Here is a 48,819-nt window from a genome sequence, read left to right as displayed (position 1 = left end):
CAGGCACTGGCAAAACCATACCTTGCAAATCCCGGGCCCATCAATCAGCAGAACCACGTTTCAGATCAAGGGATTGCGCATTGTTCAGGGCGGACTACATACCAATAACGGAGATATCCCATGCTTGCCAAGTTGATCCCTTCCGTCCGACTCGCGGCGTCGACCGCCGCCGCGGCCTTGTTGCTACTCGCTGCGGGGCCGGCCCGCGCCCAGCAAGCGCCGTGGCCGCAGAAGTTGGTGCGGATCCAGGTTGCGTTTGCGCCGGGCGCCTCGACCGACAATGTCACGCGCAAGCTTGCCGCCATCATGAGCAAGTCGCTGGGGCAGGCCGTGGCGGTCGAGAATCGGCAAGGGGCCATGGGCGCAATCGCCATGAGCTATGTGGCACGAGAGAGCCCGGATGGCTATACGCTGGCGGCCAACGACAGCAGCAGCGTCATCGTGCCCAATACCACCAGCAAGGTGCCGTATAACCTCCAGCGCGATTTCACGCCGATCGCCGCGGTGATGTTTTCTCCACTCGGCATAGCGGTCAAGGGAGACAGCCCCTTCAAAACGCTGCAGGACTTCATCCGGGCTGCCAAAGCTCATCCAGGTCGACTGACGTACGGCACCGGCGGTGCGGGAAGCAGCACGCATCTTGCCATGGCGGAGTTGGCCAATGAGGCGGGCATCGAATTGACCCACATTCCGTATAAAGGCGCGGGCGAAGCGCTGCTAGCGCTGATGGGTGGACAGATCGATGCCCAGTTCGCGTCCCCCTCGACGGTGATGGGCCACATCGAGACTGGCAAGCTGCGCATGCTGGCCATCAGCGGCGATGCCCCGCCTGCGGCCCTGCCTGGCGTCCCGACATTCGCGAAGGCCGGCTTGCCCAATTACAGCTTCTTTAACTGGATTGGCTATTGGGCCCCCAAGGGTACGCCCACGCCAGTCGTCGACCGCCTGCAAAGGGAGATTGTGGCAGCACTGGCAACGGATGAAATGAAGGCTTATGCGCAAGCCATCGGCGCGACGCCGCGCGTGGAATCCGGCGAGGCATTCGCACAACTGATCGAGCATGAGAATGCGCGTATTGCTGGGCTGGTGGCCAAGTTGAACATCGAAAAACAATGACGGTGTTCTTTGCTGGATGACGATACGAGCGACAGGCAGATGGCCCCCGGCGGGAGCCTTTCGCCGTCGGGCGGCGAAGGGCAGCATGCCACGGCTCGTGCGCCGTTGCGTCGCGCTGCGGCGCAACAGGCCTCCTTTTGCCCTTTGATCTTCACGCACCAAGAGCAGGCGGGCCGAACGAAATGCCCGCCTCGCCCGGTTCGAATTCACCGCGCCGCGCGGTGGGTCAATCGACATTCAGGTCCATTTCCTTCACCCGCGAGCCCAGGCGATCAACATCCTGCAGCCGCTGGTCGGCGAACTTCACAGGAAGGGTCCTGCGCCACATCCGGCGCGTCGTCCAGGATCTCGTATTCAAAGCTGATTCCGCACCCACCTGGCTGCTGCCTAACTCCCTCCGCTGCCCCGCCCGATCTCGCGCAGTAGCACCTGAATCGGCGCCAGCGACTCCATCATCTCAACGGGCGTAGTGCCCAGGTTGCCGGGGAGCTCAGCCCGGAAAAAAGCGGGCCGACGTGCATTGACGCCCTCGCCGGCGTTCACGAACTTGATTACCGCGAACCGCTTACCCCGGCATTCGTCGCACATGGTCATCGACGAATTGGGCAAGTCCGAGGCCCATACCCTATCTGGCAGCACGCCGGCCAGCGCCCTGACACAGCCCCCGGAAGCAGGTGGCCGATGGCGCTGCGCCCGCCGGATGCGGCCGCATGGCTAGGGTTGACCAGCGAGCCGGGCGGCGCGTCGGTCGTAACCGGCAAGACGGCGCCTCGTTGTTGGGAATGTCCGGGCACAGCAGCGCCTTCGGGCCACAGACCGCGCAGGCGAGCACGTAGATCGGCACCAGGTTCAGCGCTCGGCAGCTGCGGACCCGTGGACGCGACCGACCACGCGACCGACCAGCTATCGCCGGCACGAAAGCCGTCAATCAGAAGATGGGAGAGGGAAGGATACGTCCAATCTTCTCAAGAAATCAGCGACGAGCACGTTGAATGCTTTCGGATTGTCTAGGTTCGAAAAGTGCTTGGCCGCAGGAATCACGTGCAATTCGGAACCGGGAATCGCCGCCTGTAGCTCTTGCGCAGCCTCCACCGGTGTGCTGGTGTCTTCGGCGCCGACGATGATCAGCGTGGGCCGCGCGATGCGCCCAGCGCAGGAGCGTAGATCCTGGGCGACGATCGAGGCCAGTGTGCTGAGGTAGGCCCCCGGGGGCATCGCGCTCACCCATCGAGCGTACCGATCGCAAATCGCAGCGCTAGTTCCGAGTGCCGTGCGGCTGGTTACGTAGCTTTTCGCAAAAGCTTCCATTCCGTATTGATCCACCTCCCGACGTACAGCCGCCACCCGGGCTGGGCCGCCTGGCCGCCCGCCAAGCGAAGTGTCCGCTAGCACAAGCGCCGACACTGCCTGCGGACGCAGAAGAGCCATGTGCATCGCAGTTTGGCCACCCATCGAAATGCCTAGACAAACGGCGGATTCCACGCCGCAATGCGCAAGCAAGGCCAACCCCATTCTTGCAGACCGCTCGATGGAATACTCATTGCGGCACGTCGAGCTGCCATGGCCGATGGCGTCCCAGGCCAAGATCCGATGCGATCCCTCGAATGCGGCGATGGTCTCGTCCCACATAGAATGAGTACCACCCAGGCTATGTATCAAGACAAGCGTCGGGCCAGAACCTCGATCGATATAGGCGATGTCCTCTCCGTCGATATGGAGATGTTGAATGGCAGTGTTGTCGTCGCTTGCTCCGAGCGCGACATTGGCAGGGCGGTTCATTGCGAATCTCCAGTCGATGTAGTGACGAGGTGTTGCATAGGCAGGACGGGCGACCCGGCGAAAGACAATGAGTCGGGTCGGGCAATCGAGCTCGTCCTTGCAACAAGCTTAGAAGGCCACACGGTTCATACAAGGAGCGCGCAGCAGCTCGCTCAGCTTGTTGGCTCGGGTAACGATCAATTCGGCGAGGTGGCGCTCGTCCTTCGGGCTGAAGCGAAACTCTGGGACGGTAATGCACAGGTCGCCGAAAACTTGACCGCTTTCGCCAAATACGGGGGCGGCCAGACCGACGGCACCGGGCGTCTGTTCCCCCTTGCTGATTGCATAGCCACGCTCGCGAATCCTCCGAAGCTCTCTCATGATTACCGCAACAGACGGCGGCGCGAATCCCGTGGCCGGAGATGCCGTCACCCTATTTATCACGGACTCCACGACAGCGCCCGGCAACCAAGTAAGAATCGCCTTTCCGCTCGCACCCCATGCCAAGGAGCGAAGTTCGTACATACGGACGCGATATCTCAAGGGATGGCGCGAATCCACTTTTTCCACAAACGACATTTGACGCGATGCGGGCAAGTACAACCCGAGAAGACATGTTTCGTTGCACCCCTCCACCACGTCACGCATGATCGGGCGCGCCACCTCCAGCGAGGGTTGGCCCTGCATCGCAAGCGCGCCCAGTCTCGAAAATTCGCGTCCCACGCAGTACCGCCGCATGGGTGCGCGTTCTGCGAATCCAAGCTGCACCAATTGGTGGAGCAAACGATGTGTGGTACTCGTAGGAAGACCCAGTATTTCGGATAAGCGCTTCACCGAAATTTCTTGCTTACCTTCCACGAGAACGCGCAGTACGGCGAGAAGGCGGCTGGCTGTACCGGTGTCACCGTTCACGGTCATGCTCCACGCCCGCCGGCCCAATCGCCTTCACTGGTGTGCGAGAACCGGCTGGCGTGCCTGATCGGACCGAGTCCACGCTGCCAGAGCGCGCCGATACCGCGGATACCCCTTGATAACCGAGTATTTGCGACAGCTGGCCAGCGCCGACACGCAAAGAGTGGGCGTAATCGTTGAGTTGGCTTTGATCGAATCGCTGCTCGGGAATCGTGACGACCATGGAAGCGACAACATGGCCGCTCACGTTGAAGACCGGCGCACCGATTCCCACCGCGCCCGCAAGTCGCTCTCCGAAAGACGCGACCCACCCCTGGGTTCGTGTGGCTCGTAGTTCGGCATCAAGCTTGCGTCGACGCACCGTGGTATGCGGCGTCAATCGTGGTAGTCCGTTGATTTCCAGAATGCGTTCGCATTCCGCGTCCGGAAGAAAGGCGAGCAGCGCCTTCCCGCTAGCACCAGCGTGTAAGGGCTTGATCTCTCCAACCTCTAATGCGTACTGAAGCGGCTTATCGCATTCTTCGATTGCGACGCAGACGCCAGTTCCGTATTCCTTCGAGTAAGCGTTCAGCGTCACGGTTTCACCCAATTCGTCTGCAAGTTTGCGCATTATAGGGCCTGCTGAGCGCTCTACCGATACGTTTCTGCGGAGCGACGCGCCTAACGTTAGCGCGTTCAGGCCAAGCGAATAGGTGCCAGCAAGCCTGTCGTGAACCAGCAGTCCTTCGCCCACCAGCAATCCCAACAGTCGTCCAGCAACCCCTTGTGGCATGCCGAATGCGGCGGCAATGTCTGCCATGTCGGCTTGGCGATCAAGATCGCCCACGAACCTGAGCAGGGCGATGGCATTCGCAACACTCTGCATACTCATGATTATTCCCTTCCTCATTCAGGGCTCGTACGCCGGTTACGGATGTCGCCTCTCTCGGGCCGTTACCGGGACAGCGCATTGTCAAGCCGGCTGTCCGGACGCGCGCCATGTCATACCGGCCACGCACGTTCTGCCACGCTTCGGGGACCAATCATAAAGACCAGGCGTTGCCCGTCGCAACGCGGAAATCCCGGCAAACGGAATTATGGGGCAACCGTGTTGACCGGTCTTTCGCGAAGCTTCCAGAATCGCCTCATGCCAAAAGAGCCAATAGGAGACCGACCGTGCACAGATGCCTTCGAGTAGTTTCTTCTCTTGCGATGTGTGCGGTATGTGCGTCCGCGACGGCACAGGCGTCGGAGTCTGGTCCAGCGGGCTATCCAAGTCGCCCCATCCGCTGGATCATTCCCTATGGAACGGGCGGCGTGACGGATATTTTCGCGCGCGCGCTGGCGAGCGAACTGTATCCGTATCTGAAACAACCAATCGTAATCGACAATCAGCCGGGTGCCACCCAAGTCATTGGTGTAAAGAGTGCGCTTCGGGCACCGGACGATGGTCAGACCTTGCTGATGGGCAGCGTCACCAATCTTGCCATCAATGTGTGGACGCAAAAGCACCTGCCTTACGATCCAATCAAGGATCTCGCTCCGGTCGGCATGCTCTTCACATCGCCGCAATTCTTGGTCGTTCGCTCGTCGCTGCGGGTCGAGTCGGTGCGCGATCTGGTGGCACTTGCCAAGGCCAGGCCGGGGGAAATCACATATGCCTCGATCGGCGTGGGCTCTTCCGCCCATCTGGCGGGAGAGTTGTTCAAATCCCTCGCGGGAATTGATATCCGCCACATTCCCTACAAGGGCACCAGCCAAGCCATTACCGACATAGCGGCCGGGAGAGTGGACATGCTGTTTACCGGCGGCGGCCTCTCCTACGTGGAGGGGGACAGAGATCGGCTGCGCATCCTTGCGACGACGTCGACCACTAGGTCGGCTGCCGCGCCCGGGATTCCCACGATGCAAGAAGCCGGCGTTCCCGGATACGAGGCATCACTCTGGTTCTCACTCATGGCGCCCGCGGGCACGCCTGCGGCGATTGTCGAGAAAATCAATCACGCGGTCAATCTAGTCTTGGGGAGCCAATCTTTCAAACAGAAAACCGACACATTGGGGGTGGACGTCACGCCCAGCACACCAAACCAACTCGCCGAACGCATTCAGGCCGAAATTCCCAAGTGGGGAGCGGTCATTACCCGCTTGCCCGGCGGCGGGAACTGAGGCCATCGGACGAACGGGCGGATGACAGTAACAAACCATATGGAACGTGGCAGATGGCGGATCACACACTCAACATAGCAATCATCGGTGCAGGGATCGGCGGTTTGGCCGCAGCGTCCCTGCTGCGCAGCATCGGACACCAAGTGCGGGTCTTTGAACAGGCTGGACAGTTTGGACGAGTCGGCGCAGGCATTCAGATGACGCCCAACGCAATGCAGGTGCTTCGCCGCCTCGGGCTCGAGCCGGCATTGCGCGCCATTGCGTACGAGCCCGAGATCGCGCTTAGCCGCGAATTCGATAGCGGGAGGATTACCAATCAGTTCGCGATTGCAGCAGCAATGGAGCACAAGTACGGGGCGCCGTTCTTCGTCTTGCACCGGGCCGACCTGCACGGTTTATTGGCCGCCGATCACGCGCAGGACAGCATCAACTTCGGAAAGAAATTAGTCTCACTGGAGCAGGACAGTCGAGAAGTGAGACTACGATTTGCGGACGGGTCAGTAGCACACGCCGATCTGGTGGTGGCGGCCGACGGGGTTCATTCGCTGGTCAATACCATTCTTTTCGGACGCCAAGATGCAGTTTTCACCGGCAGAGTCGCCTACCGCACGACATTTCCCGCGGCGTTGCTCGGCAGCCGGCCGCTGGATCCCGCAAGGACGAAATGGTGGGGCCCGGACAGGCATATCGTGATGTATTACGTGACCGCAAAGCGCGACGAAATCTACTTCGTGACGAGCCAGCCCGAAGATGCGGCGTGGCTTACCCAAGAGTCCTGGTCGGCCAAGGGCAATCTGGACGAACTCAGATCGGCGTTCTCCGAATTCCATCCCGACGTACAGCACGTTCTGCAGTGCTGCCCCGACGTTCACAAATGGGGCCTGTTCATCCGCGATCCACTGGCTCGGTGGAGCAACGGAAGGGTCGTGCTTCTCGGCGATGCGTGCCATCCCATGCCGCCATATATGGCGCAGGGAGCCGCCTCCGCTTTGGAGGATGCCGCTGTGCTAAGTCGATGCGTCGCGACAATGGTCGATAACGGGCCGGCCGAGATGGCCAAGGCCTTCGACCTTTACGAGGGGACGCGCAAACCAAGAGCGTCCCGCATTCAAGCCGCCTCCGGCGCCAATAATTGGATGCGACACGCCTCGGAGGCCAATCCCGATTGGGTCTATGGCTACAACCCCTGGAAGGCACCGCTCGTCTCGATGGACCGGGCCATTTCAAGAGAATCATGATGACAAAAGACAACCCTCGCGAGAAATGGGCCTTGCCCCGAACCGTGGTCAAAGCGGGCGAAAATTGGGCACTGGTATGTGGACGATGCAATCGATGCGGGACTGTCGTTTTCCCGCGACCGCCAATTTGTCCGGTCTGCCTCGACGAATCGTTGGAGCCCGATCTTGTCTGCGATGGCGGGATTCTTTACAGCTATTCGATCGTGCACGCTGTCCGTGCAGGGTGGACCTCCCCTTACGGTCTGGCCTACGTCGACTTCCCGAACGGCGTGAGAATTTGTGGCCCCCTCGATATTCCCGCCGACGGGCACATTTCTTTGGACTCGCCCGTGTCCCTGACCGTCGGAGAGCTGCGAGTCGATGCCGAGGGCGTTTCATGGCTATCGCACAGGTTCAGCGCGTTGGGAAGCGGTGCGAAACATGGCAAGGAGAGTATGCGATGAGCAAGGTAGCGATTATTGGCGCCGCAATGTCCCGCTTTGCTAAACGACCGGACGCGAGCTTGCAGGACATCGGCTGGCCGGTCGTGCTTGCGGCCCTGAAGGATGCCCAGGTCGATCGCAGTGCCATCGATGCGGTATACGCTGGCGCTGCATATAGCGGCCGGCTGGTGGGTCAGCGTGTTTTGCGTACCCTTGGGATGACGTCGATTCCGGTCACGAATTGTGAGAACGCATGCTCGAGCGGAGCAACGGCATTTCGCGAGGCGTGCCTCGCCATCAAGCACGGCGAGATCGAAGTTGCGCTGGTTCTCGGAATCGACAAGCTCACTGCGCTTGGCGGAGGCGTATTACCCGGACAGCCCGACGACTGGGAAGTGGAAGTCGGATTGAGCATGCCTGCGCTCTATTCAATGCGCGCACGCAGATACATGCACGAACATCGACTTGATGCGAACGACTTAGCCATGGTTGCGGTAAAAGCCCATCGGCATGGGGCGCTCAATCCCTACGCGCAATTCAACAATGAAATCACCGTGGAGCAAGTCGCCGAGGCGCGTCCGGTGGCAGAACCGTTCACGTTGTTGCATTGCTGCCCGACAGGCGACGGCGCCGCTGCCGTGATCGTGTGCTCCGAGAACTATGTCCGGTCTGCTGCCCGCAAGCCGGTCTGGGTGGCGGCGACAGAACTCAACTCGGGACGGTATATGACCGGGTTCAGGGACTTGACCACACCTGAGATCACCGTTCGCGGCGCCAAGGAGGCCTATGAATTGGCAGGCATCGGCCCCGAGGACATCGATGTTGCGGAAGTGCATGACGCATTTACCGTCGCCGAACTGCTTTACTACGAGGCGTTCGGGTTTTGTGAGCGGGGCGGCGCATTGGACTTGCTTCGTTCGGGAGCGACATCGCTGGGTGGCCGGATACCCGTGAATGTCAGCGGAGGATTGCTGTGTAAAGGACATCCGGTCGGCGCCACTGGCATAGCGCAGATAGCCGAGGTGACTTGGCAGCTGCGCGGAGAAGCGGGAGCGCGACAGGTAGTCGGTGCACGCACCGCGCTGACCCATTGCACTGGCGGAGGCATCGCTGGTTTCGATCACGGGGCCTGCGCCATCAACATCTTCTCGACCTGACGCATCGAGCCGCCTGTCGGCCAATGACGCGGCGTGGGCCAGTTCAGTTATCCGCACGCAGGCGAGCCGCCATCGCCAAGTCTGCTCAGCAACACAAACAGAATCTGAGGCTTGAGGCATGATCACGAAGGATGAAGAGGAAGCTTTGTCTATGGACGCGCCGCTGCAAGGCATGCGGGTGCTCGATTTCACCCTGTTCCTATCCGGTCCGTTCGGCACGCAGATTCTGGGCGACATGGGAGCTGACGTCATCAAGGTCGAACCGGCAAACGGCGATCAAACCCGGTACTTGCCGCCGAATTTCGTCGCCGGAGACAGCGCGTATTTCCTCTCGGTAAACCGTAACAAGGAGAGCATCCAGATCGACTACAAGACCCCGGATGGGCTCGCACTGATCGAACGGCTGGCTCAAGAGAGCGATGTATTCGTGGAAAACCAAAAGCCCGGCAATCTAGCCAAGTATGGGATCACTTACGAGCGGCTGTCCGCGCTCAATCCGCGGCTGGTATGGTGCTCCATTAGCGGCTTTGGCCAACAGGGCCCGTATGCCGGCCGCCCTGCCTACGACATGATTGTGCAAGCCCTGTCCGGCGGGATGAGCATGACGGGGGAGAGCGATGGGAAGCCCGTTCGTTCGGCCATCCCTATCGGTGATATCGCTGCCGGCATGTATGCCGTCATGGGCGTGCTGGGCGCGCTGCATGCGCGCCATCGCACGGGCAAGGGGGCATACATCGACATCTCCATGCTCGACTGTCAAATCGCCATGCTGTCTTATCAAGCCGCCTACTATCTACATTCCGGACGCATACCGGCGCGCCAGGGTAGGGGCCACGAATCCATTCCGAGCTATCGCGCTTTCACTGCGGGCGACGGCGTTGACTTCGTGGTCTGCGCGAATACGGACCGTATGTGGCACGCCTTATGCGATGTTGCCGGAGTAGGAGCCTGGGGGCGGTCCGCCCATTTTCTCAGCCGACAAAATCGGTATGAACACCGACACGAGATATGGCGCGTCCTCGAAGACGCCCTACTAGCCCGCCCGGCAGCCGAATGGGTCGAACTCCTGCATAGTGCCGACGTTCCGGTCGCCATGGTCAACACGGTCGACCAGGCCCTAGCAGACGTACAAGTCCGGCAGCGCGGCATGGTGCTAACGCTCGAGAGCGAAGCAGGCCAGCGTGTTTCCGTTGCCGGCAACCCCGTGAAGATGACCGGCATCGACGAAAGCGCCTACCGTTATCCTCCCTCTCTCGGAGCTGATACCAAAAGCGTTCTCCAGCGCCTGCTGGGCATAACCGAGGAGGAAGCCCAGGACCTCGCTCGCAGGAAAATCATCAACATCAACGGCTGACGGACCCCGTTATCCGTCGTACGCGAGGCCGACGCCGCCAGACAGGACAATCCCATTTTCTTCAACGTCAACAACTCCGGCTGGCTTGCCAGCTACCAGGGAGGCAAGGGCGGCTGGGATCCCGCGACGCCGGTCACGCGTACCAATTATTCGGGCGCGGACATCGTCAATGGCGGCGCCTATGTCAGCACCAGCGACACGGACAAGATCGGCGCTGCGCTCAAGCGCGGTTTCGTGTATGTCAACGTCGCCTCGCGCAGCCGTGGCGCCGTCGCTCCCGCGGGGGTCTACGAGGACGGTGTCTATCAGGGCAAGGCGCCGGCGGCCATCGTCGACGCGAAGGCGGCGGTGCGTTATCTGCGCCTGAATGACGGCGCCATGCCGGGCGATGCCAGCCGCATCGTGGTGAACGGCACGAGCGGGGGCGGCGCGCAGAGCACGCAATTGGGCGCCACGGGCAACAGCGCGGATTATTTCCCTTACCTGCAGGCCATCGGTGCCGCCGGCATCGACAAGGACGGCAAGAGTTCCATCGGCGATGATGTGTTCGCCATCGTGGCCTATTGTCCGATCCAGGACATGGGCAGCGCCGATCTGGCCTACGAGTGGATGTTCAATGTGCTGGATACGCGCGCGCTGGTTGCGGCGGACCAGTTGGCGGGGAAGATCGTCGATGCCGGCGGGACCCCGTTGATCCGGGCTTCCAATCCCGATCCGGCCGGCAGTGCCGAGTTGATGAACGCCTTCAAGGTCTACCAGGCCGGTCTGGGGCTGAGGAACGATGACGGCTCGGCGTTGACCGCGGACAACATGCTGGCCGCCATCCAGGCGGAGATCAAGAAGGCCGCGACCCGTCAGGTCAAGGCGGGCAAGCCGTTCGTGGCCTACGGCGCCTATGGGGATGCCGCGGGCAACGGGGTGGGCGGGGGGAGCGGGACGCTGCACTATCTGAATGACTTCATCGGCACGGACGCCGCCGGCACGGTGACGTTCTTCGATATGACGAAGTACTTGAAATTCGTCGCCACGCAGGCGCGGCTCAAGTCCGTGCCGGCTTTCGACCGGAGCGGCCAGAGCGCCACCGCCGCGGGTGCGGTGACCACCGATGGCGCGGGTACGGTGAACAGCGCCGGCGGCGAGTCCAATCTGTTCGGCACCGCCTCCCAGGTCTATTCCAACTTCACGGAGTATGGCTGGAACCACAACGATGGCGCCAACGGCACCGACAGGCAGGACGGCGTGGGCCTGGCCAGCACGGGCTACAGCTGGGCCGCGAATCCTCAGCGGGATTTCCTGCTGAACCAGTACAAGATGATCAACGCGCTGCCGTACGTCGGCAAGACCGACGGCATCACGCCGCACTGGCGCATTCGCGTGGGCGCGCGGGATCGGGATACGTCCTTTACCGTGGCTTATAACCTCAGCCGCGCGCTGAAGGCCGATCCCAAGGTCAAGGACGTCGACTACGCCCTGCAGTGGGATCAGGGGCACGCCGGCAACTACGACGTGCAGGAGGCGATGGCCTGGGTCGACCGGGTACTGGCCACGGCCGAGTAGGTTGAATGGGGGCGGGACGGCTCCGGTTGTCAGACCGCGATCATCTCCCGCACCCCTTGCGCATCCATGTCCGCACCCAGCCCATTGGCCACGATTTCCCCCCGGTTCATCACCCAGTACCGGTCCGCGATCGCTTTCGCGAAGTCGTAATACTGCTCGACCAGCAGCACCGTCAGCCCCATTTCGTCGACGAGGCGGCGCAGCGTCCTGCCGATTTCCTGGATGATCGAAGGCTGGATGCCTTCCGTGGGTTCGTCCAGGATCAACAACTGCGGTTCGCTCATCAGGGCTCGGCCGATGGCCAGTTGCTGCTGCTGGCCGCCCGAAAGATCCCCGCCGCGCCGGGCCCGCATGTCCTTGAGTACCGGGAACAGCGCGTAGATGTGCTCGGGCACGCCGGCGGGCGCCTTGCGGCTGGCGGCCCCGACCAGCAGGTTTTCTTCGACCGTCAGGCGAGGGAAGATGTCGCGCCCCTGGGGCACGTAGGCGAGGCCGCGGGCGACGCGTTCGTAGGTGGGCAGTCTGGTGAAGGGTTGGCCGCGCCAGGCGATGGTGCCGCTTTTCGTCGGCACGACGCCCATCAGGCAGCGCAGCAGGGTGGTCTTGCCGACGCCGTTGCGGCCGAGCAGCACGGTCAGCTTGCCGTCGGGCACGGTCATGGAGATGTCGCGCAGGATGTGGCTGCCGCCGTAGAACTGGTTCAATCCTTCAATGTTCAGCATCGTCCGTTCCCCGCAAGTTCAACGTCCCAGATAGGACTCGATGACGGCTTCGTCCCGTTTCACGTGGTCCAGGGAGCCTTCGGCCAGCACGCGGCCTTCGGCCATGACCGTCACGCGGCCGGTTTCGCCGGCCAGCGCGGCGACGAACTCCATGTCGTGTTCGACCACCATCATGGAGCAGGTGCCGCGCAGGCGGTTCAGCAGCACGGCCAGTTCCATGGTTTCGTCGTCGGTCATGCCGGCGGCGGGCTCGTCCAGCAAGAGCAGGGCCGGTTGCTGCATCAGCAGCATGCCGATCTCGAGGCGCTGCTTCTGGCCATGCGAGAGTTCGCCCGCGAGCCGGCGCGCCTCGCTTTCCAGGCGTATCACTTCTAGCGTGTGTTCGATCCGGGCCTGGGCCGCGCGGTCCAGGCGCGCGCGCAGCGACGCCCACCAGCGCTTGTCCGCCTTCATCGCGAGTTCCAGGTTTTCCCAGACCGGGTGCTGTTCGAACACGGTGGGTTTCTGGAACTTGCGTCCGATGCCGGTCTGGGCGATTTGCGGTTCGTTCAGGCGGGTGAGGTCGATGCTCTGGCCCAGGTAGACCTTGCCGGCGTCGGGCGAGGTCTTGCCGGTGATGACGTCCATCATCGTCGTCTTGCCTGCGCCGTTGGGGCCGATCACGCATCGCAATTCCCCGGCGTCGACCGTCAGGGACAGCTTGTTCAACGCCCGGAAGCCGCCGAAGCTGACCGTCACGTCTTCCAGGTAGAGGATGGTGCCATGCGACACGTCGATGGCGTTGGGCCGGACCACGTGCCCCAGGGCGGCGGCCCCGGACAGGGTGGGCTGGTCGAGGCCGTCGCCGAAGCCCGACGCGCTGCGCGGCGGCGTCTTCGCGTGGCCCATGGCAGGATGCGTACCCATCAGTGCGTGCTCCGCTTGAAGACGTTTCCGATCAGGCCCATGATGCCGCGCGGCAGCAGCAGCGGTACCAGTACGAAGATCAGGCCGAGGAAGAACAGCCAGTATTCGGGGAAGTTGGCGGTGAAGAAGCTCTTGGCGCCATTGACGGCGAAGGCGCCGACGATGGGGCCGATCAGGGTGCCACGCCCGCCGACGGCGACCCAGATCGCCATTTCGATCGAGTTGCCGGGCGACATCTCCCCGGGGTTGATGATGCCGACCTGGGGTACGTACAGTGCGCCCGCGATGCCGCTCAGGATGGCCGACACGGTCCACACGAACAGCTTGTAGCCCAGGGGGTTGTAGCCGAGGAACATCAGCCGGGTCTCGCCGTCGCGCACCGCGGTGACGACGCGGCCGAGCTTGGAGGTGACGATGGCGCGCGCGGCGATGAACGCGAGGACGAGCGTGGCGAAGGTCAGCAGGAAGAGCGCGGTACGGGTGCCGGGGTGGGTGATGGCGAAGCCGGCGATGCGCTTGAAGTCGGTGAAACCGTTGTTGCCGCCGAATCCGGTCTCGTTGCGGTAGAACAGCAGCATCGCGGCGAAGGTCAGGGCCTGGGTAATGATGGACAGGTAGACGCCCTTGACGCGCGAGCGGAACGTGAAGAAGCCGAATATCCAGGCGACGGCCGCGGGCACCAGTACCACCAGCAGCAGGGCGTATCCCAGGTGCTGGGTGCCTTCCCAGTACCAGGGCAGGGCCTGCCAGTTCAGGGACACCATGAAGTCGGGCAGGTCGCTGCCGTACACGCCCTCGTTGCCGATGGAGCGCATCAGGTACATGCCGATCGCGTAGCCACCCAGCGCGAAGAACAGCGCGTGCCCCAGGCTCAATACGCCGCAGTAGCCCCAGACCAGGTCCAGCGCGAGCGCACCGATGGCGTAGCACATGAACTTGCCGGCCAGCGTCATCGCGTAGGCGGACAGGTGAAAGGCGCTCGTCTCGGGCATCACCAGCGCGCCGACCGGCACCCCTATGCCCACCGCGATGCTCAGCGCCAGCAATGCGAGCCAGGCGTTGCGCGAGAGCAGCGCCGGACGCGGCGGCAGGCCCAGCGTCCGTCCGATGTCCTGGCCGGCGGCGGACGGGATCCCCGGCATCGTCGATATCGTGACAGCCATCTCAAGCCTCCGCGCTACGGCCCTTCAGGGCGAACAGGCCCTGCGGGCGTTTCTGGATGAAGAGAACGATCAGCACGAGCACCGCGATCTTGGCGAGCACGGCGCCCCAGAACGGTTCGATCGCCTTGCTGACGAGACCGAGTCCGAAGCCGCCGATCACCGTGCCGGCGATCTGGCCGACCCCGCCCAGCACCACGGCCATGAAGGAGTCGATGATGTAGCTCTGGCCCAGGTCCGGTCCCACGTTGCCGATCTGCGACAGCGCGCAGCCTCCCAGTCCGGCGATGCCGGCGCCGAACGCGAACGCATAGGCGTCCACGCGCGCGGTCCGCACGCCGACGCAGGCGGCCATCCGGCGGTTCTGCGTGACCGCGCGCACGAACAAGCCCAGGCGGGTCCGCGTGAGCATGGCCCAGGCCAGCGCGACGACCGCCAGCGAGAACGCCAGGATCGCGATCCGGTTGTACGGCAGGATCAGGCTTTGCATGACGGTCACGCCGCCGCTCATCCATGAAGGGTTTTCCACCTGGACGTTCTGTGCGCCGAAGATCATGCGCGTGCCCTGGATCAGGATCAGGCTGATGCCGAAGGTGGTCAGCAGCGTCTCCAGCGGCCGGCCATAGAGGTGCTTGAGGACCAGGCGTTCGATGACCGCGCCGCCGAGCGCCGCCGCCAGGAACGCGACCGGCACCGCCACCAGCGGATACCAGTCGAACGCCGCGGGCGCGTAGCGATGGAACAGTGTCTGCACGACGTAGGTCGCGTAGGCGCCGATCATCAGGAATTCCCCGTGCGCCATGTTGATGACGCCGATCAGTCCATAGGTGATCGCCAGGCCCAGCGCGGCCAGCAGCAGCACGCTGCCGAGCGACAGGCCGGCGAACAGCGTGCCGGCGATCCGTCCGCGGCGCTCGATGCCGTCCAGCGTGTCGAGCCCTTGCTGGGCGACGGCCCGTACCTGCGGGTCGGGTTCCTGCCATGCGCCGGTCGCCGATTTGGCCGTCAGCGGGCGCAGCAGTTCGTACATGCCCGGATCCTTGCGGGCGGCGACGAGCTTGACCGCTTCGAGCCGGGTCGCGGCATCCGGGGCGTGCAGCGCGGTCATCGACCATAGTGTGTCGAGACGCTGCTTCAGGGCGGGATCGGCTTCCCGCGCGCGCGCGGCGTCGATCAGGGGCTTCATCGACGGATCCGGACTCTTCAGCAGCGCGTCGATCGCCGCGCCGCGCGCGGCGGCATCGGGCGATGCGAGCTGCAGGCCGGCCAGCGCGCCGGCGACTTTCGCGCGCAGCAGATTGTTCAGCGTGACAGGCTGCGCGGCATCGGCCACGTCCTGGCCGACCGGCCTGCCGGTCGCCGCGTCGCGGGTGGTCTCGTCCGACCGGATCAACAACTGCCCCGCGTCGGTGGCCAGCGCGTTGTCGTCGGAAAGCGCCTGGAGCAGCGCGAACGAGGGCTCGTCTCGCGTCTCGATCAGTTTGTCGATCGCGGCCAGCTTGGCATCGAAGTCGTCACCGCCCAACGGAGCGATGTCGGCGGCGTCGAGCGCGAAGGCCGCCGGGCCGGGGCACGCGAGCGCCGCCGACACGGCCACGGCGCGCAGGTATTGGCGCAGGTTCATGTGGGGAAGACCGGGTTGGACAAGGACAGGAATCCGCCGGGACACGACAGCCGCGCCGTGTCCCGGCGTCGGGCTCAGGCCAGGCCGGACTGGCGCGCCAGTGCGGGAAGCGAGCCGACGACATCCGGCTTGCCCTGGTTGCCGGGAATGTAGGGGCTCCACGGCTGCGCGCGCACCGGCGCCTTGGTGCGCCAGACGACGTTGAACTGGCCGTCCGCGCGCACTTCGCCGATCATCACCGGCTTGCGCAGGTGGTGGTTGCCGTCCATCTCCAGCGTGAAGCCCGAGGGCGCGGCGAACTTCTGGCCTATCATCGCGGCGCGCACCTTGTCGACGTCGGTGCTCTTGGCCTTCTCGACCGCCTGTTTCCACATGTGGAGACCGACGTAGGTGGCCTCCATCGGATCGTTGGTCACGCGCTTCGCGCCACCCGGCAGGTTGTTCTTCTTCACCCAGTCCGCGAACATCTCCTTGAACTTCGTGTTCTCCGGATTGCGCAGCGACATGAAGTAGTTCCACGCGGCCAGGTTGCCGACCAGCGGCTTGGTGTCGATGCCGCGCAGTTCTTCCTCGCCCACCGAGAACGCCACGACGGGCACGTCGGCCGCCTTCAGGCCCTGGTTGCCGAGTTCCTTGTAGAACGGCACGTTCGAGTCGCCGTTGATCGTGGAAATGACGCAGGTCTTGCCGCCACGCGCGAAGGCCTTGATGTTCGCGACGATGGTCTGGTAGTCGCTGTGGCCGAACGGGGTATAGACCTCCTGGATGTCGGCATCCTGCACGCCCTTCGATTGCAGGAAGGCCCGCAGGATCTTGTTGGTGGTGCGCGGGTAGACGTAGTCGGTGCCCAGCAGGAAGAAGCGCTTGGCGCCGCCGCCTTCCGCGCTCATCAGGTACTCGGTCGCGGGGATGGCCTGCTGGTTGGGCGCGGCGCCGGTGTAGAACACGTTGCGCGACATTTCCTCGCCCTCGTACTGCACCGGATAGAAAAGCAGGCCGTTCAGTTCTTCGAACACGGGCAGCACGGACTTGCGCGATACCGACGTCCAGCATCCGAACACGGCGGCGACCTTGTCCTGCGAAATCAACTGGCGCGCCTTTTCCGCGAAGAGCGGCCAGTTCGACGCCGGATCGACCACGACCGGCTCGATCTTCCTGCCCATCACGCCGCCCGCCGCGTTGATCTGGGCGATGGTCATCAGCGCCGTGTCTTTCAGCGACGTTTCCGAGATCGCCATCGTGCCCGACAGCGAATGCAGGATACCCACCTTGATCGGCCCTTTGTTCGCACCTTGCGCGAATGCGGAAGGGAGTCTGCCGGCGATTCCCGCCAGGCCCGCTGCCGATGCGACCTTCAGAAACTCACGCTTTTTCATTGATCGTCCTTGGAAGTGGAAGGTTGTATTTCGTCTTGGATACAAGACTGCATTGAAGATGCAACTTCCGGGCCAGCGGATGAGCCGGCGGCGCCGGAGCAGGGAAGGGGGATTCAGCGGGCTGTTCGCGTCTTGTCGTGATAGATGTCGGTGCGTGGCGGCGCCATGCTGGTGCGCCCCGCACGCATCCCGGGAGCTTCAGGCCTGCTCGCGCGACGCATAGCGTTCGCGGGCGGTCTGCATCATGTACAGCGTGATGCGCTTGACTTCGGCCTGGCTCTCGGCGATATGCGCACGGACCATCTGCCGCGCGAGCGCGGCGTCGTTCTTGCCGATGGCGTCCAGGATGTCCGCGTGCTCCTGGTAGGTGGCGGCCACGCGCGGCGGTTTGGTGAAGTCGAGGCGGCGGATGATGCGTATGCGTTCGGCCACGTCCGTATGCATCCGGGCCATCTCGAGGTTGCCGGTCGCGGCGACCAACCCCGCGTGGAAGCCCTCGTCGAGCGCCGCCGCCCTGGCCGGATCCTGCTCGCGCATTCCGGCTGGCACGCACCAGATCTCCCGCAGCGGATCGAGCTGCGCCGTCTGGCGCCCGGCGACGATACGGTCGATGGCCGTCGTTTCCATCATCACGCGGATCTCGTACAGGTCCTCGAAGTACTTGAAGTCGAAGGTCCGCACCTGCCAGCCGCTCTTGAAGTGCACGTCCACGTAGCCTTCGCGCAACAGCCAGAACAGCGCCTGCCGCACCGGAGTGCGGCTGACCTGCATGCGCGCGGCGACGTCGCCTTCGCTGAACTTGTCGCCGGGCAATAGCCGGAAATCGAAGATGTCCGCCTTCAACCGGGTGTAGATCTGTGTCGCGAGGTTGTTCGCGCCCTGCGCCGGTTCGCCCGGCACGCGGTTGTCCGCCATAAGGAATTCCAGAAACGGTTATGAAGCGGCGGTCATGCCAGCGATACCAGGGGGTCGCCGGCGCTGATCATCATGCCGGGGCGGCAATGCAGGCTCTTGACCAGGCCGTCGTGCGGCGCGGAGATGTGGAATTCCATCTTCATGGCTTCCAGGATCAGCAGCGAGTCTCCCGCCTTCACGGTTGCCCCGGGTTCGACGAGCAGCTTCCAGACGTTGCCCGTGATGTCGGCGGCAACGATCGAGCCCGTCGGATCGTCATGCGCGGTGGTGGCCTCATCCGGGCCGTCGTCCGCGGTGCCAGCCTCGTCGGACTGGGTCGCCCAGCGGGCGACCTCCGCGTCGAACGCCTGCTTCTGGGTGGCCCGGAGCACTTCCAGCTCCGGTTCGATCCGGGCCAGGAAGGCGTTGTACTCACCGAGATCGAAGATCTCTTCCTCGATGCGCACGCCCTGGCGGCCCTCCCGGAAGTCATTGCGCAATCCTTCCAGCTCGCTCTCGGTCACCGGGTAGAAGCGGACCTGGTCGAAGAAGCGCAGCAGCCATGGCTTGCCATCGACGAACGCTTCGTTCTTCAGGAATTTGTTCCAGATGGGCAGCGTTCGTCCCACCAGTTGGTATCCGCCGGGCGAATCCATGCCGTATATGCACATGTACACGCCGCCGATGCCGACCGTTCCTTCGGCCGTGTAGGTTCGCGCGGGGTTGTACTTCGAGGTCAGCAGGCGATGGCGCGGGTCGACCGGTACCGCGCACGGGGCGCCCAGGTAGACGTCGCCCAGGCCAAGCACCATGTAGCTCGTCTGGTAGATCGTATCGTGCACGTCCTGCGTCGAGGCCAGGCCGTTGATGCGCCGGATGAACTCGGTGTTGCTGGGCAGCCAGGGCGCGGTATCGCGCACCGACTGCCGGTAGCGCGCCACGGCGTCCAGCGTCGCCGAGTCCTCGTAGGCCATGGGCAGGTACACCACCCGGCTCGGCACTTTCATCGTCGAAATGCCGGCCAGCGTCGCGTCGGTTGCCGCCAGCGCCTCGACAAGCGCCCGCTGGCCGATGGTCCGGCCGTCGTAGCGCACCTGCAGCGACCGCACGCCCGGCGACAGTTCCAGCACGCCGGGCAGGGCGGCCGCCTTGAGCGCCTCCATCAGCGCATGGACGCGGAATCGCAGGTTCAGGTCGAGCACGTTGTCGCCATACTCGACCAGGATGTACTTGTCGCCGGCCTGGCGGAAAACGGTCTTGGGACGTTCACCCTGCGCGGGCGCCTCGAACAGGATGGGCGAGCCGCGGCGCGTGGAAAATGCCGGCGCATCGATCGATGTCCCGTTCCAGTCGCGGATGAACGCATCCTGCCGCCGCTCCAGCGCGAGCGCCTCGTCGAACGACATCTCGCGAAAGCGGATGCGGTCGCCAGGCTTGACCTGTCCGACTTTCCACAGTTCCGCCTTGGCGATCGTGACCGGGCAGACGAATCCGCCCAGGCTCGGGCCGTCGCGCGTGAGGATAACCGGCATGTCGCCAGTGAAGTTGATGCTGCCGATCGCGTACTCGCAATCGTGGATGTTCGACGGATGCAGGCCGGCTTCCCCTCCGTCCGAGCGCGTCCATTCCGGCTTGGGCCCATTGAGCCGGATGCCCAGGCGGTTCGAGTTGTAATGGACTTCCCACTGGCTGGCGAAGAACGTCTCGATCGATTCCGGCTTGAAGAAATCGGGGGCGCCATGCGGGCCGTACAGCACGCCTATTTCCCATTCCCGCCCGTAGGCGGGCACGAGCGCGGAGGGTAGCGGAGCCGGGGCGTGGATCGGCGCCAGGTCCGCGGTCGCGGGCAGTGCGGGATCGGCAATCGGCAGCACGTCGGCCGGGCGCAGCGTGCGCCCGGCATGTCCGCCAAACTGGCCGAGCGCGAACGTCGCCCGGCTGCCCAGGTACAGCGGCACGTCCAGGCCGTTGCGCACGGCCAGGTAGGTCCGGCAGCCGCTCGTTGCCTTGCCGATCTTCAGCGTCTGGCCGGCCCGGACCGTGACCGGCGCCCAGAATTCGACCGGCGAGCCGTCGAGCCGCGCATCCGTGGGCGCGCCGGTCAGCGCGATCACGGTGTCGCCGTGAAAGCGCAGTGTCGGACCGAGTACCGTGGCCTCGATGCCGGCCGCGTGCTCGTTGTTGCCCACGATGCGGTTGGCCAGACGGAATGCCCAGTCGTCCATCGGACCCGATGGCGGCACGCCGATGTCCCAGTAGCCCACGCGCCCGGGATAGTCCTGGATGGTGGTGTAGGTGCCCGCGTCGATCACCTCCACGGCCGACGGGCGGTAGGCGAAGTCGTCCAGATAGCGGGTCGAGACATCGCCGTCGCGGAACCCCCGGCTCGCGATGACCTTGCGCAGGTAGTCGAGGTTCGTCGCGATGCCCGAGAGGCGGGTCGCGTCGAGCGCGCGCGCCATCGCCGCGATCGCGGCGGGCCGGTCTGCCCCGTGGACGATCAGCTTGGCGATCATCGGATCGTAGTGGGCCGATACCTCGGTGCCAGTCTCCACCCAGCTGTCCACCCGGACGTCGGGCGGAAAGCCGACCTCGGTCAGGGTGCCGGGGCTGGGCGAGAAGTTGCGCAGCGGGTTCTCGGCGTAGATGCGCACCTCGATCGATGCGCCCTGCGGCGTGATCGCCCGGTCCAGGGCGGGGGGAGTGCCGGCCGCCGTCAGGATCATCCATTCGACGAGATCTATGCCGGTCACGCTTTCGGTGATCGCATGTTCGACCTGGAGCCGTGTGTTGACCTCGAGGAAATAGAAGGCCTGCCGCGCGGCGTCGTAGATGAACTCGACCGTGCCGGCCGAGCGGTAGCCCACGGAGCGGCCCAGGTTCTCCGCCGCGGCCAGCAGCCTGCCGCGTACGTCGGGCGGAAGATCCGGCGCGGGCGTTTCCTCGACCACCTTCTGGTTGCGCCGCTGCAGCGAGCAATCGCGCTCGCCCAGCGCGACCACCTTGCCGTTGCCGTCGCCGAAGATCTGCACCTCGACATGGCGTGCGCGGTCGAGGAAGCGTTCGACGAATACGCCGCCGTTCGCGAAGAACGATTGGCCCAGCCGCTGTACGGACTCGAAGGCGGCGACCAGTTCGGCTTCGTCGTTGCAGCGTGTCAGTCCGATTCCCCCGCCCCCTGCCGTGCTTTTGAGCATGACCGGATAGCCGATGACCCGGGCCGCTTTGCGCGCGCTGTCGACATCCGCCAGCAGGCCCGATCCGGGCGTGAGCGGAACGCCCGCCCGCCGGGCCAGCTCGCGCGCCTCGTGCTTGAGGCCGAATTGCTTCATCTGGAGCGCGGTCGGTCCGACGAACGCGATGCCTTCGGCCTCACAGCGCGCGGCGAACTCGGCGTTCTCGGACAGGAAGCCATAACCGGGAATGATGGCCTGCGCGCCGGTCTGCCTGGCCGCCTCGATGATCAGGTCGGCCCGCAAGTAGCTGTCGGCGGCGGTGTCGCCTCCCAGCGGCACGGCCACATCGGCCGTGGAGACGTGCAGGCTGTTGCGGTCCGCGTCGGAGTACACCGCCACGGAGCGGATTTTCATCCGCTTGAGCGTGCGAGCGATGCGGCAAGCGATCTCGCCTCGATTGGCGATCAGTACGGTATCGAACATGTGGGCTCCGGTTCAGGAACGTGACGGCTCGTTGCTGGGGCGCCGACTGTCGAGGTAGCTCGCCCAGCCGCCGAATTCGGTGATGTCGCTGGCGTCGTCCAGCGCATAGGGTTCGCAGATGAAACCCTTGACCTGCCGGCCGTCGGCGAGGGTCAGCGTGCCGATGCCCAGCGGCGCGGGAACGCCGGCGACGAACGAGCCGAATGCCGCCGCGGGTACGTCCCATAGCTCCACCCGTATCGGCGCGCCGTGGTCCGCCCGCACGAGACCGGGCTTTGGCGGCGTCGTGTTGGCCAGCGCATAGAGCCGATAGTTGGCGGCGGTCGTGGTCGATTCGACGAACCGGGCTGCCCGCGACGTCAGTTCGTGGTTCAGCGGCATGCCGCGCAGATGGGCGCCGACTACCGCCACGCGGATGGATTCGCCTGTCGTGTCGAGGTCCGCGGATCCGGCGGCGGGGATCCTGCCAGCGGCAAGCGGCAGCCCCGTTGCGCCTCGCGTCAGGCCGGTCGCTTCGTGCCACGATGCGGCGAAGCCGGCAAGTGCCCGCTCGCGCCAGGCGTCGCCGATCAGGGTGATGCCGAACGGCAGTCCGTCCTCGCGCAGGTTCGCCGGCACCGCGACCGCGCTCCAGTCGAGCAGATTGACGAAATTCGTGTACTTGCCCAGGTTGCTGTTCAAGCGTATCGGATCGGCCAGCAGTTCGGCGATCCGGTAGTGCGTCGGGGCGGTGGGGACCAGCAACGCATCGAACTGCGCCAGCAATGTGTCGGCACGGCGCTTCAGGTCCGCGAGGCGGTAGATGCCGTCGAAGGCATCGGCGGCCGAGAAATCGCGCGCCTTGAAAATGACGTCGCGGACGACGGGATGGATGTCGGTCTCGTGTCCTGCCGCGAAGGCGCGGATGGCCGCATACCGCTCGGCCACCCAGGGGCCGTCGTAGAGCAGGGCGGCCACGTCGTCGAAGACGGAGAAATCGACGGGTACGCATGTCGCGCCGCGCGCTTCGATATGTGCGACCGCGGCCTTGAAAGCCTGGTCGGACAGGTCGTCGCCGAAGAACTCCGGAACCGCCGGAATGGCGAAGCGCGGGGCCGCAGGGAGACGCCATGTCGCCGACCCCGCCGGCGCGGCTCGTGAGAGTCCATCGGCCAGGTCCAGCGATGCGGCGACATCATGGACGCGAACCGCGTCTTCCACCGTCGTCGAGAACACCGACACGCAGTCGAGCGTCCGGCAAGCCGGCACGACGCCGGTGTTGCTGAACGCGCCGCGCGTGGGCTTGAGGCCGACGATGTTGTTCAGCCCCGCAGGCACCCGGCCGGAGCCCGCGGTATCGGTTCCTAGCGAGAACGGAACGATACCCCGTGCGACCACGGAGGCCGAGCCGGAACTCGATCCGCCCGATATGTATTCGGGGTCGAAGGCGTTTTCCGGTATGCCGTAGGGCGATCGTACGCCGACGAGCCCCGTGGCGAACTGGTCGAGATTGGTCTTGCCGATCAATATCGCGCCGGCCTGGGCGAGTCGCGCGATCAGCGTCGCGTTCTGCGCAGGCGTGTAGGCGAACGCCGGGCAGCCCGCGGTGGTCGCGAACCCGACGGCATCGATGTTGTCCTTGGCCGCGAACGGCACGCCGTACAGCGGCAGCTTATCGATGTTTCCGTCGACCGACCGCAGCCGGCTTTCGAGCGCCGCCAACTGGGCCTGGAGCACCTCCGGGCTGGCGATCGAAATCCAGGCCGGATCCGGCCCCGCCAGGGACTCCAGCAGTTCGCCAAGCAGGCGTGCCGGTTGTGCGCCGTCCCGGTATGCGTCGAGCCAGTCGGAAATCGTCCATCCGCGCATCTGGTATTCCCTCTTGTGTACAAGTTTGGAGGGACATATTCAAGAGCCGTGCCAGGCGCGCTGCCATGCGGCTTTAGCCGTGCGGGCGGCGAGATGAGGGGGGATGCTCGGCCGGCCGATGCCTTGCCGCGCACAGGAGTGGCGCGCGATTGCGCTCGACTCAGGGGCGTGCGCCCAGCAATGGTGCGACGGGCCGTGCCGCCGGTGCTGGGATAATGCCGCCATGAAAACCACGATTTCGATGATCCGGTGCCTGGCAGGCATAGCCGCTTTCGCCCTGCCATGCGCCACGTTCGCCCAGGTTTGCACCGTCACGTCCATCCACGATGGCGACACGATGCGCCTGCAATGTCCCCCGCAAAAGAAAAGCACTCCGGTGCGCCTGGAGCGGATCGATGCGCCGGAGATTGGCCAGGCCGGCGGGATCGCCTCGCGCGATTTCCTGAGGGCACTCTGTCCGTTGGGCGCGCAGGCCAGGTTGTCGCGCCATGGCAAGGATCGCTATGGCCGCACGCTGGGCGATGTCGATTGCGGCCATGGCAGCGTGCAGGAAATGATGCTGCGCCATGGGTATGCCTGGGTCTATCCCAAGTTCACCGCGGAACGGGCGCTGGTTGACCTGCAGGGCGAGGCGAGGGCGGGGCGGCGTGGCCTGTGGGCCTTGCCGTCGCCTGTCGCGCCGTGGGAGTACCGTAAGCGGGGCCGCGATCTCTAGGCCGCTACCTCGAAGGCCTGGTGATACGCCACCGTTCCTCCACCCGCCCCGGGCGTGAGCCGGACCGCCTGGAAATATTCCGGCGGCACGCCCGGCAGCACGAAGTCCGGATCGGCCCGGAATCCGAACCGGCCGTAGTATTCCGGTTCGCCCAGCACCACGCATCCGGCCGCATGGCGCTGGCGCAACGCATCGAGCGCATGCGCGACCAGCTGCCCGCCCAGGCCCTTGCCCTGGTGTCCGGGCGCCACGGCGAGCGGACCGAGGCCGTACCAGCCGGGTGTGCCGTCGGAAAGCGCCACGGGAGAGAGGGCCACGTGGCCCACGACCTCGCCATGGGATTCCGCCACGAGCGAAAGGGTCAATGCGCCGGCCTCGCGCAGCGCGTCGACGATCCGTGCCTCGGTGCCGCTCGCATGCGGCGCGGTGGCGAAGGCGCGGGTGATCACGCGGTCGATGGCCGCGATGTCGTGCGGTTGTTCCGGGCGTATCAACATGGGCAGGGGGGGGCAGAGAGGTTGTCATCCGAGCTGGGGAATATAGGGCAATCAAGCAGCGGAGTGTTTGCGTACTTAGGTTGCATGCGAACTAATTTCCTGGGAAAATAGTTCGCATGCAACCTAATTCAAGGACCCCGCCGCAGCTCGACGAACACGTCCGGGCCCGCTTCGGACGGCTGGTCGGCGCGGTCTACCGCAAGTGGCGCAGGGCGGTCGATCAGCATTTCAAGGAAATGGGTCTCTCGGACGCCACGCGCGCGCCGCTGCTGGCCTTGTACGAATCCAGCGAGCCGGTGGTGCGCCAGAAGGACCTGGCGGAGACATTGTCGCTGGAGAAGTCCTCGCTGGTCCGCATCCTGTCGCAGTTGCGCGAGCTGGGCCTGATCGAGTGGGAAACGGCGGAAGAGGATCGCCGCGCGAAGTCCATCCGCCTGACGCGGCAGGGGCGCGCGCTGGCCGAGCGTATCGTGGCCAAGAGCCTGGAGATCGAGGCCAGCCTGCTGGACGACCTGACCGCGCAGGAACTGCGCATCACCCGCCAGGCCCTGGAAAAGATCGCGCGCCGGTTCGATACGCTTTAGACGAAAGACCTCCATGACCCGCGCGCATCCGTCCCCTGCCCCGTCCATCCGGGCGCCCTTGTGGCTCCTGGTGCTGGTGACGCTCAGCGGCACGATGGCCATGCACATCTTCATGCCGGCGCTGCCGCTGGCGGGCGCCGACCTGGGCGCGAGCCCGGCCGGCATGCAGCAGACCATCACGCTGTACGTGGTGGGGCTGGCGTTCGGACAACTGATCTACGGGCCGGTGTCGGACACCATCGGGCGCCGGCCCACGCTGCTGCTGGGCTTGGGCATCTATCTGGTGGCGAGCGTGTTCGCGCTGTTCGCGCCCACGCTCGAATGGCTGCTGGCCGCCCGCCTGGCGCAGGCGCTGGGCGGCGCGGCGGGCATCACGCTGGGGCGCTCCATCGTCCGCGACATCTCCACGCCCGAGCGGGTCACCAAGGACCTGGCGCTGCTTAACCTGTTGACGCTGGTGGGGCCGGGGCTGTCGCCCATCCTGGGCTCGTACCTGGCCGACGGCTTTGGCTGGCGGGCCATCTATGTGTTCCTGGTGTGCATGGCGACCGCGATGGTGCTGTGCGCGTGGCGGCTGCTGCCCGAGACCAACCTGGACCGCTCGCCGCTGGCCTTCGGCAAGATCGCGCGGGACTACGGCCAGTTGGTCGGCAACCGGCGATTCCTGGGGTTCATGGTGGGCGGGGCCTGTTCCAGCACGGCGCTCTATCCCTATCTGGCGACGGCACCCTACATCGTGCACGGGCAGTTGCAGTTGCCGATTTCCCAGATCGGCTGGTTCGCGGCGATCACCATCGTCGGGGCCAGCGTGGGGTCAGCCACGACCCGGCGGCTGGTGGGGCGCTTGAACACGGAGCTGTTTCTCTACATGGGGGCGGGGCTGAGCCTGGCCATGGCCTTGGTGTTCCTGGGCGTGCAGGCCATGGGCTGGCTGAATGTGCCCGTGCTGATCGCCATCACCTTCCTGCTGACGACGGGATGCGGCATGGCCAGTCCGGCAGGGCTGTCGCGCGCGCTGTCCTCGGCACCGGGGCTGACGGGGTCCGCGGCGGGCCTGTACGGGTTCGGGCAGATGGCGGCCGGCGCGCTGGGTACCAAGCTCGTGGGCTACGGCTCGGATCCGGCCATCTCCTGCGCGGTGGTGCAGATCTTCCTGACGGTGGTGGCCCTGGGGGCTTTCCGGATCGCGGTCGGCGCGCGGGGCGGGGACGGCGGCGAGCCTCAGGGGCGCGACGCGCCCTGAAGAAAGAAGTCGAAGGCGCGCGCGAAGGCCTTGCGCAGGGAAGCCTTCGGGTCGCCCAGCCAGCTCATCAGCGCCGACAGGTACAGGAAATGCAGGTAGTTGGCCAGGCGTTCAGGAGGTTCGTTGTCGCGGACTTCCCCGGCCTGCTGCGCCGCGTGGATCAGCGCGGTGTACGCGGTGACCATGTCGGACGACGCCTGCTCGCCCGATCCATCGCTTACCTGCTGGAAGCGGAAGCGGATGTAGGGCGCGGCGTACTGCCGATGTTCCTCCCACCATCGGGCCGAGGCGTCCAGGACCACCGGGATGCGGGAGGCGAAGGTCTTGCGCTTCATGACGGCCTGCATCAGCGGCGCCAAGTCGCGCGCCAGGCGCGCATGCATCCATTCGGCAAGCACCGCTTCCTTGACCGCGAAGTGGTTGTATAGCGTTCCCCGCACGACGCCCGCCTCGACGGCGATCTGTTCCATCGTCACGGCCTCGTAGCCGTGGCGTTCGAACAGGTCGCCCGCCACCGTCGCGATATGTTCGCGCGTGCGCTGGCGCTTGGAGGGAAGGGCGGCCGTGATCATGAAGGAATTATACAGTGTAGAATTTTGTACATTGTCTAATTTTTCCGGTCATGGAGGCTAGCTGTCATGGGAAGGTCGATACGGTCGGCGATGGTCGTCGGCGCGGGGCTGTCGGGCCTGGCGGCCAGCGTGGCGCTGGCCCGGCAAGGCGTCGACGTCGTCCTGGCCGAAGCCGGCGAGGAGGTCGGAGGCTGCTGCTCCACCGTCAGCGAACAAGGCTTCACCTTCAACAACGGCGCCGTGTACGTGGCGGTTCCATCATTGCTGAGATCGGGGTTCGCGCGGCTGGGCATGGACGTCGAGCGCGAGATCGAGCTGGCCGCCATCGCGCGGCCGCATGCGACCCACCTGGGCGACGGCACGGTGGTGCGGCTGGCGGGCGTGGAGGATTCCCTGGTCGAGGGAGACGCGGCACGGACCGCCATGTTGCGGGATGGACTGGACGCACTGCGGCGCCGCTGGGCGCCGATCTATCGCACGCTGGTCCAGGAAGTGCTGCCGTTCGAGCCGGCCCTGGCAAGGACGCTGGGGCGGCTGTGGCGCTACCTGCCTGCCCTGTCGGGGCGGGCCGATCGTCTCATCGCCGGGCATTTCCCGGATGCCGGGCTGCAGGCCGCCGTCGCATCCACCCTGCTGTACACCGGCATGGGGCCGGAACGGCTTCCCGCCACGCAGATCATCGGGCTGGTGGCCTTGCTGGAAGAGGGCTTCCACCTTCCCCGGGGCGGGATGGGAGCCATCAGCCAGGCGCTGTACCGCGCGGCGCAGCGCCACGGCGTGCGCATCCTGTGCGGCCGGCCGGTGGAACGCATAACGGTGGCCGGCGGCGTGGCGCGCGGTGTCGCGCTGGCGGGCGGGGAACGCATCCAGGCCGATTGCGTGATCGCGGCCTGTTCAGGCTTCGACGTGGTCCACCGCCTGCTGCCCGCCGACGCGGTGCCATGGACGCTGGCGCGGCGCGCGCGGCGTGCGCCGCTATCCCATCGCGCGATATCGATCCAGCTGGGCGGCGCGGTCGCCGAGGGGCCGGGCGCGTTCATCGTCAACCACGTGCCTCTCATGCGCGAGCAGGGCCGGCTGCATGTGATGCCGCCGGACGCGCCGCGCTGGCTGGCCTACACATGCCCCACGCAGGTCCTGCCGGATCTGGCGCCGCCGGGACGCTCCATCCTGGAGTTGTACGCGCCTGTCTCCGGCATCGCCTCGGCCGACGAGTGGACGCCCGACATGACGCGGTCCGCCGTGGACCGCTATCTGGCGGCCATGCGGCAGCGGGTTCCGGGGCTGGAGATCGATGCCGTCCGCGTGCTGGACCCGCGGGACTTCGTCCGCCAGCGGCATTTGTACGAGGGGGCGCTGTATGGCGTGGCGCCCGGCGCCTCGCCCGACCGCTTCTTCCCGCATCGCACGCCGCTGCGCGGCCTGTATCTGGCCGGACAGACCACGTTTCCAGGCTACGGCGTGCCGTCCGCCATCCTGTCGGGCATACAGGCGGCCGAGGCGGCCGAGGCGGCCACGGGCGGAGCCGGGCCGGCGCGGATCTGAAGAGGTGGCCGGGTGTCAGCAGCCGTCCAGCCAGTCGCCGAAGACCTGGCGGGCCACGCGTTCGAGCTCGGCGCCATGGCGCGCCGCGTCCCGCCTGACGGCGGCGACGTCGATCCGGTGCGCCGCCAGCTCGCAGGCGTGGCCGATCAGCCAGCGTTCGATGTGCGTGGCCTGCGCTTCCAGGTGGAACTGCAGGCCCAGCAGGCGAGGCCCCAGGGCAAAGGCCTGGTTGGGAAAGCCGGGCGTTTGCGCCAGCCTGGCGGCGCCGGGCGGGATGTCGAACTGGTCGCCGTGCCAGTGCAGCACGGGCACCGATCCGATGCCGCGTAGAACCGAGGCCTGCCCCTCGTCCGTAAGGGTAAGCGGCGCATAGCCGATTTCGGCGCGCCCGGTGGGCTTGACGTCCGCGCCCAGCGCCTTGGCCATCAGTTGCGCGCCCAGGCAGATACCCAGGGTGGGCCGGTCCTGCTTCAGCCGTTCGGCAATGGCCGCCAGTTCCGCTTCCAGGAAGGGATAGCGGTCCGTGTCGTAGACGCCGATCGGGCCGCCCAGGATCACGACCAGGTCGGCCGCGGCCAGCGGCCCGGGGGCGATCGCATCGACGCCGGCTTCCAGGTAGCGCACGCGGTAGCCGCGCCCGGCCAGCAGCGGGGCCAGCGTGCCCAGGTCTTCGAAGGCGACGTGGCGGACGATCAGGGCTTGGCGGTTCATTGTCGGGGTTCCGGTCCGGCGTTCAGGGGTGGGGCGGCAGCAGCAGTTCGGCGCAGCCGGCGCGTTGCGTTTCCCGCAGCGCGGCCAGGACGTCATCGGCGGCCTGCCGCGCCGCGGCTTCGATAGCCGCGCCTTCCAGCAGGTGCGCGGCCAGCGACGCGGTGAAGAGATCCCCGGTGCCCTTGGGGGTCAGGGCCAGCCGGGGATGGACGATGGTTGCCGTGTCGGTGCGCGTCACGACCAGGATCTTCATGTCGTCCGGCGTCCAGGTCGCGGGCGCCGCGCTGGTGACGACCACCCATTCGGTATCGCCCGCCAGAAGCCGGCGGGCGGCGCGGATGGCGTCGTCGATGCCGTCCACGGGCATGCCCGTCAGCTGCGCGAGTTCGAAGCCGTTGGGCGTCAAGCCGCGGGCCTGGCCGACGAGGTGGTCGCGGTAGGCATCCACCAGCGACGGGTCGACGTAGATGCCATGGTCGTGGTCGCCGATGACGGGATCGACGATCAACATGAGGTCCGGGTGGTCCGGCCGTATCCTTTCCAGCCAGCGGCCGAGCGCCTGGGCCTGCGCGGCGTTGCCCAGGAAACCCACCACCACGGCCCGCAACCGGCGCAGCGCGTCGCGGGCCGTCAGGTCGTCCAGGTAGCCCTGGAACCAGTCCAGCGGCAGGGCGCCGCCGTGCATCGTGGGGTAGTGGGGAGTATTGCTGAGCACGACGGTGGGCACGGCGGCGACGTGCAGGCCGGCGCGGCACAGCCTGGGCACCGCGATCGAGTTGCCGACGTGGCCGTAGACGACCTGGGACATGATGGAGACCACGTCCAGCGGGAGGGGGCCGGGATCGTTCATGATGCAGGCTGCGGGTCGGCGGTGGGCCAGTAGTAGGCGTCCGGCGTGCTACGGGCGCCGAAGATGGCCTGGCCCACGCGCACCACGGTTGCGCCTTCCTCGATGGCGATCTCGTAGTCGCCCGACATGCCCATGGACAGTTCGTCCAGGCCGATGCCGGCCGGCGCGTCCTGCCGCAGGCGGTCGCGCAGCGTGCGCAGCAGCACGAAGCACCGCCGGACCCGCTCGGCTTCGGCGGAGAACAGGGCGAGCGTCATCAGCCCGCGCACGCGCAGGGCGGAGTAGGCGCGCATCTGGCGCAGGAAGTCCTGGACGTCATCCGGATGCAGGCCGTACTTGCTGGCCTCGCCCGAGGTGTTGACCTGCACGAATACGTCCAGCGCGCGGCCCTCGGCTTGCAGCCGGCGGTCCAGTGCCTCGGCCACCCGCGGGCTGTCCAGCGCCTGGAACTCGGCGGCGAAGCGCGCCACCAGCTTGGCCTTGTTGGTCTGCAGGTGGCCGATGATGGACCACTTCAGGTCGGCCAGATCGGACATCGCTTCCCATTTGCGGGCCGCCTCCTGCAGCTTGTTCTCGCCCAGGAAGCGGCAGCCGGCCTGGTAGGCCAGGCGGATGCGCGCTTCGTCGACGGTCTTGCTGACCGGCAGCAGCCGCACGCCGGCCGGGTCGCGGCCGGCGCGCCGGCATGCCGCGGCGATGCGTTCGCGCACCGCCGCCAGGTTGCGGCGGAAATCCTCGACCGAGGCGGCCTGGGGCCAGCGGCCGTGCTGGTCGTGCTGGGTGGGGGTATCGGCCCGGGGGGCTTCGCTGTCCGCGTTCATGTCCGGCTCATCGGTTTGTCCTATGCCAAAAGAGTATCATGTTCAGGCACGACTACAGGAGTCCGACATGTCCCGACCCAAGCCCCATACCGTGGAAGCGCCGCCGTTGCAGGTGGACGAGTGGCTGAACGTCTCCGCGCCCATCGACCTGGCCGGCCTGCGTGGGAAGGTGGTGCTGCTGTACGCCTTCCAGATGTTGTGCCCGGCCTGCCTGGCGCATGGCCTGCCGCAGGCCGAGCGCGTGCATCGCATGTTCCGCGAGGACGACGTGGCAGTGATCGGACTGCATACGGTGTTCGAGCACCACGACGTGACGGGGCCGGCCGCGCTGCGGGCCTTCACGCAGGAATATCGCTGGAGCTTCCCCATCGGGATCGACCGTCCCGCGCCGGATGGGAACATTCCGATGACGATGCGGGACTACGCCCTGGGCGGCACGCCCAGCGTGGTGCTGCTGGACCGCCGCGGTCACATCCGCCTGCATCACCTGGGCAGCATCGACGACCTGGCCCTGGGCTCGGCCATCGGCCGTCTGCTGGAGGAAGGCGAGGAAGGCGGTGGCGCCGGCACGCCCGCAAGCGGACGGGCCGGCGCGGGATGCGGCCCGGATGCCTGCGTGGCGCCGGCGTCCTAGCCCAGGCAGTGCCGCAGGTCCGAGGCGATCCGCCGGCATTGCGCCGGCTCGATGCCCGACACGGTGATGCGCAGCCCGGGCACGGCTTCGTGCACGCCGAAGGGCTGCCCGTGGCGGACCAGCCAGCCCCGCCGCGCCAGGGCCTGGGCGACCGCCTGGTCGTCGGTGGCCAGCGGCACCCACAGATTGAGTCCGTCCCCGCCTTCCAGGCAGGCGATGCCCCGTTTCCCCAGGGCATCCTCCAGGCGCTTCCTGCGCACGGCATAGTCCTTGCGGGCGCGGGACATCAGCCGGATGGCGTCGGGGCTGCCCAGCGTGGTTTCCGCCATGTCCTGCAGCAGGTGGCTGACCCAGTTCGTGCCCGATGCCAGGCGCAGGCGCAATTGCCGGGAAGTCGCTTCATCGCTGGCCACCAGTGCCATCCGGATATCGGGCCCCAGTGCCTTGGTGAGCGAACGCACCAGGGCCCAGCGCCGCGTGCCCGCGGGCAGCGCGGAGTGATAGGCGGCGGTCGCCAGCAGGGCGAAGTGGTCGTCCAGGATCACGGCGACGTGCGGATGTTTCGCCAGGACGCGCGATAGCGCGCGCGCCCGCCTGGCGCTCAGGTTGCAGCCGGTGGGGTTGTGCGCACGGGGCGTCAGGATGACGGCCCGGACTCCCTTGGCCAGCGCGGCTTCCAGCGCCGGCGCCTGCATGCCCTCGGCGTCGACCGGTACGCCCACCGCCTGCAGGCCGGCCACGCGCAGCAGGTTGATGCTGCTCAGGAAGCAGGGGTTTTCCACCGCGACCTTGTCGCCCGGAACGAGCAGGGCGCCCAGCAGGCGTTCGATGGCGTCGACCGCGCCATGGGCCAGGTCGACCTCGAAGGGAGCCGGGCAGTCCTGGGCGAACCAGGCGCGGGCATGGGCCTCGAGTCCCGCGTTGATCAGCGGTTCGCCGTAGAGCCGGGGCCGGTAGGGCCTGGCGTGCAGCGCCGCGGCCAGGTCCGGCAGCCAGGCCGGGTCGGGGTTGCCGCTGGCCAGGTCCACCAGCGGCGAATCGGGCAGCGCGCCTTCCTGTTCTCCGGGCCCCTGGCCGCGTATGGTGGTGCCGCGCCGGCCCTGGGCGGTGGCGATGCCCGCCGCCACGAGGCGCTTGTACGCGGCGGCCACGGTATTGCGGTTGACGTCCAGCTGCGCCGCCAGCTCGCGCACGGGCGGCAGGCCCTGGCCGGGCAGGAGTTGCTGGGACTGGACTTGCGCGCGAACGCTGTCGAAGATCTCGGCCGCGCTCTTTCCTCGTATTCTCATGTCGTCCTAGGACAATGTCGGTGTGCTAGTTTGACACGTTGTTCCACGTAGAGAGCATTCCTCCATGACTCGCCCCCAAGCTTTCGACGCCTGGCTTGCCCGCTGGAGCCTGGAGCCCGACGGCGATCCGTGCACCACGCATTCGAGCCTCTTGCTGCCGGTGCGGCGCGACGGCAAGGCCGCCATGCTGAAGATTTCCACCGAATCCGAAGAGCGCTGGGGCGCGGGCCTGATGGTGTGGTGGGACGGCGTGGGCGCGGCGCGCGTGCTGGAGCACGAGGGCGACGCGATCCTGCTCGAGCGCGCCCTGGGGACGCGGTCGCTGGCCGGCATGGCGCGGGCGGGGCAGGACGACGAAGCCAGCCGCATCATCTGCCGGACCGTCGCCGCGCTGCATGCCCCGCGCGGCAAACCCGCGCCGGCACTGGTGCCGCTGGCCGAGCGGTTCCGGGCGCTCGAACCGGTGGCGGCCCGCCTGGGCGGCATCCTGACCAGGTCGGCCGGCGCGGCCCGGGCGCTGCTGGCCGAGCCTAGGGACGTCGTGCCGCTGCACGGGGACATCCACCACGGCAACGTCCTGGACTTCGGCGAGCGGGGCTGGCTGGCCATCGATCCGAAACGGCTGGAGGGCGAGCGTGGCTTCGACTATGCCAACCTGTTCTGCAATCCGGACCACGCGATCGCCCTGGCCCCGGGGCGCCTGGCGCGGCAGGCGGACATCGTCGCCCGGGCGGCGGGGCTGGAGCGCCAGCGCCTGCTGCAATGGATCCTGGCCTGGGCCGGCCTGTCCGCCACCTGGCTCATCGAGGACGGCGAGGACGAGCTCGTGGCGCCGACCTTGCGCATCGCGGAGCTGGCGGAGGCCGAGCTCGGTCCGGACCGGCGCTAGCCGGGGGCGGAACCGGCCGTCCGGGCGGTAGCCGCCGCCGGCGTGGCGCGCAGGGTGGCCGCCCAGAAGAGCAGGGCCGCAGCGCCGATGCCCGCGCCCATCAGGCACACGCCGTTCCAGCCCGCGTGGGCATAGACCATGGTCGAGATCGATGAGCCGGCCGCGCTGCCGATGGAGTAGAACACCATGTAGGCGGCGGTCAGGCGATTCTGCGCTTCGGGCCGCACGCGATAGATCATGCCCTGGTTGGTGACGTGCGCCGCCTGCAGCCCGAAGTCGATCACCAGGACGCCCAGGACCAGCCACAGGATGGAATGCGGCAGCATCGAGATCGGCAGCCAGGCGGCCAGCATCAGGGCGAGCGCGATGCCGGTCGTGCGCTGGCCGTGCCCGCGATCGGCCCAGCGGCCGGCGCGCGCGGCGCCCAGCGCGCCGGCGGCCCCGGCCAGTCCGAACAGGCCGACCTCGGTATGGGAGAGCGAGAAGGGTGGCGCGGCGAGCGGCAGCACCATGGGCGCGAGCAGCGTCGTGATGTCGGCGAAGATCAGCATCGCGATGATGGCGCGGATGCGCAAAACCGGTTCTTCCAGGAACAGCGTGAACACCGATGCGATCAGGCGCGGATAGGAAATCCGGGTCCCGGTGCGCCGCTGGCGGGGCAGGGCCTTGTAGAGCAGCCCGGCGATCGCCAGCGTCAGCGCCGCCGACACCAGGTACACCGTCCGCCATCCCGACAGGTCGGTCAGGAGGCCCGCGGCGGTGCGCGCCAACAGTATGCCGAGCACGATGCCGCTGGTGACCACGCCCACGACCTGGCCTCGCTCGGATGGCCGGGCGAGCGTGGCCGCGTAGGCGACCAGCGCCTGGGTGACGACCGCGAGCAGGCCCACGGCCGCCATGGAGGCGAGCAGCATGGCCGCCGTCGATGAGAGTCCTGCGCAGGCCAGGGCCAGCACGGAAAGCAGCGACTGCCCGATGATGAGCATGCGGCGATCGAGCAGGTCGCCCAGCGGCACCAGCAGGACCAGGCCCAGCCCGTACCCGAGCTGGGTCGCGCCCACGATGAGGCCGGCCACCGCGTGCGACAGGCCGAGGTCGTCCGCCATGACGTCCAGCAAGGGGTGGGCGAAATAGGCGTTGGCGACGGCCAGGCCGCTGGCGACCGCGAAAAGCAGCGTGACCGGACGCGTGAGCGGCGATGGCGCCGCGCTTGCTGTAGAACCCATGGTTGAAACTCCCGATAATTTGGTTTCATTACAAAACCGTTCGGGAGGATAAGGGTTTTAGTTTTATAATGCAACCTAATAATCGATGGAGCGCGGACCATGGTCGGACGAAAAAGCCTGAAGGGGGATTACTGCCCCAGCGCCCGGTCGCTGGACGTGATCGGCGACTGGTGGTCGCTGTTGATCGTGCGCGACGCGTTCGATGGCCTGACGCGTTTCAGCGAGTTCCAGAAAAGCCTGGGCATCGCGAAGAACATCCTGACCGAGCGCCTGCGCACCCTGGTGTCGCGCGGCATCCTGGAGGCCGTCCCGGTGGGGGACAGCGGCGCGCGGATGGAGTACCGCCTGACGGCCATGGGCCGGGACCTGTTCCCGGTGATGGTTGCCCTGCGCCAGTTCGGCGAGCGCCATCTGTTCAAGCCGGGCGAAGCGCATTCCGAACTGGTCGACCGCGAGACCGGCCTGCCGGTCCGGCTGGACATCCGTGCGCCGGACGGGCGGTCGGTGGGGCCGGACGACACGGTGCTGCTCAGGGTGCCCGAGGAATAGCGGGCAGGGGGGCGCCGTTCACCCGAACCGCCTGGCGCCCGGCACTAGCGGGAAGACTCGGTGGCCGGCGAGGCCCGCTCATGTGCCGCCCGAGGCGCGGTCTCCGGCATTTGCCGCAGGACGGGCAGCACCGCCAGCGCGACCACCGCGATCATCGCGCCCGGCGCGGCCGTCCAGCCCGTGGCCTGTACCAGCCATTCCGCCAGGAAGGGCGTCATTCCCCCGAACAGCGCGGTGGCCGCGGTCGCGCCCAGCGCGAGTCCGCTCAGCCGGCCTTCGCCCGGGAATTGCTCGGCCGTGGCGGGAGCGCCCACGGCGCTGACGCCGCCGGCGACCAGCGCCAGCGCGACGGCGCCCAGGGCGACCTGGACGGTGGTGCCGTGTGCCATGTAGGTAAACATGAACAGCGGCAGGGCCGCGCCCAGGACGGCGAGCCCGATCAGCATGGGCCGGCGTCCCAGGCGGTCCGACAGCGCGCCGGCCACGGGCGTGGCCGCGATGACCGCCACGGCGGCGACGGTCGACAGCCAGAGCGATTCGGCTTCCCCGCGGCCTCCGTTCGAGGACAGGAAGGCGGGCACGTAGGTGATGCCGACGTAATACGTGATGGAGCCCAGCGCCGAGATCGCGAAGGTCCTCAGCACGGCGGTGCGGTGATGCGTGAGCGTATGCAGGATGGGCGAGGCGGGTATGGTGCGCTGGCGCTGCTGCCTTTCGAAGTCCGGCGACTCCTGCATGGCCGAGCGGGCGATCCAGATGCTGCCCGCCAGGGCAGCGCCGACGAAGAAGGGAATGCGCCATCCCCAGGCGTCGAGCCGGGGGGTATCCAGCAGCGCCACGGTCGCGGCCGACACCGCCACCGCCAGCAGCGCGCCGACTTCGCTGGCGGCCGAGGCGAGCGACGTGACCAAGCCCCGGCGACCGGGAGGCGCGCCTTCCAGCAGGTAAGCCACCACGCTGGTATATTCGCCGCCCACCGAGAAGGCCATCAGGCAGCGCAGGACCAGCAGCAGCACGCCGGCCGTGGCGCCCAGGCTGCCGTAGGCGGGCAGCAGCGCGGTCGCCAGCATGGCGGCCGTCATCAGCGCCATGGACAGCAGCAGCGTCCGGCGGCGGCCGTGGCGATCGCCGATGTGGCCGAACACGAGGGCGCCCAGGGGACGCATGAAGTACGAGACGGCGAAGCCGGCCAGCGTGGCCAGCAGGGACAGCTCGCCGCCCCCGAAGAAGACGCGGGACAGGACCGTCGCGAAGTACAGGTACAGCGTGAAGTCGTACCATTCGACGATCGTCGACAGGGCGGCGATCGTCAGGGATCCGCGCGAGATGACGGGGGCCGGGGTGGGGCCGCTGGCCGCCGCCGGCATGTCAGGAAAGAGGAATCGTGGCCATGTTCCCGGGAATGATATAGGGATGGCCGGCTCCTGAAAACGCCGGACGGCCTTGCTTGAGCCTAGCGCGCCACCACCGCGAACGCCCCTTCCTTGTCGACCCGTGCCCAGTAGGCCGATTTCGTGGCGTCATAGCCCACGGCCACGGCGCACGAGGCATCGACGTCGGCGGGCAGGGCGGTCAAGAACGCGGCCTGGTAGGGCTGCTTGCTGATGCACGCGGCGGAGGCCAGCGCGACCCACTTGCCGTCCGCGTCGCGGCGCGCCAGCGTGGTGGCGGTGGCGTCGGCGCCCGAGGGCAGCGCGAACTCCAGCACATAGGTGTCGCCGCCCTGGTCGGCGCTGAGTTCCCACTGGCGCGTGGCATGCGCCGGCAACTGCACCGGCAGCTTGCCGCTTTCCGAACCGTCGCCGTAGCTGCCCGGCAGGCCGGTGGTGGCCGTGATGTCCTTGGCGCGTCCCCACGGATCGATGTAGGTGCCGGTCTGCCCCGCGATGCCGCTTATCCACAGCACGTCGGACACCGTGTCCTTGCCGCGCTCCTGCCAGTTCAGCGCGACCAGCTTCTTCAGGTCGATGGTGGTCGCGCGGACCTCGATCTCCTCGTCCCCGGTGCCCTCGTTCACCAGCCGCGCACGCTGGCTGTTGTTGAGGTTGCGGCTGAAGCTCTCGTCGCTGATGAACATGTAGCGGTACATCATGGACAGCATCTCCATGTTGCTGCCGGCGTAGGAGTAGCCGGGCGTGGCGCTCATGCCGCGGGTGCGGGTGTCGTAGCGGTTGAAGCTGCGGTTCGTACCGTCCAGCAGGCGCGCGCGATGGCCGCTGGCCGAGGCGCAATAGCTGGTGCGATAGGACGGATCGTAGGCGCTGTTGCGCTGGATGTCGGCGGGCACGCTGCCAGGGAACACCACCTTTTCACAGCGCTGCGTGGAGCGGACGAACCGGTCCAGCAGTTTCCACTGCGGCGTGGCGAGTTCCTTGGGGCCGTCCTCGTTGCGGGTGACGGAATGCGTGGCGAAGTACGAGCGGTAGTCCAGCATGCCGCCCTGGATGGTGAAGATCGAGGCGTTGGCATCGACAAAGCCCGTGTCCTCGTGCTGCACCTTGTGCATCAGCACGCTCTGGATGCGTTCGTGTTCGCCGAAGCGCGTCTCGTAGCCCTTGTAGGCGGCGTCGCCCGAGATGATCTGCTGGAAGCCAAGGTCGGAATCGTCGCGGATGAGGCTGCGGGCATAGTGGTGCTCGTGCCCCGAGACGTAGATCACGTCGTGTTCGGCGAACAGCTTGCGGTATTTGTCGTAGGCTTCGCGGAACTTGGTGTCGTTGACGATGGCCAGGCTGCCGTCGACGATGTTCTCCCGTACCAGGCCGTAGCGGTTGCCGGCGAAGGAGTTGTGGGTCTGGAGGATGATGTGGTCGACCTTGCCTCCGTGTTCCTTGACCATGCCTTCCACGAAGTCGTAGGCCCGTTCCAGCCAGCCGTACGAGATGTTGATGAACAGCACGTTGTCGCGCACCAGCGCGTAGTTCTTGTAGGCCGAGCCGGGCATGTGCCATGCGTCGGTGGGGATGAAGCCTTCCACCGTGTCGTACCAGTCCTGGTCTATGCCCTTGGGGTCGTGGTTGCCCATGATGGGCAGGATGGTCATCCTGCCCTTGTACTGCTCCGCCAGGCCGCGCCACAGCACGTATTCGGCCGGGGTGCCGTTTTCCACGAGATCGCCCACCGCCAGGACCACGTTGACCCCCGACTTCGCGTACAGGTCCAGGATGGCCTTCATGGGATGCAGGGCGACGCCGGAGTCGCCGCCCTGGGTGTCGGGCAGGATGCCGACGCGCAGCGTGGGCGTGACCGGATCCGTCGGTGTGCTGGGGCCGGTCGGCGTGCCGGGGCCGGTCGAAGCGGAGCCGTCTCCACCGCCGCAGGCGGCCAGCGTGGACAGCACGGCGAGCGCCAGGGCGGCGGCCGCCCCGCGCCCGGTCTTGGCGATACGTATGGACATCGTTTGTTCCCCCGAAAGCGGCGCAGATTAGGGGGTCGATATGACCGCGTCATTGCTGCGGATGCGGGACTCCGCCGGACAGGGTAAAAACACACTGGCGCCGAACCGGTGCCCGGCCCGGCGTTCCGGAAGAGGCCGGATTCCATACAGAGGGGATGTCAGTGAAGCTGAAAGACCGAGTAGCCATCATCACGGGAGCCGCCGCCGGCATCGGGCGGGCCACCGCATGGAAATTCGCCGGCGAGGGCGCCACGGTGATCCTGTGCGACCGGGCGGCCGACGCCGCGCGCGAGCAGGCCCGGGCCCTGCGGGAAGCCGGCCACCAGGCCGAGGCCCATGCGCTGGACGTGACCGACCGCGAAGGGATAGACGCGGTGGTCGCCGCCATCAAGGCCAGGTTCCACCGCATAGACATCCTGGTCAATAATGCGGGCATCACGCAGGATGCCCGGCTGGCGCGCATGACCGAACAGCAGTTCGACCAGGTCATCGACGTGAACCTGAAGGGCGTGTTCAATTGCACCCAGGCGGTCGTCGACACCATGCTGGCGCAGCAGCGCGGCGTCATCCTGAATGCGTCGAGCGTGGTCGGCCTGTACGGGAATTTCGGGCAGACCAACTACGCGGCCAGCAAGTTCGGCGTGATCGGCTTCACCAAGACCTGGGCCCGCGAACTGGGTCCCAAGGGGATACGGGTGAACGCGGTCTGTCCGGGCTTCGTCGAGACCGACATCCTCAAGAGCATGCCGGAGAAGGTGCTGGACGGTTTCCGGACCGCCTGCTGGATGAGGCGGCTGGGGGCGCCGGAGGAAATCGCCAGCGTATACGCCTTTCTGGCTTCCGATGACGCGAGCTACGTCAATGGCGTGGCGTTGGAGGTGTCGGGAGGCATGTCCGTCTAGCTTGTGGCCGGCGGTCTATATCACACCTACGTCGTTCGCATAATTGCGAATAAAGGGAGGATGCTGTAACGTGTTTAGCAATTAGAATCAATTGCCAAGCGCTTGTATGAGCTATTACAGCGAGACAGAAAGGCCAGGACTCAAGCGATTCCTGCGTGTCCTCGTCGCTTTCCTGGCCGTGTGTTTCCTGAACGCCGCGATCCTGCGCCTAGCCTGCCATGCCGGCGGTGTGCCGGAGTCCCGGCTGCTGTCCAGCTTTGCCGTGGGGTGCCTGTAAGGGCAACGGGCTGTCGTGGCCGTGCTAGCGCACGGCGTGGTCATTCCTGGCCGAATCTCGTCTTCTTCTCTTGCGCTCGACGCTATATACCACCAGCAGCGCACAGGCCAGCCAGACCAGCAGAACTTCCAGAAGCATGGGTTTCATCCAACATCGAAGTTAGGGCGAATGCCCTGCGATGATAGTGGGTGCTTCCACATCCTGCCAATTGATTAAACCAAATGCAGCAATAGGGTTTGCCTTGATTGCCTGCGCCCGTTCCAGGGGTTGCCCCTCATTTGAGTGATGTGACGGTTCTGCCGTAACGATATTCTGGGACCTGGGCGGTTTCCGCCCAGGTTTCCCGGTTTGTTCGCCTGGCCGATTCGACATCATGGATATCCCGTCTTTCCCCCGTTTTCGCGTATTGCGCGGCGTGGCCGTGCTGGCTGCCGCGGGTTGTTGCTGGCCGGCATCGGCCGCCGATTCCGGCGCACTGTTCCGCCAGCTCGGCCAGATGATCGAACAGACCGGCCGGGTCATTGCCGAGGACCAGCGCCGCCAGGAAGAGCAGGAGCAGCGCGCCGCCGAGAATGCCCGCCGCGAGCGGGAGCAGCAGGCGCAGCGGGAGCGCGAGGCCGCGGCGCGGCAGCGGCAGCAGCAGGAGGCGGTCCGGCAGGAACAGGAGCAGGCCTTGCAGGCGCTGGCGCCTCCGCCCGAATACCAGGGCCGCATCGTGATCCACAAGCGCCTGCTCGGCATGCAGGAAACGGGCAATGCCCGGCCCGATTTCGACATCACGGCGCGCAGCACCACCAGCATCTCTCCCGATGGCGCTTGGCTGGCCTTCGAGGCGACGGACGGGCGGATCATGCTGCGCGATACGGCCACGGGCAAGGACCGGGCGGTGCCGACGCGCGTGCCGTCAGGCCAGTCTTCCCGCACGCTGAGCTTCGTCGGCAACGAGGCGCTGCTGGTCAGCGAGCTGAAGAACGGTTCCGAACTGGTCGACCTGCAAGGCAATTCGCTGCGCACGCTGCCGCCTGGCGGGTATTTCCCGTGGCCGAAGGAGGTGGGCGGACGCCACGTCGTCGAGCACTTGCGGATGACCGATTTCGACAAGGGGCGGCGCTGCCTGGGGGTGAGCTACTACGACGCCAGGGGAGCCGAGTTGGGAGGCGTGTCGGTGGACGATGCCGACGCCTGCGCCGCCCGCATCGACGACCAGGGCCGGCAGGAGTTCTTCGCGCAGAAGGACGGCGTGGTCAGCTATTACGTCAATGGCGCCAAGGCCGGCGAGTTCCGTGGGGACGACCGGCGGCCGGCGGACCAGTACAAGCGCCTGGACTACCGCTGGATAGGCAACACGCCCTATGCCTATTCCGAGATGGGCGACTGGAGCAGCCCGTCGCATCGGTTGCGGATCTGGGACGTGGCCCACGGCAGGATGCTGTGCGAGCTGCCCGGCCATGTCGCCGGGATACCGTATGCCGACAAGCGGGGCAATGTCCTGACGGCACAGCCGCCCGTCAGGGTGAGCCTGCCCGATTGTTCGATGGTGCGCGTCAGCAACGGCAACGAGCGGCTGCTGGGCTGGGGAGAAAACGCCTACCTGCACGATGAGCAGACCGGCAAGGTCGATGTCGTGGATCCGTCGACATGGCAGCGCCGCATCACGTTGCAGACGCTGCATCGCCAGTCTCCGCAGGACCGGTCGTTCTCCGGCGTGTTCCAGGAGCTGCCGGGCCACCCGAACCAGGTGCTGGTGACGTCGTATGCGACCGAGTCCCGGATACCCGCGCAGTTGTTCGACACGAAGACGGGCCAGTTGCTGCGCACCTTGCCGGCGGGCCGGTTCCAGTCGGGCTTCATCATCCAGCAGGACCTGCTGACCGGCCAGTCGTACAACTGGCGCACCCGTCTCTGGCGGTTCGCCCACGACGACTCGGGCAAGCCGGCCGCGGCGTTCCTGGCCGCGTTGAAGAAGGACAGGTTCGAGACCTCGGCCGAGTACCAGAAGCGGCTGGCCACGCTCACGCTGCCGCATGCGATGAAGGTCGCGCTGCGGGACTACGACGCCGACCGGGGCATGTTCATCGGCTCCTGGCGCAACGTGCCGGTCATGGTGCCGCTGCCGCCGGCGCAGGCCCGGCAATTCGCCGACGCGAAGGAAATGAGCGTGACGGGCGAGCTGCGCGCGATCGACGAGGATTACCTGGAACTGCGCAATGCCAGCGTGACCACGCCGGCCGGGCAGACGGTGAAGCTGGTGCTGCCCGACGGCCCCGCGCCCAAGGCGCAGCCCAGGCCGCAGGCGGCGGGCGCGCGCGATGGCGGCGCGGCGCAGGCAGGTTCCGGGGCCGCGGCGGCACGGGCTTCCAGCGGCCAGGGCGGTGGTGGGCGCTGCACGGGGACGATGGCGCACCTCGCCCCGCAGCTGCGGCCCTATACCAACCCCCTCCTGGCCGAGGTCCGCAAGGAAGCCTTGCAGATGGATGTCGCCTCGACCCTGGCCAAGGTGAAGGCCGGCGGCGGCAATGCCGAGGTGCTGCGCCAGCAGGCCGAACAGTCCGACCAGGCGGCGCGCGATTCGGCCACCACCGCCAACCAGAGCGACGGCGGCGGCAACAGCATCGCCAGGGCCGACAACGGCACCTTGCCGTTGAACTGGCCGTGCGAGGGCATTCATTCGTCGGCCGTCTGCAACTACGTCATGATGCGCTGGCAGGCCCTGCTGACGCGCGAGATCGCCAGCCTGTACGCCACCTGCCAGGGGGGCTGAGGCCGGCCACGGGCCGTGGTCAGGCTTCCCCGTAGCCGCCGCCGCCCGGCGTCTCGATCTCGACCCGGTCGCCCGCCTGCAACTCCGCGCGATCCGCGTGGTCCAGCGGTTCGACCCGTCCGTCGGCGCGCAGCACGCGGGCCAGGCCCGGCGCGCCGGGTTGTCCGCCGCGCAGCCCGAAGGCGGGATGGTGCCAGCCGTTGGCCAGCAGCGAAACCGTCATGGGTTCCAGGAACCGCAGCGTGCGCACGCCGCCGTCGCCGCCGCGCCAGCGTCCGTCGCCGCCCGAACCGTGTCGGATCTCGTAGCGTTCCAGCCGCACCGGGAAACGCAGTTCCAGTACCTCCGGATCGGTCAGGCGCGAATTGGTCATGTGAGTCTGCACGACCGACGTGCCATCGAAGCCGCCGGCCAGGCTGCCGTTTTCATCGAAGCGGCCGCCCGCGCCCGAGCCGCCGGAGATGGTTTCGTAGTACTGGTGGCGGGCGTTGCCGAAGGTCAGGTTGTTCATGGTCGGCTGGCTGCTGGCCATGATGCCCAGCGCGCCGTACAGCGCATTGGTCACGCAGGTGGAGGTTTCGACGTTGCCGGCCACCACGGCGGCCGGATAGCGCGGGTTCAGCATCGAACCTTCGGGGACCACGATGGTGAGCGGCTTCAGGCCGCCCGCGTTCATGGGGATGTCCTCGTCCAGCAGCGTGCGGAACACGTACAGCACGGCGGCCGAGGTAACGGCGCGCGGCGCGTTGAAATTGTTGGGCAACTGCCTGGACGTGCCGGTGAAATCCAGCGTGGCACTGCGGGTGGCGTGGTCCACGGTGACCGCCACGCGCACCTGCGCGCCGTTGTCCAGCGATACCGCGAAACTCCCGTCGCGCAGGCGGCTGATGGCCCGGCGCACGGATTCCTCGGCGTTGTCCTGCACGTGGCCCATGTATGCCTGCACGACGTCCAGGCCGAAGTAGCGCACCATGGCCATGAGTTCCTCGCGGCCTTTCTCGTTGGCGGCCACCTGGGCGCGCAAGTCGGCGATGTTCTGGTCGATGTTGCGCGCGGGATGCCGCGCGCCGGCCAGCAACTGCCGCATCTCGGCCTCGCGCAAATGTCCGTCGCGCACCAGCAGGAAGCTGGTGATGAGCACGCCCTCGTCGTCGATGGTGCGCGAGTCGGGCGGCATGGAGCCGGGCGTCAGGCCGCCGATGTCGGCGTGATGGCCGCGCGAGCCCACGTAGAACAGCACGCGGGTGCCGGCCTCGTCGAAGATGGGGGTGATGACCGTGACGTCGGGCAGATGGGTGCCGCCGGCGTAGGGGTCGTTGAGCACGTAGGCGTCGCCGGGCCGCAGCGTGCCCTGGGTACTGTCGATGACGGCCCGGACGCTGGCGCCCATGGACCCCAGGTGCACCGGGATGTGGGGGGCGTTGGCGACGAGGTCGCCCTGTGCGTCGAAGATCGCGCACGAGAAATCCAGGCGTTCCTTGATGTTGACCGAGTGCGCGGTGTTCTGCAGGCGCCAGCCCATCTGCTCGGCGATGGACATGAACAGGTTGTTGAAGATCTCCAGCATCACCGGATCCGCCTCGGTGCCGACGGCGCGGCGCTGGGGCCGGGGCTGGGCGCGTTCGAGCACGATGTCGCCGTTCGCGGTCGCGGTGGCCCGCCAGCCGGGATCGACCACGGTGGTGGCGTTGGCATCGGTGATGATGGCGGGGCCGGCGATGACGTCGCCGGCCCGCAGGTCGGCGGCGGCGTAAAGGGGGCTGTCCTGCCATGCGCCGGCATGGATGGCGACGCTGTCGCGGGCCTGCAGTTGCGTGCCGGCCTCGCGCGCGGGGCGGCCGAACCAGGCGGCGCGCGCGCTCTGGGGGCCTTGCCCGGCGGTGGCCTCGGCCATCACGGAATCGATCACCAGCGCGCGGCCGGGCATCAGGAAGGCGAAGCGCTGGCGATAGGCGCGCTCGAATTCGGCCAGCATGTCCGAGGTCTCGCCCAGCGGCACCGGCAGCGCGGTGTCGGTACCCTCGTAGCGCAGATAGGCTCGCTCGGCGATCCGGATGTCGGCCGCCTCGCAGCCCTGGGCCTGGAGTTCGCCCTTGGCCGCGGCGCCCAGTTCGTCCAGCACCCGGCGCGCCTCGGCGCGGCCGTCGTCGTCGAAGCGGCGCTCCACCGAGCGTTCCCGCACGGCGGTGGCGACGGCCAGGCCCATGCCGTAGGCGGACAGCACGCCGGCCAGCGGATGGATCAGCACGCGCGGCATGGCCAGCGCGTCCGCGACGGCGCAGGCATGCTGGCCGCCCGCGCCGCCGAAGGTGGTCAGGGTGTAGCGGGTGATGTCGTAGCCGCGCTGCACGGAAATCAGCTTGATCGCGTTGGCCATGTTGGTGATCGCGATCTCCAGGAAGCCGTGCGCCAGCGCCTCGGGCGTGGTGGCGCGGCCGGTGCCGCGCTCGACTTCGCCGGCCAGTTCGGCGAAGCGCGCGCGGACCACGTCGGCATCCAGCGGCTGGTCGCCACCGGGACCGAACACGGCGGGAAAGTGCGCAGGCTGGATGCGGCCCAGCATGACGTTGGCGTCGGTGATGGTCAGTGGTCCGCCGCGCCGGTAGCAGGCGGGCCCGGGATCGGCGCCGGCCGATTCGGGGCCCACGCGCAGCCGCGTGCCGTCAAAGCGCAGGATGGATCCGCCGCCGGCGGCCACCGTGTGGATGCTCATCATGGGCGCGCGCAGCCGCACGCCCGCCACCAGCGTGTCGAAGGTACGTTCGTATTCGCCGGCATAGTGGGATACGTCGGTCGAGGTGCCGCCCATGTCGAAGCCGATGATGCGGTCGAAGCCGGCGGCGGCCGACACGCCGGCCATGCCGACGATGCCGCCGGCGGGGCCGGACAGCACGGAGTCCTTGCCCTGGAAGGCGCGGGCGTCGGTCAGGCCGCCGCTCGATTGCATGAACTGCAGGCGCACGCCGGGCAGGGCGGACGATACACGGTCCACGTAGCGGCGCAGCACGGGCGACAGATAGGCGTCGACCACGGTGGTATCGCCGCGCGCGACGAAGCGGATCAGCGGCGAGACGGCGTGCGAGGCGGAGACCTGCGCATAGCCGAGTTCACGCGCGATCGCCGCCAGCCGCAGTTCGTGCGCCGGGTTGCGGTAACCGTGCATGAGCGCGATGGCGATGGACTGGTAGCCCTGCGCCCGGCCTTCGGCCAGGGCCGACCGGGCCTGCGCCTCGTCCAGTTCGGCGACGATGGCGCCGTCGGCGGCCAGGCGCTCATCGATCTCGACCACGAGGCTGGCGAGCTGTTCGGGCAGGACGATCTCGCGGTCGAACAGGCGCGGCCGGTTCTGGTAGGCGATGCGCAAGGCGTCGCGAAAGCCCCGGGTGACGGCCAGCAACACGCGTTCGCCCTTGCGTTCCAGCAGCGCGTTGGTGGCGACCGTGGTGCCCATGCGTACGACCTCGATGCGATCGGCGGGTACCGGTTCGCCGGGAGCCAGCCCCAGCAGGCGTCGTATGCCTTCGACGGCGGCATCGTCGTAGCGTCCGGGGTTCTCGGAAAGCAGCTTGGCCGTCGCCAGCGAGCCGTCGGGGCGGCGTCCGATCACGTCGGTGAAGGTGCCGCCGCGGTCTATCCAGAATTCCCAACGGGCATCGTCGGCGGGGGAAGAGGAGGTTGTATTCATAGCGATGAGGCCGCGCGGGCGGCCTGGTCATAAAGGCCCGACAGCATGCGCAGGCGCCGGGCCACGTCGGACAGGGAGGCGCCGTCGGCCAGTTCGCCTTCGACGCTGGCAAGCAGGCAGCGGCCCCGGACGGCGCGGAAGCGATCGATCAGCGCCGCGCCTTCCCCGGTGGTGGCGTAGAGCACTTCCTTGCCGCTTTTTTCGCCGCGCACCAGGCCCATGCCAGCCAGTTTCTTCAGCGAGTAGTTGATGACGTGCGTGTCTTCGTAGTTCAGGGTGAAGCAGATGTCGGCCAGTTTCTTGCCCCGCTTCCGATGGTGGACGTGGTGCAGCACCAGCACGTCCGTGACCGCGAGGTCGGCCGCGCCGGCCGCCGCCATGCAGCGCACGATCCAGCGGCTGAACGCATTGTGGGCGATGATCAACCCGAACTCGAGCTCGGACAGCTCGGCATGCGGACCCGTGGCCAGGTGCGCCGAGGACAGGATGCGCAGACGTTCGCCGGCCTCGTCCGACGCGTCCGGGCGCCGGCCGTCATTCGTCATCGTCGTCGCCCTCGCCGGCGAACAGGCGTTCCTTGGGCGGCGCGATCTCGGTCACGAGATCGCGTACCAGCGGCTTGTTCGGCAGGGGTTCGACCGTGTGCGAGGTGCCCGGCTCGAGCTTGGCCAGACAGGCGTACACGACCTTGCCGTCCAGGCGCATCATGCATTCCTTGCAGGCATTGGCGTTGATGCAGGCATAGCGGAAAGCCAGCGTATCGTCCTGGTGCGCGCGCACCCAGCGCAGCGCGTCCAGCAGCGACGCGGCAGCCTGGGGAGGTACGTCGTATTCGACGACGCGGGCCTCGGTGCCGGCGCCGGCGCGCTGGATCTTCAGGCGGATGGAGTCGTTGGTCGATGTCATGCGATGTCCTCCTGCGTGGCCTCGAGGCGCTGGACGGGCTGGGTGGCCAGCGTCCATTGGCCGTCGCGCCAGGCGATGGTCTGGTTCAGCGTCCAGGCGTCTTCCTGCCCGGGATGGTCTTCGCGCTGGTGCGCGCCGCGGCTCTCGCGCCGCGCCAGCGCGCAGCGGGTCACGGCCTCGGCCACCAGCAGCATGTTGCGCAGGTCCAGCGTGTCCAGCCGCACCGGGTCCTGCGGCCCGCCGCCCGGCAGGTCGCTGCCGGCCCGTGTCCGCAATGCGTCCAGCCCGTCCAGAGCCTGCCGCAGGCCCGCCTCGGTGCGGAAGGGGCCGACGTGCGCCTGCATGAGCGCCTGCAATTCCTCGATCAGGGACGCGGCATTGAGCGCGTCCGGCTCGCCGTGGCGCGGCGCGAGCCGTTGCAGCCAGGGGCGGGCCAGGGCCTCGAGTGCTTCCACCGAGGGCGGCTCCGGGCAGTCGGCGGCCGCGGCGCGGCCGGCCCGCAGTCCGAAGGCGATCGCCTCGGTGATGGCGTTGCCCGACAGCCGGTTCGCGCCGTTGGCGCCGCCCACGGCCTCGCCCGCGGCATACAGGCCGGGCACGTCGGTGGCGAGGTCGGTGTCCACCCGGATGCCGCCCATGTGATAGTGGGCGATGGGCGCCACTTCTATCATCTGCTTCGTCAGATCGATGCCGGCCTTGGCCAGCTTGTTGATGATGGGGCCGAACGCCGCGCGCAGCGTGTCTTCCGGCACGTGGCGGAAGCTCAGCCACGCGCCGCCGGCCGGCGTGCCGCGGCCGGCCTCGACCTCCTTCAGGATGGCGTAGGTCGCGGCGTCGCGGGTGGTGGTGTAGCCCTGGCCTTCGGCGGCGTTGCCGTAGCGTTCGACGAATTCCTCTCCCTGGTTGTTCAGCAGCTTG

40 protein-coding genes and 1 pseudogene (1 of these 41 only partly in view) are annotated in these 48,819 nt (G+C 66.9%); 16 read left to right on the top strand and 25 right to left on the bottom strand.

Going from position 1 to position 48,819, the window contains the following annotated elements; translation table 11 throughout:
• The first annotated feature begins 120 nt into the window (after nucleotides 1-120).
• Nucleotides 121-1,116, top strand: coding sequence for a Bug family tripartite tricarboxylate transporter substrate binding protein (locus ABD104_RS17325; protein WP_338617979.1), 996 nt, complete (start codon nucleotides 121-123; stop codon nucleotides 1,114-1,116).
• 226 nt (nucleotides 1,117-1,342) lie between these two features.
• On the opposite strand, the gene ABD104_RS17320 is transcribed toward ABD104_RS17325, so the two are convergent.
• The 4 genes from ABD104_RS17320 to ABD104_RS17305 form a co-directional block, all read right to left on the bottom strand.
• Nucleotides 1,343-1,474, bottom strand: coding sequence for a hypothetical protein (locus ABD104_RS17320; protein ID WP_338617980.1), 132 nt, complete (start codon nucleotides 1,472-1,474; stop codon nucleotides 1,343-1,345).
• A gap of 566 nt (nucleotides 1,475-2,040) precedes the next feature.
• Entirely contained in the window at nucleotides 2,041-2,895 is an 855-nt protein-coding gene (locus tag ABD104_RS17315; RefSeq protein WP_338617981.1) for an alpha/beta fold hydrolase, read from the bottom strand.
• A gap of 108 nt (nucleotides 2,896-3,003) precedes the next feature.
• A complete protein-coding gene (locus ABD104_RS17310; RefSeq protein ID WP_338617982.1) occupies nucleotides 3,004-3,786 on the bottom strand; it encodes an IclR family transcriptional regulator in 783 nt (260 codons plus the stop codon).
• Nucleotides 3,776-4,657 (bottom strand): IclR family transcriptional regulator, encoded by an 882-nt coding sequence (locus ABD104_RS17305; protein ID WP_338617983.1) that lies wholly within the window; start codon nucleotides 4,655-4,657, stop codon nucleotides 3,776-3,778. Before ABD104_RS17305 ends, ABD104_RS17310 begins: the two co-directional genes overlap by 11 nt.
• Nucleotides 4,658-5,082: 425 nt before the next feature.
• Here ABD104_RS17305 and ABD104_RS17300 point away from each other — a divergent pair, with 425 nt between their 5' ends.
• The 6 genes and pseudogenes from ABD104_RS17300 to ABD104_RS17275 all read left to right on the top strand — a co-directional run.
• Nucleotides 5,083-5,931: a Bug family tripartite tricarboxylate transporter substrate binding protein gene (locus ABD104_RS17300; RefSeq protein ID WP_343927924.1), complete on the top strand. Its 849-nt coding sequence runs from the start codon at nucleotides 5,083-5,085 to the stop codon at nucleotides 5,929-5,931.
• Nucleotides 5,932-5,984: 53 nt separating this feature from the next.
• Nucleotides 5,985-7,169, top strand: coding sequence for an FAD-dependent monooxygenase (locus ABD104_RS17295; protein WP_338617986.1), 1,185 nt, complete (start codon nucleotides 5,985-5,987; stop codon nucleotides 7,167-7,169).
• Nucleotides 7,166-7,612, top strand: a complete 447-nt coding sequence (locus ABD104_RS17290; protein WP_343927923.1) for a Zn-ribbon domain-containing OB-fold protein — start codon at nucleotides 7,166-7,168, stop codon at nucleotides 7,610-7,612. The genes ABD104_RS17295 and ABD104_RS17290 overlap by 4 nt, the downstream gene beginning before the upstream one ends.
• Entirely contained in the window at nucleotides 7,609-8,748 is a 1,140-nt protein-coding gene (locus ABD104_RS17285; protein WP_338617988.1) for a thiolase C-terminal domain-containing protein, read from the top strand. Before ABD104_RS17290 ends, ABD104_RS17285 begins: the two co-directional genes overlap by 4 nt.
• A 118-nt stretch (nucleotides 8,749-8,866) precedes the next feature.
• The gene (locus tag ABD104_RS17280) at nucleotides 8,867-10,102 is read left to right on the top strand and encodes a CaiB/BaiF CoA transferase family protein (protein ID WP_338617990.1); all 1,236 of its coding nucleotides are present in this window, start codon (nucleotides 8,867-8,869) and stop codon (nucleotides 10,100-10,102) included.
• 48 nt (nucleotides 10,103-10,150) lie between these two features.
• A pseudogene (locus ABD104_RS17275) lies at nucleotides 10,151-11,659 on the top strand (subtype B tannase); the annotation flags it as partial.
• A 29-nt stretch (nucleotides 11,660-11,688) separates the two neighbouring features.
• Here ABD104_RS17275 and urtE read toward each other — a convergent pair.
• The 8 genes from urtE to atzF all read right to left on the bottom strand — a co-directional run bounded on the left by urtE (nucleotide 11,689) and on the right by atzF (nucleotide 23,848).
• Nucleotides 11,689-12,381, bottom strand: coding sequence for an urea ABC transporter ATP-binding subunit UrtE (gene urtE, locus ABD104_RS17270; protein ID WP_087837489.1), 693 nt, complete (start codon nucleotides 12,379-12,381; stop codon nucleotides 11,689-11,691).
• Between the two features lie 18 nt (nucleotides 12,382-12,399).
• A complete protein-coding gene (gene urtD, locus ABD104_RS17265; RefSeq protein WP_338619127.1) occupies nucleotides 12,400-13,269 on the bottom strand; it encodes an urea ABC transporter ATP-binding protein UrtD in 870 nt (289 codons plus the stop codon).
• Between the two features lie 17 nt (nucleotides 13,270-13,286).
• Nucleotides 13,287-14,450 (bottom strand): urea ABC transporter permease subunit UrtC, encoded by a 1,164-nt coding sequence (gene urtC, locus ABD104_RS17260; RefSeq protein ID WP_425543344.1) that lies wholly within the window; start codon nucleotides 14,448-14,450, stop codon nucleotides 13,287-13,289.
• Nucleotide 14,451: 1 nt separating this feature from the next.
• Nucleotides 14,452-16,071 (bottom strand): urea ABC transporter permease subunit UrtB, encoded by a 1,620-nt coding sequence (gene urtB, locus ABD104_RS17255; RefSeq protein ID WP_343927922.1) that lies wholly within the window; start codon nucleotides 16,069-16,071, stop codon nucleotides 14,452-14,454.
• A gap of 74 nt (nucleotides 16,072-16,145) precedes the next feature.
• Nucleotides 16,146-17,447, bottom strand: coding sequence for an urea ABC transporter substrate-binding protein (urtA, locus tag ABD104_RS17250; RefSeq protein ID WP_279816261.1), 1,302 nt, complete (start codon nucleotides 17,445-17,447; stop codon nucleotides 16,146-16,148).
• A gap of 198 nt (nucleotides 17,448-17,645) precedes the next feature.
• The gene (locus ABD104_RS17245; protein ID WP_087837485.1) at nucleotides 17,646-18,362 is read right to left on the bottom strand and encodes a GntR family transcriptional regulator; all 717 of its coding nucleotides are present in this window, start codon (nucleotides 18,360-18,362) and stop codon (nucleotides 17,646-17,648) included.
• Nucleotides 18,363-18,394: 32 nt separating this feature from the next.
• The gene (uca, locus tag ABD104_RS17240) at nucleotides 18,395-22,000 is read right to left on the bottom strand and encodes an urea carboxylase (protein ID WP_343927921.1); all 3,606 of its coding nucleotides are present in this window, start codon (nucleotides 21,998-22,000) and stop codon (nucleotides 18,395-18,397) included.
• Nucleotides 22,001-22,012: 12 nt separating this feature from the next.
• Nucleotides 22,013-23,848: an allophanate hydrolase gene (atzF, locus tag ABD104_RS17235; protein ID WP_087837483.1), complete on the bottom strand. Its 1,836-nt coding sequence runs from the start codon at nucleotides 23,846-23,848 to the stop codon at nucleotides 22,013-22,015.
• A gap of 223 nt (nucleotides 23,849-24,071) precedes the next feature.
• Between atzF and ABD104_RS17230 the strand changes: the two genes are divergently transcribed.
• Nucleotides 24,072-24,563 carry a thermonuclease family protein gene (locus ABD104_RS17230; protein WP_165963052.1) on the top strand — a complete coding sequence of 164 codons (492 nt, stop codon included), beginning with the start codon at nucleotides 24,072-24,074 and terminating at the stop codon, nucleotides 24,561-24,563.
• On the opposite strand, the gene ABD104_RS17225 is transcribed toward ABD104_RS17230, so the two are convergent.
• Nucleotides 24,560-25,060 carry a GNAT family N-acetyltransferase gene (locus ABD104_RS17225; RefSeq protein WP_087837481.1) on the bottom strand — a complete coding sequence of 167 codons (501 nt, stop codon included), beginning with the start codon at nucleotides 25,058-25,060 and terminating at the stop codon, nucleotides 24,560-24,562. The genes ABD104_RS17230 and ABD104_RS17225 overlap by 4 nt on opposite strands.
• A 116-nt stretch (nucleotides 25,061-25,176) precedes the next feature.
• On the opposite strand from ABD104_RS17225, the gene ABD104_RS17220 reads away from it, so the two are divergent.
• Nucleotides 25,177-25,644 carry a MarR family winged helix-turn-helix transcriptional regulator gene (locus tag ABD104_RS17220; RefSeq protein WP_279816249.1) on the top strand — a complete coding sequence of 156 codons (468 nt, stop codon included), beginning with the start codon at nucleotides 25,177-25,179 and terminating at the stop codon, nucleotides 25,642-25,644.
• Nucleotides 25,645-25,657: 13 nt separating this feature from the next.
• On the top strand, nucleotides 25,658-26,887 hold the full coding sequence (locus ABD104_RS17215; protein ID WP_343927920.1) for a multidrug effflux MFS transporter: 1,230 nt from the start codon (nucleotides 25,658-25,660) through the stop codon (nucleotides 26,885-26,887).
• Here ABD104_RS17215 and ABD104_RS17210 read toward each other — a convergent pair.
• Nucleotides 26,866-27,459, bottom strand: coding sequence for a TetR/AcrR family transcriptional regulator (locus ABD104_RS17210; RefSeq protein ID WP_343927919.1), 594 nt, complete (start codon nucleotides 27,457-27,459; stop codon nucleotides 26,866-26,868). The two genes, ABD104_RS17215 and ABD104_RS17210, sit on opposite strands and share 22 nt — an antisense overlap.
• Before the next feature lie 66 nt (nucleotides 27,460-27,525).
• Between ABD104_RS17210 and ABD104_RS17205 the strand changes: the two genes are divergently transcribed.
• A complete protein-coding gene (locus tag ABD104_RS17205; RefSeq protein WP_343927918.1) occupies nucleotides 27,526-29,004 on the top strand; it encodes a phytoene desaturase family protein in 1,479 nt (492 codons plus the stop codon).
• Nucleotides 29,005-29,019: 15 nt separating this feature from the next.
• Here ABD104_RS17205 and ABD104_RS17200 read toward each other — a convergent pair whose 3' ends face one another.
• Genes ABD104_RS17200 through ABD104_RS17190 form a run of 3 tightly spaced genes read right to left on the bottom strand, consistent with a single transcriptional unit; the run spans nucleotide 29,020 to nucleotide 31,386 of the window.
• Nucleotides 29,020-29,715, bottom strand: a complete 696-nt coding sequence (locus tag ABD104_RS17200) for a glutamine amidotransferase (RefSeq protein WP_087837477.1) — start codon at nucleotides 29,713-29,715, stop codon at nucleotides 29,020-29,022.
• Between the two features lie 22 nt (nucleotides 29,716-29,737).
• On the bottom strand, nucleotides 29,738-30,565 hold the full coding sequence (pdxK, locus tag ABD104_RS17195) for a pyridoxine/pyridoxal/pyridoxamine kinase (RefSeq protein WP_087837476.1): 828 nt from the start codon (nucleotides 30,563-30,565) through the stop codon (nucleotides 29,738-29,740).
• Nucleotides 30,562-31,386, bottom strand: coding sequence for a YggS family pyridoxal phosphate-dependent enzyme (locus ABD104_RS17190; RefSeq protein ID WP_279816236.1), 825 nt, complete (start codon nucleotides 31,384-31,386; stop codon nucleotides 30,562-30,564). Before ABD104_RS17190 ends, pdxK begins: the two co-directional genes overlap by 4 nt.
• Before the next feature lie 67 nt (nucleotides 31,387-31,453).
• Here ABD104_RS17190 and ABD104_RS17185 point away from each other — a divergent pair, with 67 nt between their 5' ends.
• The gene (locus tag ABD104_RS17185; RefSeq protein WP_087837474.1) at nucleotides 31,454-32,020 is read left to right on the top strand and encodes a TlpA disulfide reductase family protein; all 567 of its coding nucleotides are present in this window, start codon (nucleotides 31,454-31,456) and stop codon (nucleotides 32,018-32,020) included.
• Here the strand turns inward: ABD104_RS17185 and ptsJ are convergent.
• Entirely contained in the window at nucleotides 32,017-33,309 is a 1,293-nt protein-coding gene (gene ptsJ, locus ABD104_RS17180) for a MocR-like B6 salvage transcription factor PtsJ (protein WP_087837473.1), read from the bottom strand. The two genes, ABD104_RS17185 and ptsJ, sit on opposite strands and share 4 nt — an antisense overlap.
• A 64-nt stretch (nucleotides 33,310-33,373) precedes the next feature.
• On the opposite strand from ptsJ, the gene ABD104_RS17175 reads away from it, so the two are divergent.
• Nucleotides 33,374-34,198, top strand: a complete 825-nt coding sequence (locus ABD104_RS17175) for an aminoglycoside phosphotransferase family protein (protein ID WP_279816229.1) — start codon at nucleotides 33,374-33,376, stop codon at nucleotides 34,196-34,198.
• Here the strand turns inward: ABD104_RS17175 and ABD104_RS17170 are convergent.
• Entirely contained in the window at nucleotides 34,195-35,424 is a 1,230-nt protein-coding gene (locus ABD104_RS17170) for an MFS transporter (RefSeq protein ID WP_087837471.1), read from the bottom strand. The genes ABD104_RS17175 and ABD104_RS17170 overlap by 4 nt on opposite strands.
• Before the next feature lie 99 nt (nucleotides 35,425-35,523).
• Between ABD104_RS17170 and ABD104_RS17165 the strand changes: the two genes are divergently transcribed.
• A complete protein-coding gene (locus ABD104_RS17165; RefSeq protein WP_087837470.1) occupies nucleotides 35,524-35,973 on the top strand; it encodes a winged helix-turn-helix transcriptional regulator in 450 nt (149 codons plus the stop codon).
• 44 nt (nucleotides 35,974-36,017) lie between these two features.
• Here ABD104_RS17165 and ABD104_RS17160 read toward each other — a convergent pair whose 3' ends face one another.
• Both ABD104_RS17160 and ABD104_RS17155 read right to left on the bottom strand, forming a co-directional pair.
• On the bottom strand, nucleotides 36,018-37,340 hold the full coding sequence (locus ABD104_RS17160) for an MFS transporter (protein ID WP_087837469.1): 1,323 nt from the start codon (nucleotides 37,338-37,340) through the stop codon (nucleotides 36,018-36,020).
• A gap of 86 nt (nucleotides 37,341-37,426) precedes the next feature.
• Nucleotides 37,427-39,370: a metallophosphoesterase family protein gene (locus ABD104_RS17155; RefSeq protein ID WP_343927917.1), complete on the bottom strand. Its 1,944-nt coding sequence runs from the start codon at nucleotides 39,368-39,370 to the stop codon at nucleotides 37,427-37,429.
• 161 nt (nucleotides 39,371-39,531) lie between these two features.
• Between ABD104_RS17155 and fabG the strand changes: the two genes are divergently transcribed.
• Nucleotides 39,532-40,272, top strand: a complete 741-nt coding sequence (gene fabG / locus ABD104_RS17150; RefSeq protein WP_130357523.1) for a 3-oxoacyl-[acyl-carrier-protein] reductase — start codon at nucleotides 39,532-39,534, stop codon at nucleotides 40,270-40,272.
• A gap of 650 nt (nucleotides 40,273-40,922) precedes the next feature.
• Nucleotides 40,923-43,310 carry a hypothetical protein gene (locus tag ABD104_RS17145; protein WP_343927916.1) on the top strand — a complete coding sequence of 796 codons (2,388 nt, stop codon included), beginning with the start codon at nucleotides 40,923-40,925 and terminating at the stop codon, nucleotides 43,308-43,310.
• A 19-nt stretch (nucleotides 43,311-43,329) separates the two neighbouring features.
• On the opposite strand, the gene ABD104_RS17140 is transcribed toward ABD104_RS17145, so the two are convergent.
• The 4 genes in view from ABD104_RS17140 to ABD104_RS17125 are tightly spaced (each overlapping or abutting the next) and all read right to left on the bottom strand, a layout consistent with a single transcriptional unit that may run on beyond the window.
• Nucleotides 43,330-46,995 carry a hydantoinase B/oxoprolinase family protein gene (locus ABD104_RS17140; RefSeq protein WP_343927915.1) on the bottom strand — a complete coding sequence of 1,222 codons (3,666 nt, stop codon included), beginning with the start codon at nucleotides 46,993-46,995 and terminating at the stop codon, nucleotides 43,330-43,332.
• Complete coding sequence (locus ABD104_RS17135; protein WP_087837464.1) at nucleotides 46,992-47,540, bottom strand: winged helix DNA-binding protein; 549 nt, start codon at nucleotides 47,538-47,540, stop codon at nucleotides 46,992-46,994. Before ABD104_RS17135 ends, ABD104_RS17140 begins: the two co-directional genes overlap by 4 nt.
• Nucleotides 47,530-47,901, bottom strand: coding sequence for a 2Fe-2S iron-sulfur cluster-binding protein (locus ABD104_RS17130; protein WP_087837463.1), 372 nt, complete (start codon nucleotides 47,899-47,901; stop codon nucleotides 47,530-47,532). The genes ABD104_RS17135 and ABD104_RS17130 overlap by 11 nt, the downstream gene beginning before the upstream one ends.
• A protein-coding gene (locus ABD104_RS17125; protein WP_343927914.1) for an FAD-binding protein crosses the window boundary here: on the bottom strand, nucleotides 47,898-48,819 show its 3' portion. 794 nt of this gene lie beyond the right edge of the window; only the last 922 of its 1,716 coding nucleotides appear in the window; its start codon lies off the right edge, out of view; its stop codon occupies nucleotides 47,898-47,900. The genes ABD104_RS17130 and ABD104_RS17125 overlap by 4 nt, the downstream gene beginning before the upstream one ends.

The organism is Pigmentiphaga daeguensis (genome assembly GCF_039523035.1).
Classification (GTDB): domain Bacteria; phylum Pseudomonadota; class Gammaproteobacteria; order Burkholderiales; family Burkholderiaceae_B; genus Pigmentiphaga; species Pigmentiphaga daeguensis.
Note: the sequence above shows the minus strand (reverse complement) of the source record. Positions and strands in the feature narration are given on the sequence as shown.

Excerpts from the sequence above, each read along its gene's own strand:
- ABD104_RS17325 (WP_338617979.1), top strand. The coding sequence starts at position 121 with ATGCTTGCCAAGTTGATCCCTTCCGTCCGACTCGCGGCGTCGACCGCC.
- ABD104_RS17315 (WP_338617981.1), bottom strand. The coding sequence starts at position 2,895 with ATGAACCGCCCTGCCAATGTCGCGCTCGGAGCAAGCGACGACAACACT.
- ABD104_RS17305 (WP_338617983.1), bottom strand. The coding sequence starts at position 4,657 with ATGAGTATGCAGAGTGTTGCGAATGCCATCGCCCTGCTCAGGTTCGTG.
- ABD104_RS17295 (WP_338617986.1), top strand. The coding sequence starts at position 5,985 with ATGGCGGATCACACACTCAACATAGCAATCATCGGTGCAGGGATCGGC.
- ABD104_RS17290 (WP_343927923.1), top strand. The coding sequence starts at position 7,166 with ATGATGACAAAAGACAACCCTCGCGAGAAATGGGCCTTGCCCCGAACC.
- ABD104_RS17285 (WP_338617988.1), top strand. The coding sequence starts at position 7,609 with ATGAGCAAGGTAGCGATTATTGGCGCCGCAATGTCCCGCTTTGCTAAA.
- ABD104_RS17280 (WP_338617990.1), top strand. The coding sequence starts at position 8,867 with ATGATCACGAAGGATGAAGAGGAAGCTTTGTCTATGGACGCGCCGCTG.
- urtE (WP_087837489.1), bottom strand. The coding sequence starts at position 12,381 with ATGCTGAACATTGAAGGATTGAACCAGTTCTACGGCGGCAGCCACATC.
- urtD (WP_338619127.1), bottom strand. The coding sequence starts at position 13,269 with ATGGGCCACGCGAAGACGCCGCCGCGCAGCGCGTCGGGCTTCGGCGAC.
- urtC (WP_425543344.1), bottom strand. The coding sequence starts at position 14,450 with ATGGCTGTCACGATATCGACGATGCCGGGGATCCCGTCCGCCGCCGGC.
- urtB (WP_343927922.1), bottom strand. The coding sequence starts at position 16,071 with ATGAACCTGCGCCAATACCTGCGCGCCGTGGCCGTGTCGGCGGCGCTC.
- urtA (WP_279816261.1), bottom strand. The coding sequence starts at position 17,447 with ATGAAAAAGCGTGAGTTTCTGAAGGTCGCATCGGCAGCGGGCCTGGCG.
- ABD104_RS17245 (WP_087837485.1), bottom strand. The coding sequence starts at position 18,362 with ATGGCGGACAACCGCGTGCCGGGCGAACCGGCGCAGGGCGCGAACAAC.
- uca (WP_343927921.1), bottom strand. The coding sequence starts at position 22,000 with ATGTTCGATACCGTACTGATCGCCAATCGAGGCGAGATCGCTTGCCGC.
- atzF (WP_087837483.1), bottom strand. The coding sequence starts at position 23,848 with ATGCGCGGATGGACGATTTCCGACTGGCTCGACGCATACCGGGACGGC.
- ABD104_RS17230 (WP_165963052.1), top strand. The coding sequence starts at position 24,072 with ATGAAAACCACGATTTCGATGATCCGGTGCCTGGCAGGCATAGCCGCT.
- ABD104_RS17225 (WP_087837481.1), bottom strand. The coding sequence starts at position 25,060 with ATGTTGATACGCCCGGAACAACCGCACGACATCGCGGCCATCGACCGC.
- ABD104_RS17220 (WP_279816249.1), top strand. The coding sequence starts at position 25,177 with ATGCAACCTAATTCAAGGACCCCGCCGCAGCTCGACGAACACGTCCGG.
- ABD104_RS17215 (WP_343927920.1), top strand. The coding sequence starts at position 25,658 with ATGACCCGCGCGCATCCGTCCCCTGCCCCGTCCATCCGGGCGCCCTTG.
- ABD104_RS17210 (WP_343927919.1), bottom strand. The coding sequence starts at position 27,459 with ATGATCACGGCCGCCCTTCCCTCCAAGCGCCAGCGCACGCGCGAACAT.
- ABD104_RS17205 (WP_343927918.1), top strand. The coding sequence starts at position 27,526 with ATGGGAAGGTCGATACGGTCGGCGATGGTCGTCGGCGCGGGGCTGTCG.
- ABD104_RS17200 (WP_087837477.1), bottom strand. The coding sequence starts at position 29,715 with ATGAACCGCCAAGCCCTGATCGTCCGCCACGTCGCCTTCGAAGACCTG.
- pdxK (WP_087837476.1), bottom strand. The coding sequence starts at position 30,565 with ATGAACGATCCCGGCCCCCTCCCGCTGGACGTGGTCTCCATCATGTCC.
- ABD104_RS17190 (WP_279816236.1), bottom strand. The coding sequence starts at position 31,386 with ATGAACGCGGACAGCGAAGCCCCCCGGGCCGATACCCCCACCCAGCAC.
- ABD104_RS17185 (WP_087837474.1), top strand. The coding sequence starts at position 31,454 with ATGTCCCGACCCAAGCCCCATACCGTGGAAGCGCCGCCGTTGCAGGTG.
- ptsJ (WP_087837473.1), bottom strand. The coding sequence starts at position 33,309 with ATGAGAATACGAGGAAAGAGCGCGGCCGAGATCTTCGACAGCGTTCGC.
- ABD104_RS17175 (WP_279816229.1), top strand. The coding sequence starts at position 33,374 with ATGACTCGCCCCCAAGCTTTCGACGCCTGGCTTGCCCGCTGGAGCCTG.
- ABD104_RS17170 (WP_087837471.1), bottom strand. The coding sequence starts at position 35,424 with ATGGGTTCTACAGCAAGCGCGGCGCCATCGCCGCTCACGCGTCCGGTC.
- ABD104_RS17165 (WP_087837470.1), top strand. The coding sequence starts at position 35,524 with ATGGTCGGACGAAAAAGCCTGAAGGGGGATTACTGCCCCAGCGCCCGG.
- ABD104_RS17160 (WP_087837469.1), bottom strand. The coding sequence starts at position 37,340 with ATGCCGGCGGCGGCCAGCGGCCCCACCCCGGCCCCCGTCATCTCGCGC.
- ABD104_RS17155 (WP_343927917.1), bottom strand. The coding sequence starts at position 39,370 with ATGTCCATACGTATCGCCAAGACCGGGCGCGGGGCGGCCGCCGCCCTG.
- ABD104_RS17145 (WP_343927916.1), top strand. The coding sequence starts at position 40,923 with ATGGATATCCCGTCTTTCCCCCGTTTTCGCGTATTGCGCGGCGTGGCC.
- ABD104_RS17140 (WP_343927915.1), bottom strand. The coding sequence starts at position 46,995 with ATGAATACAACCTCCTCTTCCCCCGCCGACGATGCCCGTTGGGAATTC.
- ABD104_RS17135 (WP_087837464.1), bottom strand. The coding sequence starts at position 47,540 with ATGACGAATGACGGCCGGCGCCCGGACGCGTCGGACGAGGCCGGCGAA.
- ABD104_RS17130 (WP_087837463.1), bottom strand. The coding sequence starts at position 47,901 with ATGACATCGACCAACGACTCCATCCGCCTGAAGATCCAGCGCGCCGGC.